Below are 56,952 nucleotides of genomic sequence, written 5' to 3'. Positions count from 1 at the left end.
CGCCCAGGCCCGCCCAGTCACCCTGTGGGATGGTGTAGTCGGCCCATACGGAAGCGAGTTCGTGCGGGATGGGAATGGAGGTCGGCCACTTGTTCAGCGTGTTGTCGTTGGCCTTGGTATTGCGCACGTCTTGATAGGTATAGGCACCCAGCAGGTTGAAGCCGTCGCCGAATGCTGTGCGTGCTTCGAGCTCCACGCCACGCGAGCGCACTTCACCGGTCTGCAGCGAGCCGTTAGGGAAGCTCAGCTGGTCTGGGTTTGGCGTAAGCACGTTCTGTTGGCGGATCTGGAATACCGCTGCAGTAAGCGAGGTGCGTCCGCCCGGTGGCTGGAAGCGCAGGCCTGCCTCGTACTGCTTGCCGGTGGTCGGTCGGAACGGTGCTCCGTAGGCGTTTGGTGTGGTGGTCGGGTTGAACGATTCCGAATAGCTCAAGTAGGGCGCAAGGCCGTTGTCGGCCAGATACACCACGCCTGCGCGGCCGGTGAACGCATGATCGTTCTGGCGTGCCGTCGTGGCATCGGGTACGGCATGATCAATCGAACTCAGCCGACTCCAGTCCTGACGCCCCGAAAGCACGAACACCCAGTGGTCGGCGTACTTGATCTGATCCTGCGCATAGAGGCCCAACTGTTTCTGGGTCTGACGGATGTCCTGCGGATAGTTGGCTCCGCCTGGGGCGAAGATCGCCAGATCGATCGGCAAATACACCGGGTTGTACAGATCGATGGGTGGCGCCAGCGCGTAATTTTCCGGGTCATCGGTGCGCTGATGCTGGTAATCGACACCCACCAGTACCGTGTGCTCGAAAGCGCCTGTCTGGAAATGGCCTTCCATCTGATTGTCGATAGCTAGGCGTCGGTAGTCGGGCTTGGCGATGCCTGCGTAGCGATCGATGCTGTGGCCATCCTCGGCCATGCCAATGCCGTAGACCATGTTGTTGTCCAGCCAGGTACGCGAGTAGCGCGTGTTCTGCCGAAAGGTCCAGGTGTCGTTGAATCGATGCTCGAACTGATAGCCGAAGGCGTATTCGACCTTGTGGTACTTGGTGAAGTCCGCATCGCCGGTGTACGTGTGCGGCGAAATGCGACCATACGGGCTGGGCAGAATGGTGCCTTCAGCCGGCAGGAAGTTGCCGGCGTAGTTGGCATGGTCGCGCAGATAGTTGGCGGTGATGACCAGCGAGGTATCAGTCGACGGCTTCCAGGCCACCGAGGGCGCCAACATCACGCGCGACGAACGGAATGGCGAGTTGGCGACGTCCTGATTGCGGCCTAATGCGACCACGCGGTACGACCAGTTGCCCGCGGCGTCGAGATGGCCACCATAGTCGGCAGCCAGCTGTTTGCGTGCATGATCGCCTAGTTGGAATTGCACCTCGTGCACCGGCGCGCCGCCAGCCACTTTGCTCACCATGTCTACCGTGCCGCCGGGTTCGCCTTGCCCATAGAGTACGGAAGAGGGGCCATGCAGCACATCGATGCGTTCCAACTGATAGGGGTCGGTGATCCAACTGGCCAGATTCATGGTCACCGGCAGTTGAAGGCCGTCCAGATAAATGGTTGGCCAAAAACCGCGAATGACGGTGTACCAATCCGAACGCGAATCCGGACCGTAGCCGGCAATGCCTGCGGAATAGCCTAGCGCCTGAATCACGCTCTGCGCACCGCGCATACGCATCTGTTCCTGCGTGACCACCGATACCACCTGAGGTGTTTCGATGAGTGGCGTGCGGGTTTTTGTCGCCGAGTCAGCGGTTTGCGCATCCAGCGTGGTCACACTGGCTTGCACGTCCACAGAAGAAAGTTTCTTGGCCTGACTTTCCGAGGTGGGGGCATCGGCCGCCTCGGTGGATAGCGGGTTACCGGTGACGGCGAGAGCCGCGTGAGGAAACAGAAGCGCAGCCAGCACGGCGCCGGCCAGAAGTTTGATGGTCATGAGAACGAATTGCCTTGAGATCCATGCGCGTCGCTTCATCCATCGGTGAAGGCCGGAACCTGTTGCCAGGGAAGCGAGTGGCGGGCGAGTAGAGGATATTGCTAATGATAATCGTTATTGTTTGATATGCAATATATTGCGATTCGCCCTTGGAGGGCTTGACTCTAGACCTTGATCAAAGGTCTAGACTTAATCCCATGAACACTCCCAAAAGTTCCATGACCATCGGGGCGGTCGCGCGGCGGGTCGGCGTGGCGATCGACACTATTCGTTACTACGAGCGGGAAGGGCTGCTGCCGGAACCGCTGCGACGAGCGTCTGGCTATCGCAGCTATGACGAGGGCGCGGTGCGCCAGTTGCGTTTTATCCGGCGCGCGAAGGATCTGGGTTTCACGCTCGAAGAGATTCGCGATCTGCTGACGCTATCTGCCGATCGGCAGCGCGGCGTGAAGGCGGTGAAGAAGCGCGCGGAAGAACGCCTCGCCGCTATCGATGAGCGCATTGCGGAACTGACTCGCGTGCGCGATGGGTTGGAGCAACTGATCGAGGCCTGTCCGGGTCACGGCTCGCCGGAGCAGTGCCCGATCCTGAAGGCGTTGACGGACATGGAGGGCGAGGCATGAGTACGGAAGAACACGCCTGCTGCAGCACGAAGCCGCAACCCGAGCCCGAAGCGAAGGCATCGTGCTGTGGCGGCAAGGCTGCTGCGACTCCTGCGCAGCATCACCACGAACATCATCACCACGACCACGGTGCGCACCACGACCATGCCGTGACAGCGGCGAAGGATCCGGTATGCGGCATGAGTGTCGACCCCGCCACCGCGAAGCACCAGGCTGAGCATGAGGGCCAGACGTTCTACTTCTGTGCTCAGCGTTGCAAAGAGAAATTCCTCGCCGATCCTGCGCGTTATCTAAGTCCGCCTAAGGAGTCGGCACCGGTGCTCGCGGGCGCTATCTACACCTGTCCCATGCACCCGGAGGTGCAGCAGGTGGGGCCGGGGCATTGCCCAAAGTGCGGCATGGCGCTGGAACCGATGATGCCTAGCCTCGACGAGGACGATGGCCATGAACTGCGCGCCATGTCGCGTCGTTTCTGGACACTCGTCGCGTTGACGCTGCCGGTGTTCTTGCTGGCGATGGGGCCGCATCTATTCGGCTGGCACCTGCCGTCCCCGTGGGATGGCGTAGCGGCATGGGCTGAGGCCGTACTGTCCACGGTGGTCGTGCTGTGGGGCGGCGCGGCGTTCTTCGCGCGTGGCTGGCAATCGCTCAAGCCGTGGTCGCCGAACATGTACACGCTTATTGCGTTGGGTACGGGCGTGGCGTGGCTCTACAGCACGGTGGCGTTCCTTGCGCCATCGCTGTTCCCGGCGGGCTTCCACGATATGCATGGCCGCGTCGGCGTGTATTTTGAATCAGCGGCGGTGATCGTGACGCTGGTGACGCTGGGTGATTTCCTCGAACTGCGTGCGCGCCGACGCACGGGGGCAGCGCTCAAGGCCTTGCTGGAACTGGCGCCAAAGACGGCACGCCGCGTGAGTGCCGATGGAAGCGAGCACGACGTGCCGCTTGAGGACGTGCATGCTGGCGACACATTGCGTGTTCGCCCGGGTGAGAAGGTGCCGGTGGATGGCGTGGTGCTTGATGGCAACAGCCATGTCGACGAATCCATGCTCACCGGCGAACCGCTACCCGTAGGCAAGGCCAAGGGTGACCGGATCACCGGCGGCACGGTGAATCAGGATGGTGCCTTGCTGATGCGCGCCAAGAAGGTGGGCGCAGAAACCATGCTGTCGCAGATCGTTTCGCTTGTCGCTCAGGCGCAGCGCAGCAAGGCGCCGCTGCAACGCGTGGCGGATCGTGTTGCGGCGTGGTTTGTGCCGGCCGTGGTTGCCGTGGCCGTGTTGGCGTTTGCGTTGTGGGCCTGGCTGGGACCTGATCCTAAACTGGCTTACGCGCTGATCTCGGCGGTGTCGGTGCTGATCATTGCCTGCCCGTGTGCGCTTGGTCTTGCCACGCCGATCTCCATCATGGTGGCGAGTGGTCGGGCGGCGCAGAACGGTGTGCTATTTCGAGACGCGTCAGCCATCGAGTCGCTGCGCGATATCGATACGTTGGTGGTGGACAAGACCGGCACGCTGACTGAGGGCAAACCCACGCTGAAGGATGTGGTGAGCCTGGGCGGACATCCGCGAGCGCAGTTGCTCGCGATGGCGGCGGCATTGGAGCGTCCCAGCGAGCATCCGTTGGCCCGTGCGATTCTCGCTGGCGCCGCGTCGGAAGGGTTAGCGGTTCCGGCGGTCGCGCATTTTCGCACTTTGACCGGCGCGGCGTGGAAGGCGAGGTGGATGGCCATGCAATTGCACTTGGCAATCTGCGTCTGCTGTCGAATGCGGGTGTGCAGCCTGACACGGCCGTTATGGCGAAGGCCGATGCGTTGCGTAGCGAGGGCGCGACAGTGATGTTCCTGACGGTCGACGGCGCGCTCGCCGGCCTTATCGCTGTGGCGGACCGCGTCAAGGCGAGCACGCCGCAGGCGATCCGCGACCTGCATGCGGCTGGTCTGCGCATCGTGATGCTGACTGGCGATAACCTCGCCACCGCGAAAGCTGTTGCCGGTTCGTTGGGCATCGACGAAGTGCATGCGGACGTCTCACCGGCCGACAAGGCCGCGGTGATCCAGCAGTTGCGCGCACAAGGGCGGCGTGTGGCGATGGCCGGCGACGGTATCAATGACGCGCCTGCACTGGCGCTGGCAGACGTCGGCATCGCCATGGGTACCGGCACCGACATCGCTATGGAAAGTGCGCAGGTCACGTTGGTGAAGGGCGAACTCACGGCCATCGTGCGTGCCCGGACGTTGTCGCAGGCCACGGTGAAGAATATCCGCCAGAACCTGTTCTTTGCCTTCGTTTACAACGCCGTGGGTGTGCCGCTCGCAGCTGGTCTGCTGTATCCACTGATGGGCGTGATGCTGTCGCCCATGGTCGCAGCGTTGGCGATGAGTCTGTCTTCGGTGTCGGTGGTCAGCAATGCTTTGCGCCTGCGCCAAGTGGCCTTGTGATGATTGTCACCTGCGATGATTGACGCTGCGCCCTGCCTGGGAAACAGGGCAGGGCGGATGATCCTCCTGCACCGATGGGGTGCGGGAGGACTTCATCATGAACATCATCAACGACACGCGCAGCACATTGGAAAAGCACATGCCGCTCTTGCTGGGCTTGCTGGTAGCCCTGCTCGCCGGGCGCGCCCTGAAGAAAATGTTCTGGACCGCGTTCGGCATGTATTGGGCGTTACGGGCGAGTGGCGTGCATTTTTGATCGACTGGTCGCAGCGGGCTGCTGCAGGCGCTCACCGTGACGGCACATGCATTAAGCTGTGCGCCCCTTGCTCCGCAGGAAGCTCCCATGTCCTCCAGCATTGCCCTGGTCGCTAGCTACTACGACGCGTTCAATCGTGGCGACTGGGAAGCCATGCTCGATTGCCTCACGGATGACGTGGTGCATGACATCAACCAGGGTCATCGTGAAACGGGCCGGGACACGTTCCGCACGTTTCTCGGCCGCATGAACCGCTGCTACCGCGAAGAGCTGCGTGACATCGTGCTGATGGCGAACGCCGAGGGCACGCACGCGGCCGCCGAGTACGTGGTACACGGCCAGTACCTGGCCGACGACGAGGGGCTGCCGCCAGCGCGCGGCCAGCGTTATGTATTGCCGGGCGGCGCGTTCTTCGACATCCGCGACGAGCGCATCGCGCGCATCAGCAATTACTACAACCTGCAGGACTGGATCGCGCAGGTCTCCGGTTAAGCCATGACGGTGCGCATCCTCACCTGCGTCGGCGAGGCAGTGCGGCCGCACCTTAAGGCGCTGGCCAATTTGCGCATCGCGGTGTTCCGTGACTATCCCTATCTATATGACGGGGACATGGCCTATGAGCAGCGTTATCTGGGCGCCTATGCGCGTTCCCGACGCAGTGTGTTCGTTCTGGCGCTGGATGGCGAGGACGTTGTCGGTTGCTCGACAGGCATTCCATTGGTTGACGAGATCCCCGCCATCCAACAGCCGTTTATCGGTCGCGGCATGATGCTCAGCGAGGTGTTCTACTTCGGCGAGTCGGTACTGTTGCCGGCGTACCGTGGGCAGGGCATCGGGCATCGTTTCTTCGATGCGCGCGAGCGCCACGCACGCGCGTTGCCCGGATATGGTTGGACGGGGTTCTGCGCGGTGGAGCGCGCCGCGAATGATCCACGCCAGCCTGCGGGATACCGCCCTAACGACGCGTTCTGGATAAAACGCGGCTATCGGCGGCAGGACGATATGTTCTGCACGCTGGATTGGACCGAAATCGACGCCCTTGAATCTACCCCTCACCGCCTGCGCTTTTGGCTGCGCCCACTGGATGAAAGCGTCTCCCACCCATGATCCGTACTCTCGACGAATGGTTGTCTTATCAGGAACGCGTGAACGTGCGCAGCATCGAGCTGGGGCTCGATCGGGTACGTGAGGTGTGGCAGCGCATGGGGGCTCCTGTGCTGGCGCGGCGTGTGATCACCGTGGGCGGCACCAATGGCAAGGGTTCGACGGTCGCCATGCTGGAAGCGATGCTCGCAGCCGCCGGCCTGCACGTAGGCTGCTATACCTCGCCACACTTGCTTCGCTATAACGAGCGCATCCGCATTAATGGACACGACGCCAGCGATGACGTGCTGATCGCGAGCTTCGAGCGCATCGAAGCGGCACGTGGCGAGATTCCACTGACCTATTTTGAGTTCGGCACGCTCGCAGCGCTGGATCTGTTCGCGCGGGCTGAGCTGGACGTTGCCGTGCTGGAAGTGGGGCTGGGCGGCCGGCTCGATGCGGTGAACATCATCGATGCCGACGTCGCGGTGATCACCACGGTCGACCTGGATCATATGGACTGGCTGGGCCCAGACCGCGACAGCATTGGCAGGGAGAAGGCCGGCATCGCGAGGGCGGGACGGCCGGCCATTGTGGGCGAGATCGATCCTCCGGCTGGCCTGCTGCAGGCGCTGGAGCGCATTAGCGCTCACGTTGAGCGGGTAGGCACGGATTTCAGCGTGCAACGCGATCCGGTGGGTTGGCGCTGGCACCACCGCGACGGGCTGGTCCTGTCGCTACCCGATCCTGCATTGGCGGCGCCCGTGCAATATGCCAACGCGGCGGCATCGATAGCTGCCTTGCACGCGCTACAGGGCGTGGATGCAGCGTTCGGGGCCCTGGATCTCGGTGCGGTTGCTGCCAGTGGCATGCGCTCGGCGCACGTGACGGCGCGTCTGCAGATGCTCGGCGGCGATCCTCCGCTGGTGGTGGACGTCGGCCACAACCCGCAAGCCGCGCGAGCCTTGGCCGAATGGTTGGACGCTCGGCCCGGCGTCCGCGTGCATGCCGTCTATGGCGCGCTCGCTGACAAGGACGTGGCGGGTGTGATCGCGGCGCTGGGCGAGCGCATCGCACACTGGCATCTGGCTGGGCTGGAGCGGGATACGCCGCGTGGGCTTGCTGCCGACGTGCTCGTCAGCCAGCTCAAGTCCGTGCTACCGGGAGCACTTTTCGATGCGCATCCGGATGTGTCCAGTGCGCTCAAAGCAGCGCAATCCGCGGCGAAGCCGGGCGAATGCGTGCTGGCTTTCGGCTCGTTTTTCGTCGCCTCCGTGGTGCTTGCTGAATCAGGCGGACGGAATTCGGCCTGAGCGGCGGTCCGGGCAGGTATAATCGCGCCGTTCTCGCATCCCCCGTCGTTTGGAGCCCGTCTTGAAAACACGTCTGCTGGGAGCTGCCGTTCTCATCGCGCTGGCTGTGCTTATCGTGCCGATGTTCATCTCCAGCAGCCCTCCAGCTACGACCGGTGACGAGTCGGTCAGCTTGGCTATCCCACCGGCACCCGATCGTGACCTGCAGACCAAGACCATGAGCCTGACGCCCGGCGCGGCGCCGGCCTCGACGGCAGCGCCGGCTCCGAAGCCGGCCGCCTCGGCTGCTCCAGTGGGTTCGGCCGACCAGCTGGCGACGGTGAACATCGGTTCCAGCCGCCCGCGTGACGTGGAGACGGACCCGACCGCCGGGCAGAAACCGGAGCCGACCACGGTGACGCGGCCCGGTTCGAGTGCCGCCCAGCCCGTGATCCCCGTGCAGGGCAAGGCCGCCGCTGCGGCGGTCGTAGCCGGCGCCGTCGCGACGACGGCGGGCAAGTCGACCGTTCCGGCGCAGCAGGAGCCTGCTTTGCCGGCAGCGACTGCCGCCCACGGCTCCTATTCGGTCAATCTCAGCGCCTATGCGTCGGCCGCCAGCGCGCAGAGCCTGATCCAGCGCGTGCGCGGCCTGGGCTATCCCGCCAATGGCCGCGCCATCAATCAGGGTGGCAAGGCGCTGACCATGGTTACCGCCGGTCCGTTCGAATCCCGTGCCGCTGCTGAGGCGGCCCGCCTGAAGATCACGCAGACCATTCCGGGTGCACCGGCCCGCCTTGAAGGCGGAGCCTCCACGCCGACGCAGGATGATCCGCCGGCCGCCAAGCCGGCGGCTGCCGCGGCCAACACCGCGGCGGCGCCGTCGTCGCGTGCCGGTGGTTGGGCCGTGCAGGTGGCTGCCATGGGTACGCAGACCGATGCCAATGCGCTGCGCGACAAGCTGCGCGCGAACGGCTTCGATGGTTATGTGGATACGGTCAATGCGAATGGTAAGCAGCTTTGGCGCGTGCGCGCCGGTCCGCAGACGCAGCGCGCTGATGCCGTGCGCATCCGCGACCAGATCAAAGGCAAGCTGGGTGTCGATGGCAACGTCGTCACTGCGCCCTGAACACAAACCTGAACCCACCACGGTGACCCGGTGAATTGGGCCGACTACATCATTCTTGCCGTCCTGGGCGTCTCGGTCTTGATTGGGCTGTGGCGCGGCCTCATTTCCGAGGTGCTGGCGCTGGGTATTTGGGCCGCCGGGTTCTGGGTGGCCTGGGCGCTCGGACCGAGCGTCGCGGGCTATTACGAACACTGGATCTCGTTGCCGTCGGCGCGGATCGCCGCGGGTTACGCAACGTGCTTTGTCACGGTGTTGATCTTGGGAGCGCTGGTGCGCTTCCTGGTCGCCCGGTTAGTGGAGGGTACCGGGTTGTCCGGCACCGACCGCCTGCTGGGCATGCTGTTCGGCTCGCGCGAGGCGTGTTGCTGGTGACGCTGGGCGTGTTCCTGCTCAACTTCACGGCGTTGACGCGTGATCCGTGGTGGCACGATTCCACGTTATTGCCGCAGTTCAAGGGAATGGCTGGGTGGCTGGGTGAGCAGGTGCCGGACAGTGTCCGCAACCATCTCAATCCCCCGGCACTGCTGGACCATTTGCCCGCCTTGCCGGCGGGGTTCCCGGGCGCTTTGCCAGCGACTGGACACGAGAATCATCCCGCGACCGCAACCACGGTCGCTCCGGCAACCAGTTCCTAATTACAGGCTTTCAATCATGTGCGGAATCATCGGCATCGTCGGCACCAGTGAGGTCGCCGCGTCACTCTATGACGGATTGACGGTATTGCAGCATCGCGGCCAGGACGCTGCCGGCATCGCCACCGTGGATGGTGCGCGCCTGCGTCTACACAAGGGCAACGGCCTTGTGCGCGACGTGTTCGGCCAGAACGCGATGAGCGGCTTGCGCGGTCGTATCGGCCTGGGTCATTGCCGTTACCCGACGGCCGGCTCTGAAGGTTCGTCCGAAGCACAGCCGTTCTATGTGAATTCGCCCTACGGCATCGCGTTCGCGCATAACGGCAATCTGGTGAACACGGAGGCGTTGCGTCGCGAGATGTTCGAGGACGATCGCCGCCACATCAATACGGATTCCGACTCGGAAGTGCTGCTCAACGTGCTGGCGCACGAGCTGCAGATCCAGGACCGCATGGCCCTCACGCCCGATCACATCTTCAAGGCTGTGGCTGGTGTGCATCAGCGTGCGCGCGGTGGCTATGCCTGCCTGGCGCTGGTCTTGGGTTATGGCCTGCTGGCTTTCCGTGACCCCAACGGTATCCGCCCGCTGGTGCTGGGCGAGCGCATTACATCGGAAGGCCGTGAGTATGCGGTGGCCTCCGAGTCGGTGGCGCTGGACATCCTGGGCTTCAAGCGCCTGCGCGACGTTGAGCCGGGCGAAGCCGTGTTCATCACGGACGACGGCCAGCTGCACGCGCGCCATTGTGCCGACGCTGCAACGCATGCGCCGTGCATTTTTGAATACGTGTACCTTGCCCGCCCGGATTCGATGATCGAGAACGTGTCGGTCTACAAGGCGCGCCTGCGCATGGGCCAGAAGCTGGCCGAGAAGATCCTGCGTGAGCGTCCGGACCATGGCATTGACGCGGTGATCCCCATTCCGGACACCGCACGCACCGCTGCCTCGGCGCTGGCCGAGGCGCTGGGCGTGCCGTTCCGCGACGGCTTCGTCAAGAATCGTTACATCGGCCGTACCTTCATCATGCCGGGGCAGGGTGAGCGCGTGAAATCCGTGCGTCGCAAGCTCAATCCGGTGGAGCTGGAGTTCCGCAAGAAGAACGTGCTGCTGGTGGATGACTCCATCGTGCGTGGCACCACCTCGCGCCAGATCATCCAGATGGCACGCGACGCGGGTGCTAAGAACGTGTACTTCGCCTCCGCTGCGCCGCCGGTGCGCTACCCGAACGTGTACGGCATCGACATGCCGGCCGCCTCTGAGCTGGTCGCCGCCGGCCACACCGAGAAGGAAGTGCAGGAAGTGCTGGGCGCGGACTGGCTGATCTACCAGGATCTCAAGGATCTGGTCTGGGCGGTGCAGGACGGCAACGAGCAGCTGAAGTACTTCGACACGTCGTGCTTCTCGGGCGAATACGTCACCGGCCTGGATCAGCAGTACCTGCAGCAGATCGAGATGCTGCGTTCCGACGACGCCAAAGCGGCTCGCCGCAGCGCGTAACGTAGGCATCCTGCAGGAGCGCATATGCGCGCTCCTGCAGTCCGCCGTTCATCGCGATCGTCGTCCATGACCGCTGACCTTCACGCCGCCGCCAAGCGCTGCCTTGATGCCACTGATCCCGCAGAGAAGCTGCGTCTTACGCATGCGACGTGGGAGGCATTTCTCGCTGGCGAACTTCAGCCAGACGAGACGTCGCCCGCGCCAGAACCGATCGGCGCGCCAGGACGTCCCGAACGCCCCTTGCTCGTGCCGCAGCGACAGGTCCCGCATCGTGGCCTCGGCTCGGCCGAAGGTCGCGCTGCATTGGTGCACGCGGTGGCCCATATCGAGTTCAACGCCATCAACCTCGCGTGGGACGCGGTTTACCGTTTTCGCGGCAAGCCGCTGGACTATTACCGCGACTGGGCTAGCTGTGCGCACGACGAGGCGCGCCATTTCGCGATGCTATCCGGGCGACTCGCCGAGCTGGGTCACGCGTATGGCGATTTCGATGCCCACAATGGCCTGTGGGAAATGGCCGAGAAGACGGCGCACTACGACACGGCGCGCATGGCACTGGTGCCGCGCGTGCTTGAGGCACGCGGGCTGGATGTAACGCCCGGCATGATCGAGCGCCTGCTCTCGGTGGGCGACGAGCCCACCGTGGCCATTCTCGACGTGATCCTGCGTGAAGAGGTGGCCCACGTGGCCGCGGGCACGCGCTGGTTCCGCTATTGCTGCGAACGCGATGGCCTGGACCCGCGCGAAACCTTTCTCGACCTGTTACGCGATTACATGGGGCGTCAGCTGCGTGGTCCGTTCAATCGACCGGCACGCCTCGAAGCGGGCTTCGACGATGAAGAGCTCGATCGCTTGACCGAGCTCTCTATCCAGTCGTAGCGACAGAGCGCTTCACCTTTCGCTCGTCATTCCGGCCTGCGCCGGAATGACGAGCAGAAGATTGCGCCGATCTCACGGCGTTGCTGTTTTCCACACCAGCGCCTGCGCCGGCGCCAACGGCACTTGGCCATGCACGATTTTTGCCCCAACCGGCAACACTGGCTGGAACGGCGCGGGGTTGTAGTTCACCAGGAAGTCGTAGCCACCGCGCCATTCGTGGAACACGCCCTTAGGCAGGTCTTCAATGGCCACGCCAGCACGCTGGTAGGCGCTGCGCACGATGTCGCGCTCGAGCGCCCCATCGTCGGTGGATACGCCGATCATCGTGACGGTGCCTTTGCCCAGCTTGCGTGTCGTGGCGGCTGCTTTGCCTGCGTAGTAGTGGTCCGCGTAGGTGGCGAGCACCTCAGTGCCGGGGCGAGGCGCAAGGATGTCCGCCCAGCGGTGCCATTCATGCGTCTTGCCATCAGCCGACACTTTGCCGTCCGCGCTCGGTGGCAGCATGTCGAACGCTTCCACGTCATCGCCGATGAGGTCGAGAATGACGGCGGACCAAGGCCCTTCATGGAAGTGGCCTAGTTCGTTTTTCTGGCCCGTGCGGCTGGTCAGGATCAGATGGCCGCCTTGTTCCACGTAGTGCTTCCATTTTTTGGCCAATGACTCGCTGACCATGTCGTAGGCAGGAGCAATCAGGAACGGGTAACGGCTGAAGTCGTCGCTTTCCGCCACGAAATCCATCGGTGCGCCCGTGCTCTTTACGGCTAGCGTGTAGCCGTTGCGGTAAGCCCAACTGTTCCACAGCGTGGTCTGGGGCTGAGCTTCCAGATCCCAGAACACATCGTGGCTCCACAGGTAGCCGGTGTAGCGGGCGGCGAGGGTGTTGGGCAACTTGGCGTTGGTGTCCAGCTTGGTTTCCAGCGACTGGATCTCGTGCATGGTGTCGACGAATTCGTTGCCCGTGCGCGAGAGCGTCACGCCGTCGGTGCTGACGATGCCTTCGTGGTACATCTCGCTGCCGCGCAAGGGATGGCGGTAACGGTACGTGCTGAGCAGCGACGCACCCGAAGCGAAGGCGTGCCACATCCACATGCCGACGGCGCCGGGCGTGGGTTGCGGGTTGATCTCGCCCCAGTTCACCTGGCCCGGCTGCAGCTCCATCACACCGAAGGTGCCGGTGATGGGGCGGAAATACGCAGCGGCTTCCATCAAGTTGGCGGGCTTGCCGATGGCGTAGCTGTCGCCACCCAATGCGTTGGTGCCGGCCACCGGATAAAGCGTGAAGGTGGTGAAATCCAACCCATGACTGCGGCGGGGATCGGTTGCCGTGGTGACGTTGGTGTAGTTGGTAGTCACCCACTGCGCGGGCGCTGCATATTTCTTGATGATCGCCGCCTGCCCATCCAGAAAGTGCGCCGTAACATCCGCCTGGAAGCGCGCGAGATCCACCAGCGCATGCGGACTCAGCTTGTCTTCCGCGGCCAGCGTAGCGTTGGGTAGCAGCACCTGTTCGAAGCTGGTGTAGCGCGTGCTCCAGAACGAGCCGCCCCATGCTGCGTTCATGCCATCGATGGTGCCGTACTTGTCCTTCAGCCACTGCTGGAAGGCCATGCGCGCGCTGTCGCTGTAGTCCGCAAAGCTGCTGGGCTCGTTGTCCACCTGCCAACCCCACACGCGTGGATCGTGACCGTAGTGCTGCGCCATTGCGGTGACCAGGCGCGTGACGAAGGCCTGGTATTTCTGATTGGAAAGGGAAACTTCTGCGCGGATGCCATGCTCGTGGCGCTGCCCGTGTTCGTCTACCCGGTAGACCTCGGGATAGTGCTCACCCATCCATGCCGGTGGCGCGCCCGATGGCGTACCAAGGATCACGCGCAAGCCCGCCTTGTGTGCCAGGTCGATGGCGTCGTCCAGCCACTTGAAGTCGAAGCGGCCTTCCTCGGGTTCCAGGTAGGTCCAGCTGAACTCGGCCATGTGCGTGAAGTTGAAGCCGAGCTTGGCCATGCCGTTCATGTCGCGCTGCCACTGCGCGCGCGGCCATTGCTCGGGGTAATAGAACACGCCGACGCTCATTGGCTCGCGCTGGTGGAGCAGGGCTGCGCCCTGGGGGCGAGCGGCATTCCCGGCATCGCCGGGCGCGGCGGAGACGCCACCGATCATCACGACTGTGGTCAGTACCGCTGCGAGCAAAGGCCGGAACATGAAGAGAAGCCTGTGAGTGGGTTTAATTGTCAAATTATCCTACCATTGGGTCGACTGCAATCGAGGAGTGCTCCGGGGATGCACAGTGCTGTCCGATGCCATAGCCATGATGTACCGAGCATTCCGCGCTTGGGCAAAGGGTGCAACCGTTCGTCGTTCGAGGTGAGCCGGGTGGTGGATGCCGCATGGACATGCTGACACTCGCCGAGGCGTCGACACTCGCGGCGCGTCATTGGGGCATCGAGGGCGAAGCCAGGGCGCTGCCTTCCTACGCTGACCAAAACTTCCGCATTCGCACCGATGGCGATGGGTACGTGCTCAAGGTTGCGCATCCTTCGTGGTCGGCGCCGGACATCGAGCTGGAAAACCTGGCAATGATGGAACTCGCCAGGCGCGAGCCTGCGCTGGGTTGCCCGCGTGTACAGTTCGCGGGCAACGGCGAACACCTGCTGGCGTTGACCGTTGACGGACAGACCTGCCTGGTGCGCATGCTGAGCTACGTGCCCGGCACGACCTATGCCGAGGCCATCAACAGCCTGCGACCACGCGAGTGCGAAGCGCTGCACGAAAGCCTGGGGCAGGCCGTGGGACGACTGACGCGCGGACTGCATGATTTCCGCCACCCGGCCGCCGACCGCTTGCACGACTGGAACATCATGAGTCTGCCGCGGCTGCTAGACGAAGTTCCCCATATCGAAGATGCCGCATTCCGCGACATCGTACGTGAGCACGCCGCGCGTTTCTGCGATGCCTTGCCGGCATGGCGCGCCACCTTGCCGATATCCGTGCTCCATAACGACGCCAATGATCTCAACATCATCGTTGACGACGATGCGGCGGGCGGAAAGCGAGTGAGTGCGGTTATCGACTTCGGCGACATGTGCACCAGTTTCCGCTTGGCCGACCTAGCTATTGCGTGTACCTACGCCATGCAGCACGAGTCCGATCCGGTGGCGTGCGCGCGCCGGATCGTTGGTGGCTACCTCGCCATGCAACCGTTGCGACGCAGCGAGCTGGAACAACTGCACACTTTCATTCTGGCGCGGCTTTGCCACAGCATTCTGATGGCGACGCGCGCGCATCGCGAGCAACCGGACAACCCGTTCGTCCTCGTCTCCCAACAGGGCGTACGAGGCCTGCTTCGCCAGCTTGTGGGCGTGGAGCCCGACGCCATCGTGCGACCCTATCTGGAATCGAGCCATGACTGACCGAATGACCGCCGTTGTTCCCAAACGCAGCAACGAAGAGATTCTCCGGTTGCGCAGGCAGTACCTGAATCCGACCTTGAGCGTGGCCTATCGCGAACCACTCAAGATCGTCCGCGGCGAAGGTACATGGCTGTACGACCAGCATGGCCAGGGTTACCTGGATATGGTCAACAACGTTTGCCACGTGGGCCATTGCCATCCGCGCGTGGTGGCGGCAGGGCAGGCGCAGATGGCGCAGCTCAACACCAATACTCGCTACTTGCACGACAACATCGTGGAGTACGCGCTGCGGCTCATCAGCACGTTGCCGTCGCCATTGTCGGTGGCCTTCTTCACCAATTCAGGGACGGAGGCCAATGACCTTGCACTGCGCCTGGCGCGGGCGCACACGAAAGCGAAGGGCGTGGTGGTGATCGATCATGCCTACCATGGCAACTCACCGACGATGGTCGAGCTCAGTCCATACAAGTTCAATGGCAAGGGTGGGGAGGGGCAGTCACCACATATCGGCGTGCTGCCCATGCCGGATGTCTATCGTGGCTCCATCGGCGCTGCGCCGGATGCGGGGCGCAAGTATGGGCAACTGGCCCAGCCCGTGATCAACGAACTGCGCGGGCGCGGCAAAGATACCGCCGTGTTCTTTGGTGAGTCGCTGCTCGGCTGCGGCGGGCAGATCGTATTGCCGGACGGCTATCTTCCCGAAGTCTATGCGGAGATCCGCGCTGCCGGGGGCGTGTGTCTTGCCGACGAAGTGCAGGTTGGCTTCGGTCGTGCGGGTGAACACTTCTGGGCATTCGAACGGCAGGGCGTCGTGCCCGACATCGTCACTATGGGTAAGCCGATGGGCAACGGTCATCCGATGGGGGCGGTCGTCACCACGCCGGAGATTGCCGCGAGCTTCGTCACCGGCATGGAGTACTTCAATACATTCGGTGGCAACCCCGTATCCTGTGCGATCGCACTGGCCGTGCTCGACGTCATCGAAGAAGAGGCATTGCAGGAGAACGCGCAACGCGCCGGTCAGTTCATCATGGATGGCCTGCGTGAGCTACAGGCGCGCTTCGAAGTGATCGGCGACGTACGCGGATGCGGCCTGTTTATCGGCGCCGAGTTCGTCACCGATCGTACGGCCAGGACACCGGATAGTCTGCGCGCTAAGGCTGTCGTCGAGGCGATGAAGGCTCGCCACGTGCTGCTGTCCACCGACGGTCCGGACGATAACGTGCTGAAGATCAAGCCGCCGATCGTGTTCAGCCAGGCCAACGCAGAGGAATTTCTCGGCAAGTTGGAAGAGGCGTTAGGCGGGCTGTAACAGCCCGCCACTGGCGCTTCGTATTCAGGAGGCCTTGCGCAGGCTCTTCTTGCGGCGCTTTTCGAGATTGGTGCGCGAATCCACAATCATGGCCTGCATGGCTTTGCGGGCCGCCTCATGCTGGTTGCGCCGAATCGCCTCCAGCACTTTCTGGTGGTGCGGCAGCGAGTACTTGAAGTTGCCGGCGGTTTCCGCCGAAAGCACGAAGAACATGCCGAGCACGCTCTCAATGACGGAGAACAGCGAAATCATCATTTCGTTGCCGGTCGCCTGAAGCACAGCCTTGTGGAAGCTCAGGTCTGCCTTGGCCCACTCACCAGAATCCTGTGCCGCCTCCATCTGGCGATACGCATGGTCAATCTTCGCCAATTGCGCGGCTGTGCGGCGGCGAGCGGCCGCCGATGCGGCGGCTGGCTCGATGATCTCGCGCATCTCGATGAGCTTCTCGATGAAGTCGTCGGTGGGCATGGATTCGCAGCGCCAGGAAAGCACATCGGCGTCGAGCTGGTTCCATGCATCCGTCGGGCGTACGCGTGTGCCGGTTTTCGGGCGCGCTTCGATCAGGCCCTTGGCAGAGAGGACCTTGAGCGCCTCGCGCAACGCATTGCGGCTCACCTGCATGCTTTCCGCAAGGGCGTCCTCGCGCGGCAACACATCGCCGGGCTTGAGGTCGCCGGCAACGATCCTTGTGCCCAGTTCACGCACGACCTGGCCGTGCAAACTGCGAGCATCCGAAGATTTCATGATGGATTTCTCTCCGCCGGGAGCTTGTCGATAAAAAAATCTGCAGCCAATTTTATGCGTCGGTAGCGGCGCATGCTGCGATGCAACGTTCTTCGAAGCCTACTATAAACGCAGCCCGAACGAACGCTGCATGACGCGCTCTGATCGACAAACAGGTGGCGTCCGCTCGACATGCTAGCGATAACCGCGACTCGTCCTTTCTCATGGCTTCGCACACGCCCGAAGTGCACTCGTGCACCTTCCGTTCGCATTGTCATGGTGCAGCGCAACCGCAAAGTGGAATAACTCTATGACCTTTGACACATAGTTATATAGTAGGACAATTAGAAAAAAGTGCGCTAGGATTTATCCACGCTCCCGGACTGGAGCTCGGCCGAGAGGGCACGAGGCGACGGCGTGGAGTGGTGGGCGGTGGGCGCGGCGATGTGACCGATACGGGTGTGCACTGCCGCTGCAAGGCCGGGCCGCATTCGCAACGAAGGCAGCATTCCTAATGTTCCGGGGAGGAACTTTCGAAATGAAAGGTTGGAAGAAGATCGACAAGCGCGTGCTGACTGCCGCTATCAGTGCCGTACTGATGACCAGCGCGCTTCACGCGCAGGACGCACAGACGCCAACGCCGGTGCCGCAGTCTCCGGCGCCCAAGGCGCAGAACAACGCATCCGTCGAGCAGCGCCAGCAGGCCGCTTCCGCCGGCAAGACCGTGCAGAGTCTCGATCAGGTGGTGGTGACGGGTAACTCGACGGCTGGCGGTATCCGCAAGATCGACGCCAGCTATTCGATCACCACCGCGACCCTGCAGCAGATCAAAGAACTTAACCCCGTCAGCGTTGCCGATCTTCTGAAGATATCCCCGGGTGTGTACCCGGAGTCCTCCGGCGGTCAGACCGGTGCGAACATCGAAGTCGCCGGTTTCCCCTCGGACAGCGGCGCGCCCTTCGTAACGATGCAGTTGAACGGTTCTCCGCTGTTTCCCAAATGGGATTACTTCACCGATGCGATGGTGCGTCTGGATGACACCATCGATCGCCTTGAGGCAGTGCAGGGCGGTACGTCGGTGCTGTACGGCAACGGCCAGCCAGGCATGATCGCTAACTTCATTTTGCGCGAAGGCAGCAGCAAACCCTCGGGCGACATCGGCGTCACCTTGGGTTCCGAGGGCATGTACCGCATCGATGGCTTCTACGGCTTCCCGCTCGGCAAGGACAGCGGTTGGTACGGCAGCATCGGCGGCTTCTGGCGCAAGTCGGACGGCGTGCGCGATCCGCAGTTTGCCGCCGACAAGGGCGGCCAGCTTACCGCCACGTTGAGCCACGATCTGGACCATGGCTCGATCATGTTCTTCGCGCGCGTGCTGAAGGACAAGAATCAGTGGGTGACCGACACGCCCATCCTGAACCCCTCAGCCGGTCAGTTCTCGGCGTACCCGAACTTCAGTCCGCTGACGGGTACGTTCGGCAGCAATGCCGATCGACGCATGTTCCTCCAGCTTGATCCGTGCAATGGCGCAGGCTGTTCGCCGACCGGCCAGAACATCGACATAGCCAACGGCCAGGGCGGCAACGTACGCATGTTCGGCGCCAACCTGGACCTGGATTGGGACAACGGCTGGTCGCTGTCGGACAAGCTGTTCTTCACCGTGGGTGACATGGATACCACGGCGTTCTACAGCACCGGCGCTAACCCGGACACGCTGGCCAACACCATCGCCGGCATGGCCTCGTCATTTGGCTTGCCGTCCAACCTCACCGCGAATGCCACGTACACCAATGGCAAGCCGGCGAACATGAACCAGAACGTCACCATCCAGAACCCGGAGTACATCCACAAAAGTATCAACTCGGTCAGCAACGAGTTTCGCTTGAGCAAGGAGCTGTTCGAGGGCAACACGCTCACGTTCGGCAACTACACGGCGGTGTACTCCGAGCACCACACCGAAGAAGACGGCCTGAACATGCTGATGCAGGCCCAGAACAACCCGAGCCCTATCGTGGTCAACATGACCGACGGCGTGAACAACTACGCGCTGACGGACAAGCAGGGCCTGTTCTGGAATTCTCAGCCGCAGCCGTGGATGGCGTTCAACGAGAGCTGGCACGCTACTACCTGGGCGTTCTATCTGGCGGACGTGTGGAACGTGGGCAACTGGCGCTTCGATGGCGGCATGCGCATCCAGCATGACGATATTGGCGGCTGGTTCCAGAACACCGCGTCGGGCGATCTCGACAACAACCCGTACACCGTCTACAACAACAACGCCGAGTACCTGATCGACAGCAAGCAGCATCCGTCCAGCTCGCGTAGCGCGCCGTCGTGGACGCTCGGTGCGAACTACACGTTCAACGATCACATGAGCGCTTACGCGCGCGTCAACGACGGCGTGTTCCTGCCGGGCTTCGACGATGTGGTGAACCTCGATCATCCGCCGATCGAGAAGATTCACAACATGGAAGTGGGCTTCAAGTACCAGTCGCCGTGGATCTTCGCAGACGTGTCGGCCTATCGCCGCCTGTTCCATGGCATCCCGTACTCGATCGATCTGCCCACGGGCCAGATCAACCTGGTGTATGGCTCGGTGACCAAGGGTGTCAATGCCGCCGTGACGGTCAAGCCGTTCGAGAACTTCTCCGTTGCGCTCAGCGGCAACTACATGGACGGCCATTACTCCGATTACGAGGGCTGCGTGCCGTACGTGGCGCAGGATGGCAGCCAGCAATGCGGCGCGATTAGCGGCAAGCAGATCGACCGTCAGCCGAAGGTGCAGTACCGCCTGACGCCGGGTTACTTGATCCCCACCAGTTGGGGTAGTCTGAAGTTCTGGCTGACCTACGAGTATGTCGGTACCCGTTACGGCGATCAGCTCAACCAGCAGCCGCTCGGCCACTACTACGACTTCAGTGCCGGTGCCATGGCCAACATCGGCAAGAACTGGGTAGTGACCCTGCGCGGTACCAACCTCACCAACGAAATCGGCATCACCGAGGGCAATGCACGCCTGTTCGGCTTCGCCAGCGGTGGCGGTGTGATTCTCGCCCGCTCGATCGAAGGGCGTGAGGTCAACTTGCAGGTCAAGTACCAGTTCTGATGAGCCAGCTGGTGCCCTGCATGGGACGTAGCTAGTCTGCAAAGCGCCGGTTGCGAAAGCAGCCGGCGCTTTGTGCATGTGCGGCGCACGCGTCGCATGGAAACAGATGGATGCAACAGGAGCGTTACGTGATGGGTTTTCGTACGAAGCATCCTCGTCTTGCGGCGCTGGCTTTTGTGCTGGCGCTAGTCGGGTTCGGTCAAGGCGTTGTCATGGCCGCGGATGTAACAGGCGCTGATGCGCAGTACCTCGATATGTTGGACATGCACGGCTTGCCGAAGACGCCCGGCGATCGGAGCTTCAATATCTTCTTCGATGCGGGCGCTTGGCATGGCTACAGCCTGCCGCCGACGGGTGATGCTTCGTCCGGCTTCGTCGGTCCGTTCGTACATAGCCTCGCTGGCGGGCAGTGGACCGGTGCACGTTTCGCTGCGCTGACACTGCGTGATGCGAAGAGTGGCAAGACGGTAGCGCTTACGCCTGGAGAGTCGCATGCCGGGCCAGGCTTCCTCATTCGCGATTTCACAGCGCCGGGATTGACGATCCGTCAGACGCTGTTCTTTGCCGATTCGTCACGCACCGTCGTGAGAATCGAGATGACGGCGACCGATGCGCGCACTGTCGAGCTTTCGATCGAAGGCAACACCTTCCATGCCAATGGTTCCCGCCTTAGTAAGGATGGTGACGCCGTTGTGCAGTCCTTCGCTAAATCACCATCACAGCTGGTTACTACGCTGCATACGCCAGCGGGTTCACTGGGAAGCACCAATGTCAGCGGTGATCGCTACAGCATCGCCCTGGCACAACCCCTGCAACTCGCGGCAGGACAGACGACGAGCGTGTTCGTCGATCAGACGTTGCTTTACGACGCGAGCGCGCAAACTCCTGCCGTGGATGATGTAGCGGCTTGGTCAGCAAACCGCGAACGCTGGGCGGGCTACCTGAAAACTGTCCCGGCCTATCACCTGCAAGGTGTGGCGGACGATGTCACCCAGCACGTGGCCGCCAAAGCCATGATCATCATGCTGGGCAACTGGCGTGCCGCGCGCGGCGACCTGCATCACGACGGTGTCATCCCTTCTTACTCCAACCCTGATTTCAATGGCTTCTGGGCCTGGGACTCGTGGAAGCATGCCGCAGCGCTGGCGCTCTTCGCTCCGGACCTGGCGCGCGACCAGATGCGCACCATGTTCGACTACCAGGCACTGGACGGGATGGTTCCCGACTGCGTGTTCCTCGGCAAGGCGGAGAACAACTGGCGTGACACCAAGCCGCCGCTGGCGACGTGGGCGACGTTGGCGATCTACCACTCCACGCATGATCGCGCGTTCGTTGCCGAGATGTACGACAAACTGGTGCGCTATCACCGCTGGTGGTTCCAGGCACGCGATCACGATCACGATGGCTTGGCCGAATTTGGCGCCACCGACGGCACGCGAATCGCCGCGGCATGGGAAAGCGGCATGGACAACGCTGTGCGCTTCGACGGCGCCAGCATGATTCGTAACGGTGAAGGTGCGTGGTCGCTCAATCAGGAGTCGGTAGATCTCAATGCCTACCTGTATCGCGAAAAGCTTGAGCTGGCGGAATTGGCCGGCGTGCTCGGCAAAACGTCGGACCAATCCATGTGGCTGAAGGAAGCAGCGGAAATGAAGCCGCTCATCCAGCAGCGCATGTTCGACCCTGCGGCGGGCTACTTCTTCGACGTGCGCCTACCGAGCCACGAGCCGGTGCGCGTGTACGGCTCGGAGGGCTGGGCGCCGTTGTGGGCGGGCGTCGCCACACCGGAACAGGCGCAGGCGGTCAGTCGCGTCATGCTCGATCCGAACAAGTTCGCCACCGTGATGCCTTTCCCCACGCTGGCCAAGGACGATCCACATTTCTCGCCGATCAAGGGCTATTGGCGCGGACCGGTCTGGATGGACCAGGCGTACTTCGGTGTCGAAGCGCTCAGGCATTACGGCTTCCGTAGCGAAGCCGATGAGATGGCGCGCCGGCTGGTGCTCAACGCCCAGGGCCTGACCGGGCAGGGGACGACGTATGAAAACTACGATCCACTGACCGGTCACGGCTACCAGTCACCCAACTTCAGCTGGTCAGCAGCGAGCTACCTGATGCTGCTGCATGAGGGCGGCGACGCTCAGCCCTGAGTCTGTACGACTAAGAGTGCCCTACGCGGGCTGACCGGGGTGCGGGTAACCGCGCCTCGGTTTTTTTACGCCAAGGCGCTGCAGTCGCGGTGGGTCATGCGTTGGGGCGGAATATTCAGACCCCGGAAAAGAAGAAGGCCCTGAAAGCGTGCTTTCAGAGCCTTGCTTACTTCGAATTTTGGTCGGGGTGACATGATTCGAACATGCGACTTCTACGTCCCGAACGTAGCGCTCTACCAGGCTGAGCTACACCCCGTGGGAGCCGCGTATCTTAATGACCCCTAGGAGCCTTGGCAACACTTTGTGAAAAAAATTCTTCACAAAGGTCAAAGGGACTGTCGCAGCCCCTTTGAGGAGGGTGTGGAAGCGGCCTTCTGCTAACCTATACGGCTCTGTCGGACCGTACGCCAACAGGCGGCTGGCCGGCCTCCCACACCGCTTAGCTGAGGACTTCATGGCGCTTACCCAGGCCCGTACCATGCCCGGCGTGCTCGAGCTGCTGCCGCTCGACCAGATTGCGTTCCAGCGCATGCTCGACGTGATTCGCCGCAACTATGAGCGCTTTGGCTTTCTGCCGGTGGAAACGCCGGTGATGGAATTCTCGGATGTGCTGCTCACCAAGACGGGCGGCGAGACCGAGCGCCAGGTCTATTTCGTGCAGTCCACCGGTGCGCTGAACAATGCGGAGAAGGGCGAGGGCGTGCCCGAGCTGGCGTTGCGCTTCGATCTCACCGTGCCGCTGGCCCGCTATGTCGCTGAGCACGAGCACGACCTTTCCTTCCCGTTCCGCCGCTACCAGATGCAGCGCGTGTATCGCGGCGAACGCGCTCAGCGCGGACGCTTCCGCGAGTTCTACCAGTGCGACATCGACGTGATCGGCAAGGACAGCTTGTCGGTGCGCTATGACGCTGAGCTGCCAGCGGTTATCTACAGCGTGTTCCGTGAGCTGAACATCGGCCCGTTCACCATCCACCTCAACAACCGCAAGCTGATGCTCGGGTTCTTCGAGAGCCTGGGTGTGACTGATGGCGAGCAGCAGACGCTGGTGCTGCGCGAAGTGGACAAGCTCGACAAGCGCGGCGCCGACTACGTGCGTGACACGCTTACCGGTGAACAGTTCGGTTTGAGCGCGGATACCGCGCAGAAGATCCTCGATTTCGTGCAGGTGCGCTCGGTCTCGCTGCAGGACGCCTACGACAAGCTTGACGCGCTGGGCTCCGGCCCGGAAGCGATGGAGCAGGGGCGCACTGAGCTCAAGGAAGTGCTTGGCCTGATCCACGCGTTTGGCGTGCCGGAATCGCACTACGCGTTGAACCTGTCCATCGCGCGTGGCCTGGATTACTACACGGGCACGGTTTACGAGACCACGCTCAACGATCACCCGCAGATCGGTTCGATCTGCTCGGGCGGTCGCTACGAGAACCTCGCTGGCCAGTACACCAAGTCGCACCTGCCGGGCGTGGGTATTTCCATTGGCCTGACGCGCCTGTACTGGCAGCTGCGCGATGCGGGCCTCATCGGCACCGCGCGCAGTACCGTAGACGTGCTGGTGACGCAGATGGATCCGGCGCAGTTGCCGGCCTATCTGGCCTTGGCCAGCGAATTGCGCAGCGCAGGCATCGCCACTGAGGTGGTGCTGGACGGCGGCAAGCTGGGCAAGCAGTTCAAGTACGCCGATCGCGCCGGTATCCGCTTTGTGATCGTGCTGGGCGAGGACGAGCTCGCCAAGGGCGTGGTCACCGTGAAGGATCTGCGCCGTGAGGACCAGTTCGAGGTGTCGCGCGCGGAACTCATCAAGACGTTGCGCGTCGAACTGGCGCAGGCGGAAATCAGCCAATGAGGCATTGGGCAACCGTGGTGATGGCAGCCATGTCATTGACCGGTTGCCAGATCGAGAAGACATCCGCCTGGAAGATCCGGCCGGGTGTCTACGAGATAAGCCACCTTGCTTGCGGTTTTCGCGCGGAGGCGAATGATGCTTCGCCGAACCCGCTGGTCGACAGCATGCGGTCTGCCATCGAAGCGCGCGCCGCACGCTACTGCTCGGCGGGCCACACTCTTTCGGATGTGCAGCTAAGCAACTCGGGCATGCGCGGATCGGCCGTGACGGGCGAGTGCCCTACGGTGACGCTGAGTGCCACGGTGCGCTGTGAAACTGCGCCTGCACATGATTAAACATTTTTCCATTCGTTGCGGCCGCCTTTGAACGGCGAGTCGCTGACATTCCCTTGATGGCCCGTCCGGGCTGGAGCCAAGCATGACCGCAAAGACCATACTCCTGGACGGCAATAGCCTCACGCGCGAACAGCTGGTGGCCGTTGCCCGGCAGGGTCTGCGCGTGGATCTGGACGAAGCGCAGCTTAAGCGCGTGCAGCGCGCCGCCGATTTCCTTGCGGACAAGGTGAGCTGTGGCGAACCTACCTACGGCGTGACCACGGGCTTCGGCAGCAACGCCGACAAGTTGCTGGGCGCGCATCGTCTGCGTGATGAGTTGCCTGGCGGCCACCCCGACAAGCCGGAAGGTACGCTGCTGGAAGAGCTGCAGCACAACCTGATCACCACGCACGCCGTGTGCGTGGGCAAGCCGTTCGCGCCGGACGTGGTGCGCGCGATGCTGGTCATCCGCATCAATACGTTGATGCGTGGCCATTCCGGCATTCGCGTGGAAACGCTCAAAGCGCTGACCGCCATGCTCAATGCGGGCGTGGTGCCGGTGGTGCCGGAGAAGGGCTCGGTGGGCGCCAGTGGCGACCTCGCGCCGCTGTCGCATCTGGCCATTGTGTTGCTCGGCGGTGGCGAAGCGTTCTATCAGGGCGAGCGCCTGTCGGGCGCCGAAGCGCTCAAGCGCGCGGGTCTCACGTCGATCCGCCTGTCCTTCAAGGAAGGCTTGGCGCTGAACAACGGCACGGCGCAGATGCTGGCGACCGCTACGCTCGCGCTGGACGAACTGGAACATCTGCTGGAGCTGGCGGATCTCGCGGCGGCGATGACGCTCGACGCGTTCGCTGGCCGCAGCGGCGCACTGCGACCGGAGGTGCATGCGCTGCGCCCGCATCCGGGGCAGGTCGATGTGGCGGCCAACGTCCGTGGCCTGCTCGCCGGCAGCACGCTGGTCGATATTCCGTATCACCTCGTGCCGCGCTTTAAGCAGTGGTCGGCCGAGGCATGGGCTGATCCGGCGGATCAGGCGCTGACCTTCGACATCGGTTGGGACTGGGTGCCGGCGAACCAGCGCCACGGTCGCGAAGCGTTCTATGCACGCTTCCTGCCGTTCAAGGGCGGCAAGAAGCACCAGCCGCAGGACGCCTACTGTCTGCGCTGCATGCCGCAGGTGCACGGCGCGGTGCGCGATGCGTGGGCACAGGCATGTCGTGTGATCGACATTGAGCTGAACTCGGTCACTGATAACCCGCTGATCTTCCCGGATGCCGAGGACGCGCAGTTCATCGAAGAGCAAGTGATCTCTGCGGGTCATTTCCACGGTATGCCGCTGGCGTTGGCGATGAGCTACGTGAAGGCAGCCATCCCGGTGCTGGCCTCCATTTCGGAGCGTCGCCTCAACAAGCTGGTTGACCCGGCCACCAATGATGGCCTGCCGGCGTTCCTCACCGGCAATGAAGACGGCACCGATTCCGGCTTCATGATCGTGCAGTACACGGCGGCAGCACTGGTGAATGACCTGGCTACGCGTGCGCATCCGGCCAGCGTGTACTCCGTGCCGACCAGCGCGAATGCGGAAGACCACGTATCGATGGGCGCCAACGAGGCGCGACACGTACTAGAGATGATGGAAGACCTCAGCCACGTCGTTGCGCTGGAGCTCTACACCGCCGCGCAGGCGCTGGATTTCCGTCAGGCCATGCTCAACGCCGCTTGCCGTCTCGCCACGCGTGGCGACTGGCAGGCGCTGGCGGGTAAGGTGTCCAACGCGCCGCGCGAAGATCATGCGCATTACGAGCAGTTCGTGCGCGAGGTGCAGCAACTGAAGGCCGCGCTGGCGAACGTCGGCGATTTCCATGCAGGTTCTGCTGTGCGCGAGGCGCACGACGCGCTGCGCAAGCACATAGGCTTCATGTCGCGCGACCGCGCGATGGATGGCGATGTGCGGACGGTATGCGAACTAGTGCGACAGCGTGTATTCGAGCAGTAACGATTAGAAAGGGGCGCCTCGGCGCCCCTTTTTCTTTCGATGTGTGTGCCTTGTGCTTTGGGTCAATTCGGCTGCGCACTTGCCCGCCACAATTGGCGTGCGGCCCAGGCAAGCCACAGCAGGATCAGCACGATCAGTGCCTTCTGGGTGAGCCCTGGCGGCAGACCCTTCCAAAGCGCCAGAACCCACATCTGCACAAACGCCAGCCAGGCAAGCACGACGCCGGTGTAGCGGCTGCGCTGCATGTGCGCGTCGCGCAGCCATCGCGTCGATAGCAGAAGCATGCCCATGACCAGACAGAGGAACGTTGTCTGCGCTGCTACGCCATGAAGCAGGCGGGCGAGATTCTCGCTTGGCGTGTTTTCATAGAGCACCGTGGCCGCGACGACGGGTAGGGTGATGGCGGCCGCGACAAACAGTGCGCTAGCCAGCCCGCTGCGCAAGCTCTCGCGCGTAACGCGATGGCCGGCCCACGCGAGGCAGGCCAGTGCACTGGCCATCAGGTCGTAGGCTCCGCGCAGCCAGACACCGCCCGGACCGCGAAGGTAGGCGCTCAATGGCATGGCCACTGGATTGAGATCTGCCCGGATCCATTGCAGGGCGCCTGCGGTAACGGCGAAAGCCACGGTGGCAATCGCTATCCAGCTGGCACACAGCGTGATGGGTAGATCGCGCCGCGGAGCAGTCATCAAACGTCCTTACTCGGCGACAGGGGCGGGGGAGGCGTGATGATGATCGTGCAAGGGAATCTCCGGCAGCAACAGGATGAGCACGAACGCGCACGCGACGATGCACGCACCTATCGTGAAGGTCGACGCGATGGCGTGGCGGTACATCATGACCGCGGCATCGGCCGCGTGCTGCCACGCGGGATGGGCGACGCCGCCCTCCGGCATGGCGACGATGGACGGCGCGGTCGCGTTGCCGTGGCTGCGCATCTGCCATGCGAGGATGGCACCAGAACCTGCCACACCGATGAGGCCGCCCAGTGAGCGGAAGAAGGTAAGCGTGGCCGTGCCAACGCCGCGGTGTACGGGTGTCAGTGCGCTCTGCACCGCGATCGTCACATTGGGCATCACTAGGCCAAGACCCAGACCAAGTACGAAGATGGATGGCTCGATAATGCCCAGGCCCTGCGCCGTCGCGGCACTCCACGCCAGCACGCCGAACGCCAATGTGGCGACGGCAAGCCCAATCACCACGGTGGGCTTGTAGCGGCCGGCACGCATCAATACACGCCCGTTGAATAGGGCGGAGATCGCGATGCCCATCATCATCGGGCCGGTCAACAAGCCGGAGCGCGCCGGGCTGACGCCCATCACCAACTGGAAGAACAACGGAAAGAACAGGCTTGCGCCCATCAGTCCCATAAAGGTCAATGCCATTACGATGCTGGCGATCACGAACACACGGTTATGAAATAGGTCCAAGGGCAGCACGGGCTCCGGCTCGTGCTTTACGTGCCGGATGAACAGCACACCCGTGACCAGTGCGAAGGCACTGAGCGTAGCGATGGGCGCAGATAGCCAGGGCCATTCGCCGCCGCCAAGCGTCAGCACCAACAACAGTGCGACGGTGCTGACGGTCATCAGCAGCGAGCCGAGGTAGTCGATGCGTCGCGTATGCAGTGGGGTGTATTGGCGCAGCGAGCGGGCGAGGATCACCAGTGCCACCGCGCCGACGGGCAGGTTGACGTAGAAGATCCAGTGCCAGGACAGCACGTCGGTGATCACGCCGCCGATCACGGGGCCGACTACGCTACACAGCGCGAAAATGCCGGCGGCAATGCCTTGTCGCTTGCCGCGCTGCGTGGGCGGCACCATGTCGCCGATGATGATTTGCGACAGTGGCAACAAGCCACCTGCACCGGCGCCCTGGATGGCGCGGAAGATAATCAGCTCAAGCAGATTGCGCGCCGCGCCGCTCAGCACCGAGCCGAGCAGGAACATGAAGATGGCGAAGTACATCACCGGCTTGCGGCCGTACTGGTCGCTCAGCTTGCCGTAGAGCGGCATGGTGGCGGTGGAGGCGAGCACATAGGCCGTCACCACCCAGGACAGATGGCTCATGCCGCCGAGATCGCTCACGATGCGGGGCAGGGCCGTGGCGACGATGCTCTGGTCGATGGCGCCCAGCGCCAGCACGATCACGAGGCCGGCGAAAACCCGGTTGATCTCCTGTTCGTCGGGGTGATGGACGGCCTGTGAGGGCGCGATGGTTGCGGTACCGGGAATGCTCATGCGTCGATCTCTTCCAGTTCAACGTCGTTCAAGGCGGGTATGGCCGCCCACAGTGCTGCGCGCGAATCGGGCGACAACCGGGTCAGCGCTCTAGTTAGCTGGTCGGTACGCCGTTTGCGCTTGGCGTCGATCAGGGTGTGCCCGTGTGGCGTCACGACGAGGCCGATGCGGCGACGGTCACCCTCACTGGGTTCGGTGCGTTTCACCAGTCCCGCGGCCACCATGCTGTTGATGTGCCCGGTCATGGTCGGACTACGCAGGCCTTCCATCTGGGCCAACTCGCCGACGCCGATACCCGGGTTCTCCAGGATGGTCATCAGCAGGGGCGCGTGCAGTGACGATATGGGTTCGTTGCTGGGCTGCCGTCGCAACTGGCGTACAAGGCGGCGCAACGCGGGCCGCAGTTGCTCGGCCAGTTCGCGTGCATCGGCTTCAGCCGAAGTGTTCGCGCTCACGTCGTTCTCCAGGGGAGTTTAGTAGGTAGGCTACCTATCTAATTTACGCCGATCGGGTGCCGTTGGCGAGTGCCGCCTTCGGGGCGAGGTTTGCGGGAACGCATCGGGACGGCGCGGGCGCGGATGGAGCCGGATCGGTTTCGTTCAGGCGGGGAGTCCTGCGGGGCGCGGGGCGTGGCGCGGGCTGTCGATGCCGAAGTCCCCCGTAGAGCGCTTGCTGTGGCCCTTGGCCGAGCGCAATACCTTGCTGTGGCACGCCCATTGGCGGGATGGCCGCAGCGCGGCGGCACGCGTTGGATGGGTTGCCTGCGTGATTTTCGCCGGGTAAGATGCGCTCCACTGTATTAATGCATTAGTACATTATGAAGCGCCGATCGATCGATCCCGAGATGCCTGCCGAGTCCGCCGAGCTCAGTCTTTGCGAGGCTCTGCTTTCGCTGAAGAACGCCGAAGAGATGTCGGCCTTCCTGCACGACCTGTGCACGCCCGCCGAGCTGGAGGTCATGGTCGACCGCTGGCGCGTCGTGCCTTACTTGCTTGAAGGGGTGTCCTATCGCGAGATTCACGAGCGCACGGCGGTAAGCATCACCACCATCGGGCGTGTGGCGCGTTATCTCAATGCTGGCGCGGGCGGATACCTCGCTGCGGCGGCTCGTGCGGCTCGTCGCCGCTCAGCAAGTAACAAGGCCAAGGCATGAAAGCGCGCGACCGACTGCGTATTGCGATGCAGAAATCCGGCCGACTTACCGAGCCGGCATTGGAACTGCTCAACCGTTGTGGACTCACCTTCCGCCAGAGTCGCGACAAGCTTTTTTGCTTCGGCGAAGGCGAGCCGGTCGACCTGCTGCTGGTGCGCGATGACGATATCCCTGGCCTAATCGCGCAGGGCGTGTGCGATCTGGGCATCGTCGGGCGCAACGTGCTTGACGAATACCGTTTCACGGCGGGCCTGGGTGGTCCGGCACTCGCCGAATGGCGACCGCTGGGCTTCGGCCGCTGCCGGTTGTCGGTCGCTGTACCGCAAGAAGTCGACTACCGCGACGCATCGCAGTTGCAGGGCATGCGCATCGCTACGTCGTATCCCGGCCTGCTGGGCGAGTGGTTGCGCGAGCGCGGTGTCGATGCGGGCGTGGTGACGCTGGCTGGCTCGGTTGAGATTGCGCCGCGGCTTGGCACCGCGGATGCCATCTGCGATCTGGTGCAGAGCGGTGGCACCCTGGTGGCCAACCAGTTGCGCGAAGTGGATGTGCTGCTGGAGAGCGAGGCCGTGCTGGCCGGCCCGCAGGCACTGCCTTCGGATGAGCGTGGCGACATGATTGAGTTGCTGCTCAAGCGGCTCGACGGTGTCATCCAGGTGCGCGAATCGCGTTTGCTTCTGTTGCAGACCTCGCGCGGCTCGCTCGATGCGGTCATCCGGCTACTGCCTGGCGGACCGCAGCCGACGCTGTTGCCGGTAGCGGGGCAACCCGACCAGCTCATGCTGCAGGCGCTATGTGCCGGTGAGGTCAGCTGGCGACAGCTGGAAGAAATCAAGAAGGCTGGTGCACGCGAAATGTTCGTGCTGCCGGTCGAAAAGATGCTTGCGTAACGCAGGCGGACTGAACGAGCGAAACCTATGAATCGCCTGGACTGGAATACCTTAGATACGCGAGGGCAGTGCGCGGCGCTGTCACGCCCGGTGCAGTCGCGCGCCGAAAGCCTACGTGCCGGCGTGGAGCAGATCATCGCCCGCGTGCGCGCTGACGGTGACGTGGCCTTGCGCGAACTTACCGCGAAGCTTGATCGCTGTGCGCTGCATGCCATCGAGGTATCGCAGCGGGAGTGGAACGAGGCGGAAGCCCGGCTTGCGCCTGAGTTGAAAGGCGCCATCGACGAGGCGGCATCGCGCATCGATGCCTTCCATCGTGTGGCCGCACCGCAACCTGTGATGTTGGATACGGCCAGTGGCGTGCGCGTCGAGCGCATACTGCGCTCCATCCAGCGAGTGGGCTTGTACGTACCGGCGGGCAGCGCGCCGTTGCCCTCAACCGCGTTGATGCTGGGCGTGCCCGCGCGTATTGCGGGTTGTGCGGAGGTGGTGCTGTGCTCACCCGCGCGGCCGGATGGTCGTTGCGATGACGCCGTGTTGTACGCCGCGCGCGTCACCGGCGTACACCGCGTCTTTAAGCTCGGCGGCGCGCAGGCCATTGCGGCGATGGCCTACGGTACGGAATCCGTGCCCAAGTGCGACAAGCTGTTCGGCCCCGGCAATGCCTGGGTCACGGAGGCCAAGTTGCAGGTATCAGCCGACCCTGAGGGCGCCGCCATCGATATGCCGGCTGGCCCGTCCGAAGTGCTGGTGATCGCAGACGACAGCGCCAGCCCGGCGTTTGTTGCCGCGGACTTGCTCTCGCAGGCAGAGCACGGCCCCGATTCGCAGGTGATCCTGCTCAGCCCCTCGCTCGCGATGTTGGATGCGGTCGAGGTGGAAGTGGCGAGCCAGTGCGCTGCCTTGCCCCGGGCAGGCATCGCGGAGCAAGCCCTGTCGCAGAGCCGCCTCATTGCGGTGTCGTCGCTCGCGCAGGCGGTGGAGGTCAGCAACCGCTACGCGCCGGAACACTTGATCGTGCAGGTCAGCGAACCGCGTTCGCTGCTTGGCTCCATTGAAAGCGCGGGCTCGGTGTTCCTCGGCCCGTGGACCCCTGAATCCGTCGGGGACTACTGCAGCGGCAGCAATCATGTGTTGCCGACCTACGGCTATGCACGCAGCTACAGCGGCGTCTCCGTGGCCAGCTTCCAGAAGCAGATCACCGTGCAGGAGTTGTCGCCGGAAGGCTTGCGCGCCATCGGCCCCTGTACGGCGACCCTGGCGGCTGCAGAGCAGTTGGAAGCCCACCGGCGTGCAGTAACGCTGCGGCTGGCGGCGCTGGAGGACGCAGCATGAGCGTGCTCGATCTTGCGCGCGAAGAGATCCGCGCGCTCCAGCCGTACTCGTCCGCGCGCATGGAGGCCAGTGGCGGACGCGTGTTGCTCAATGCCAACGAGTCTGCATGGGCGCCACCGGGTGATCACGACCTGTCGTGCAATCGTTACCCAGATCCGCAGCCCGCGGCGCTGGTCGATGCGCTTGCGCAGCTATATGGCGTGCGCGCCTCGCAGGTGCTGGTGGGGCGGGGTAGTGACGAGGCGATTGATCTGTTGGTGCGCGCGTTTTGCCGCGCCGGACAGGATGCCATCGCCATCCAGCCGCCGACCTTCGGCATGTACGCGGTGAGTGCCCGTATCCAGAACGCCGGCGTCGTCACCGTGTCCCTCGATGCGGACTTCAGGCTGGATGCGGATACGGTGCTGGCCACCATGACGCCCGCGATCAAGCTGGTGTTCGTATGCACGCCCAACAACCCGACCGGGCAGCTGGTGCCATTGAGCGACGTGGAGCGTCTTGCGCGCGAACTGCGTGGCCGTGCGCTGGTGGTGGTTGATGAGGCATATATCGAGTTTTCCGATGCTCCGAGCGCGGCATCGCTGCTGGACCGATATGACAACCTCGCCGTGCTGCGCACGCTTTCGAAGGCCTGGGCGCTCGCGGGTGCGCGCGTGGGTATGCTGTTGGCGAATGAGGACGTGATTGCCTTGCTCCGTCGCATCATGGCGCCGTATCCCTTGCCGAGCCCCTGTGTGGCATTGGCGTTGGAAGCATTGTCCGAAGCCGGGCAGGTCGCTGCCCGATCTCACATCGCCATCGTGCGGGAGCAGCGCGCACGCATGGCGCTTGCGCTTGCTGGCGCACCGGGCGTGCGGCAGGTGTTGCCTTCGCAGGCCAATTTCCTCGCGGTGCGATTCGACGAAGCAGGCGCGGTATATCGATGCTTGCTTGAGGCCGGCATTGTGGTGCGTGACATACAGCGCTACCCGCAACTTGAAGACGCACTACGCATCACCATCGGCAAGCCGGAAGAAAACGACCGCGTGCTCGACGTTCTGAACAATCAGGCATGGACTGCCCGCGAACAGGCCAACGGAACGGTGACGGGATCATTCACATGAGTCGCAAGATTCTTTTTATCGACCGCGACGGCTGCCTGATCGAAGAGCCAGAAGACTTCCAGATCGACAGCTACGAGAAGTTCGCACTACTGCCGGGCGTGATCGCAGCGCTGCAACGCTTCATCGCCGCAGGTTACGAGCTGGTCATGGTCACCAATCAGGATGGCCTGGGCACGAATAGCTTTCCCGAAGCCGATTTCGTCGGTCCGCACGAACTGCTGATGCGTATTCTTGCTTCGCAAGGCATCGCCGTGCGCGATGTGTTGATCGATCGCAGTTTTCTGCACGAGCGTAAGGACACCCGCAAACCGGGTATCGGCATGATGCGCCACTACCTTGCTGACGATGGTTGGAGCCGTGCGGCGTCAGCGATGGTTGGCGATCGCGAGACGGATCTGCAGTTCGCCGCGAACATGGGCGTGCGCGGCTTTCGCGTCGGCTCGCACGGGCTGGCATGGGAGGAGGTCGCGCACCAGTTGCTCGATGCTCCGCGCATGGCCACGGTGGAACGCAACACGCGCGAAACGCGCATCACGGTGAGCGTGAACCTCGACAAGGCGGTGGAGCCGCAGGTGCACACCGGGCTGGGCTTCTTCGACCACATGCTGGAGCAGATCGGCAAGCACGGCGGTTTCGCACTGGCGCTGCGTTGCGATGGCGACACTCATATCGACGAGCACCACACCATCGAGGATTGCGCGCTGGCCTTGGGCCAAGCGTTGCGACAGGCGCTGGGCGACAAGCGTGGCATTGGCCGGTACGGCTTCGTGCTGCCCATGGACGAATCGCAGGCGAGTGCCACGCTGGATCTTTCCGGTCGGCCGTACTTCGTCTTCGAGGGGCAGTTTCCGCGCGAACGCGTCGGTGACATTCCCACCGAACTGGTCCCGCACTTTTTCCGCTCGCTGTGCGAAACGCTGGGTGCGAACTTGCACCTGAGCGTGCGCGGTGAGAACGCCCACCACATGGTGGAAGCTTGCTTCAAGGTGGTAGCCCGCACGTTGCGCCAAGCGATCCGCCGCGAAGGTAGCGAACTGCCGAGTACCAAGGGAGCGCTTTGATGAGCGTGGTGCTGGTGGATGCCGGCGGTACCAATATCGGCTCGGTGCGCTATGCATTGCAGCGGCTGGGTGTGGATGCCGCGCTCACTTCGGATCCCGTATCCATTCGCTCGGCAGACAAAGTGATCCTGCCCGGCGTGGGCGCGGCCGGTCCTGGTATGGCTCGCCTGCGCGAGTTGGGTCTGGTGGAGTTGATGCGTTCGTTGACGCAACCCGTGCTCGGGGTTTGCCTGGGTATGCAGCTCCTTTGCGAGCGTTCGGAAGAGGGCGATATCGCTTGTCTTGGTGTGATTCCGGCAACGGTGACGCGCTTTATTGAACAGCCGGGCTTGCGCGTGCCCCACATGGGCTGGAACCGCCTGCAGCGCCGCCGTGAGCATGGCTTGCTGCAAGGAGTGACCGATGGCGACTGGGCCTACTTCGTGCACAGCTACGCGGTCTCTACGGGGGACTACGCCCTGGCCACCACGGAGTATGGCGGTGAGTTCGCTTCGGTGATCGCGCGCGGCAACTTCCATGGTATGCAGTTCCACCCCGAGCGTTCGGCCCAGGTCGGCGCTCGCCTGCTGAAGAACTTCCTCGAACTATGAGTTTCACCGTCATTCCCGCCATTGATCTGCGTGCCGGTCGCGTCGTTCGCCTGAAGCAGGGCGACTATGCACAGCAGACGATATACGATTTCGATCCGCGTTCGCTGGCCCGCGACTATGCCGAGGCAGGCGCCGACTGGCTGCATCTCGTCGACCTGGACGGTGCGCGCGGTGGCAGCCTTGAAAACCTTGCGGTGATCGAAGCGATTGCCCGCGACGGCATGCGCATACAGGCCGGTGGTGGCGTGCGTTCTGAGGCTGACGTGCAGCGCCTGCTCGGCGCCGGCGTGTCTCGCGTGGTGCTCGGCAGTCTGGCCATCCGTGAGCCGGAGACGGTGGAAGGATGGCTGGCGTCGCGTGGTGCCGATAGGTTCACGCTTGCACTGGACACGTTGTATCGCGATGGCGCGTGGACGCTGCCCAGCGCTGGCTGGACGGAAACAGAATCGCGCACGCTGGATGATCTCGCTCCCTGGTACGCGGCGCATGGCGCTACACACTTGCTATGCACCGATATCGATCGCGACGGCATGCTGGCTGGTTTCAATCTGGATCTCTACCGTTATCTCGCATCCACGGTGCCGACGATGGCGGTACAGGCCTCTGGTGGCGTGCGCTCGCTGGACGATATCCGCGCGGCACGTGAGGCTGGCGCACGCGGAGTGATTCTCGGTCGTGCACTGCTCGAAGGCCGTTTCAGCCTGAAGGAAGCGCTCGCATGTTGAGCCGTCGCTTGATTCCCTGCCTGGACGTGCGCGACGGCAAAGTCGTGAAGGGCGTGCGTTTTCGCGATCACGTGGTGATGGGTGAGATCATCGATCTCGCGCTGCGCTACCGCGACGAAGGCGCCGACGAACTGGTGTTCTACGACATCACGGCCAGCCCGGAAGGGCGTAGCGTCGACCGCGGCTGGGTGGAGCGCGTGGCCAGCGTGATCGATATCCCGTTCTGTGTGGCTGGCGGCATCCGCAGCGTAGATGAGGCGAGAGCGGTGCTGCATGCCGGTGCCGACAAGATCTCGGTGAACTCGCCGGCGCTGGAGCGCCCCGGTCTTATCGACGAACTGGCTGCCGCCTTCGGCGTGCAGTGCGTGGTGGTGGGCGTCGACAGTCTGCGCGATGCCGATGGCGAATGGCGCGTGCGCCAGTACACCGGCGATCCGTCACGCACACAGGCGCTGCCGCGCCGTACGCTGGATTGGATCGTAGAGGCGCAGCAGCGCGGGGCGGGCGAAATCGTGCTCAATTGCATGGGCAGCGATGGCGTGCGCCAGGGCTACGATCTGGAACAGCTCATGGTGGTGCGTAGCCTGTGCAACGTGCCGCTGATCGCCTCCGGAGGCGCCGGCGCACCGGAGCATTTTCGTGATGCGTTTGTTGAGGCGGACGTTGACGGCGCGCTCGCGGCGAGCGTGTTCCATTCCGGTGCGATCACCATTCCCTCGCTCAAGCAGGCGCTGGCCGACTGGGGCGTGGACGTAAGGTTGTAACCGAACAACGACTCGTCGCCCCGGACAGCCGAGAGGGGCGAGTTAACGTGGCCGAGGCATGTCCCCCGGCCGCCGATCAGCCCGTTTTCAGAAGAGATTCGCCATGAACGCATCCACCCTTGATCCCTCCCGACTCGACTGGGCTAAAGGCGACGGCCTGCTGCCTGCCATCGTCCAGCACTGGCTGACGGGCGAGGTGTTGATGCTGGGCTACATGAATGTAGAGGCGCTGGGCGCTACGCAAAAGAGCGGCCACGTGACCTTCTTTAGCCGCAGCAAGCAGCGCCTGTGGACCAAGGGGGAAACCTCCGGCCACGTGCTGGCGCTCAAGTCGGTACGCATGGATTGCGATGCCGACACCTTGCTGGTGCTCGCCGAACCGCATGGCCCCACATGTCACAACGGCACCAGCAGTTGCTTTGGCGACGAGGTACAACCACCACTCGGATTCCTGGCCGAACTGGATGCGTTGATTGCACAGCGACATGCGGAGCGGCCGGCTGGCAGCTACACCACCAAGCTTTTCGAGGGTGGCATTCGCCGCATGGCGCAGAAGGTGGGCGAGGAGGGCGTCGAGACGGCGCTGGCGGCTGTGGCGCAGGACGACGATGCCCTGCTCGGGGAGGCTGCCGACCTTGTCTATCACCTTGCCGTGGCCTTGCGGGCGCGCGGGCTGGGTCTGTCCGACGTCGCGGGCGTGCTATCGCAACGTCATGCGGTTCGCGTCGCGTCATAACCTCTCGGGAATGAGCTGCGCTACAAGTCCACGTATGACTAGCGCAGCCTTAACGGATGCTGTGGTTTCTTATTTCTCGGGCACGCTGATAAGCCGGGGATACACCATGCTAGATCGTTTTATGAGCTGTTGAGCAGGGTTGAGTCACCCGGTTGCCATGCGATGTGAAGGCAGCCTTCACCCGAGATTTCTTTCCAGGGGACGCAACTCGTAGTGACCTGCCGAGAGCAGATCGCGTGGGGTTCGTGTCCCCCTTTTGAGGACGGCGTTATGGCAGATGTCGCAGTGATCGGTGGTGGGGCGGCGGGTGCCGCAGCATTCGGCGAACTGCTCGCGCGGTTCGACGGCGGCACGGTGCACTGGATCGTGGGGCAGCACGCGCCGGGGCGGGGCGTGGCTTACGGCACCGGTGAGGACCAGCATCTTTTGAATGTACGTGCTTCGGCGATGGGGGTTTTTCAGGAGCACGGTGAGGATTTCATCCAGCACGCTTCGCGCCAACTGGGTCAGGTGAAAGGCACGGATTTTCTGCCGCGACGCATCTTTGGTGATTTCATCCAAGCCCAGGTGGGCGCGCGCATTGATGCGGCGCGTCGTGCGGGACGCAGCTTCCGCATTCATCCGGAGAGTGCCCGCGAAGTTGTCTCTCGCGGGCCGGGCGGTTATGCCGTGCGCGTCGGTGCCGATCGTTGGCTGGAAGTGGGCAAGGTGGTGTTGGCGGTGGGCGCATTGGCGCAGCGTCCGTTGCGCACGGTGTCCACCACGGCGCTGGCTAGCGGGGCCTATGAACTCGATCCGTGGCGGCTGGATCGACATACCCAGGCACCACGCCGGGTGATGGTGATCGGCACGGGCCTGACGGCGGTGGATACGGTGCTGTCGGCTGCGCTCAGATGGCCGCATGCGGAACTGGTTGCGGTGTCGCGCCACGGGTTGTTGCCCTTCACCCACTCTGCCTTGCCACTGGCGCCGTATGCGCGACAGGACGCGCTCAATCGCGCGTTGTTGGCCAGCGATGGCCCCGCTCGAATGTTCCGTCAAGTACGTGAAGCTTTGAGCGACGCTGAAGGCGTCGAATGGCGCAGCATCATCGACGGTATGCGGCCGATCAATGCGCAGCTGTGGCAGGAGCTCTCGCATGCGCGTCGCCGGCAGTTTCTCCGCCATGTGCGTTGGATATGGGAAGCCGCGCGGCATCGGATGGCGCCGGCGACGGGCGAGGCGATCTATCAGTTGCAAGAGGAAGGTCGTCTGCAGGTGCTCGCCGCGCGCGTGCTGGACGTGGATGGGACGGCGCCGTTGCAGGTGACGTTGCGCGAGCGCTCCACGCAGCTAGTGAGCGCGCTGGAAGCCGATCTGGTCATCCAGGCGACGGGGCTGGACACGGCCGTGGCTTATGGCGCGCATGACTTGCTTTCGCAGTTGCTGCGCGATGGTCTGGCGGCGGCAGATGCCCTGCAACTGGGCGTGCTTGCTCAGCCCGACGGACAATTGACCGATGCCGATGGACGCCCGCTGCCCGGTTTGTACGCCATCGGCTCGCTGGTTCGCGGCAACCTGTGGGAGTGTACGGCCATGCCGGAAATTCGCGTGGCGGCGCATCGCCTGGCGGTACAGCTGTCGCAGGCAAGTACGTTTCCCCGCGAAAGTGCGAACGAGTTGCCTTGAGATAGATGCACGGCGTCGGTACGCCTTCATGCGCAAATCAGACGCTTGCGTGCTGATGTTGCGCAAGGTCGCGACATGACGATATGCCATATTGCGATTTCGAAGCTTTGCCCGCCGACGTTAGTCTGCGGCTCCATTGTTCCGCAGGAGGCGCCATGAAGAAGTTCTTCCTCGTACTGCTCGCCGCCGTCAGCGTGCTGCTGTCGGCTGCCGCCTTCGCCGGGGACGTGGCGCTGCTCAATGTCTCCTACGATCCGACGCGCGAACTGTATCGGCAGGTCAACACAGCGTTTGCGGCGCAATGGAAGGCGCAGCACGGCGACACCGTCAACATCCGGATGTCGCATGGTGGTTCGGGCAAGCAGGCGCGCTCCGTGGTCGATGGGCTTCCCGCTGACGTGGTGACGCTCGCGCTGGCCTACGACATCGACGCGATTGCCGATCGCGGCTTGCTGGCGAAGGACTGGCAGAAGAAGTTGCCGGACAATGCCACGCCTTACACCTCGACCATCGTGTTCCTCGTGCGCAAGGGTAATCCCAAGGGCATCAAGGACTGGGCCGACCTCGTGCGACCGGGCATCCAGGTAGTAACACCGAATCCGAAATCCTCCGGCGGTGCGCGCTGGAATTTCCTCGCGGCCTGGGGCTATGCACTGAAGCAACCGGGTGGCAGCGACGCCACCGCCAAGGTTTATGTGAAGGAGCTGTACAAGCACGTGCCCGTCCTGGACACCGGCGCACGCGGTGCCACCAATACGTTCGTGCAGCGTGGTGTCGGCGACGTGCTGATTGCGTGGGAGAACGAAGCGTTGCTCGCGAAGCGGCAATTGGGCGGTGACACCTTCGAGATCGTGGTGCCGTCGGTCACCATCGTGGCCGAACCGCCGGTGGCCGTGGTGGACAGCAACGTGGACAAGCACGGCACGCGCGCGGTCGCGCAGGCCTACGTGGAGTTCCTGTATTCCCCACAGGGGCAGGACATCGCCGCCAAGAACTTCTATCGCCCGCGCTCGCCGGAGGTGGCGGCGCGCTACGCCAGCCAGTTCCCAACCACGCATACGTTCACCTTAGGTGAGTTGTTCGGCGATTGGCGTCAGGTGCAGGCCAAGTTCTTCAGCGATGGTGCGATCTTTGATCAGCTGGGGCCAGGAAGCTAACGTCATGCGAAGGCGCGTGCTTCCGGGATTTGGTCTCAGCCTCGGCTACGCGGTGGCTTATCTCGGGTTGATCGTGCTGCTGCCGCTGGCAGCGTTGGCGTGGAAGGCTTCCGGCATCGGGTTCGAAGGGCTGGTGCGGTTGCTGTCGGCACCGCGCACGCTGGCTGCGCTGCGATTGAGTGTGGGCGGCGCCGTCGTGGCGGCGTTGATCAATGTCGTGATCGGCCTGCTGGTGGGCTGGGTGCTGGTGCGCTATCGCTTCCCCGGGCGACGCCTGTTCGATGCGCTGGTGGATCTCCCTTTCGCTCTGCCAACGGCGGTGGCCGGCATTGCGCTGACCACGCTTTATGCCTCCAACGGTTGGCTGGGGCGATGGCTGGAACCGTTGGGCATCAAGGTGGCCTATACGCCGCTCGGCGTGTTTGTCGCCATGGTGTTCGTTGGCTTTCCGTTCGTCGTGCGTACCTTGCAGCCTGTGCTCTCGGCGCTGGAGCGCGATGTGGAGGAGGCTGCGGAAAGCCTTGGCGCGCAGCGCTGGCAAACCTTTTTTCGCGTGATCCTGCCCATGCTGGCGCCGACTCTGTTGACCGGTTTTGCATTGGCGCTGGCGCGCGCCGTGGGCGAATACGGTTCGGTGATCTTCATCGCCGGCAATATTCCGATGCGTTCGGAAATTGCGCCCTTGCTGATCGTGCAGAAGCTTGAGCAGTTCGATGTGGCGGGCGCCGCGGCGCTGGGTGTGGCCATGCTGTTGCTGTCGTTCGGCTTGTTGGTGCTGGTGTCGCTGTTGCAACGCTGGAGCCGGCGTTGGGCGGAGCGGGCGGCATGAATGCCCGGAAGCCTTCGCGTCCGGTAGCGTGGCCCCGCCGCGTGGTGCACTTCGTACTCATCGTGCTGGCGTTGTTATTCCTCACGCTGTTCCTGCTCTTGCCGTTGGCGACGGTCTTCGTCGAGGCATTTAGGCAGGGCGTCGTGCCTTACCTTGACGCCATCAAGGAACCCGAGGCGTTGTCCGCGATCCAGCTGACGCTGCTGGTTGCGGCGATTGCCGTGCCGATGAATGTGGTGTTCGGTGTTGCCGCGGCTTGGGCCATGACGCGCTTTGAATTTCGCGGCAAGGCGTTGCTCGGTGCCTTCATCGACTTGCCGTTTTCCGTATCGCCGGTGGTTTCTGGCTTGGTCTATGTGTTGCTGTTCGGTGCGCAGGGTTGGTTCGGACCGTGGCTGGACAGTCATGGCATCAAGATCATCTTCGCCGTGCCGGCGCTGGTATTAGCGACCATGTTTGTCACGTTGCCATTCGTTGCGCGCGAACTCATTCCGCTGATGCAGTCGCAAGGTAGCGAAGAAGAAGAGGCGGCCCGTGTACTTGGCGCCAGCGGCTGGCAGATGTTCTTCCGCGTCACGCTGCCCAACATCCGCTGGGCGCTGCTGTACGGCGTTCTGCTGTGCAATGCCCGCGCCATGGGCGAGTTCGGCGCGGTCTCCGTGGTATCGGGTCACATCCGTGGGCTGACCACCACGATGCCGTTGGAAGTGGAAATGCGTTACAACGAGTACGAATACGTCGGTGCCTTCGCGGTCGCCTCGTTGCTGGCCTTGCTGGCGCTAGTGACGCTGGCGGTGAAAACTCTGCTGGAATGGCGCTACGGCGATGAGATCGCCGCGCACGCCCCCGGCGGGCATTGAGAGGGCCGTACGGTGCTTGAATTGTCCCGACTCCATCGCCGCTTCGCGGGTTTCCAGGCGTTGGATGACGTCAGCCTGGACATTGCGCCGGGCGAATTCCTCGCCTTGCTCGGGCCTTCGGGCTCGGGCAAGACGACGCTGCTGCGCATTCTGGCCGGCCTTGATTACCCCGATAGTGGCAGCGTGCTCAGGAATGGCGACGACTTTCTCGCTACACCTGCGCGCGAGCGCCGCATCGGCATGGTGTTCCAGCACTACGCCTTGTTTCGCCACCTGACGGTGATCGAAAACATTGCCTTCGGTCTGCGTGTGCGGCCCTGGCGTACACGGCCGTCGCGTGCCGAGATCCGTGCGCGTGTGGACCGGCTGTTGCGTCGCGTCCAGCTGGATGGCCTGGGTACGCGTTACCCCACCCAGCTTTCCGGTGGGCAGCGACAACGCGTGGCGCTGGCTCGTGCGCTTGCGGTGGAGCCGGACATGCTGCTGCTGGATGAGCCATTCGGTGCGCTCGATGCGCAGGTGCGCGTGGCCTTGCGACGCTGGCTGCGCGAGCTGCACGAAGAGCTTGGGCTTACCAGCATCTTCGTCACGCATGACCAGGAAGAAGCCCTGGAACTGGCCGACCGCGTTGCCGTGATGAATAAGGGACGCATCGAGCAGGTGGCGCCACCCGAGGTCATCTACCAGCAGCCCGCCACGCCCTTCGTCTGCGAGTTCATCGGCAAGGTGAACCGCTTTTCGGTACGGAGGCATGCTGGCGGATTCGCCGCCGGTGGATGGATAGCGGAGGGTGATCCATGGCAAGGGCGCTTCACGGAAGCCGTGGCTTATGTACGACCGGAGCAACTGCGGCTGGCAACGCCGTCGTCGTCGCCGGCGTGGCAGGCGCATCTAAGGCATATCTATTTAGCGGGCGGTGTCGCCCATCTGGATCTCCACGTCGCCTCGCTCGACCTTGCGCTCGAAGCGGACGTGGCTAGCGAAGATCTTTCGCGGTTCGGGCTGCAGCCGGGCATGGATCTACGCGTGGCGCCGCGCAACGTGGTGCTGTTTCCACTGGACGGGAGGGGTGAACCGCTCAGCGAGGAGCGCTGGATCTGGCACGCACGCAGCCCTGTGCCCGCATGAACGCAGCTGGGCGGCTCAGCGAGCTTCGCCGGGGCGGCCCAGTATCGTTGCGGGGACGGCCGGCTTGAAGACGACGACCGGCCCCGGCGTGATGTGCTTGCGCCACAAGGCGAGCTGCTCGGCAATACCGGTGCCCACGCTCATCTGCGGCTCCGACGGTGTCAGCTTGTCCTTGGCTTCCCATTTCGCGATTTCGGAAGAAGCCTGGCGGTAGGCTTCCATGAAATCGGTGGTGTGGTTGAGCCCATCGACCAACCACGCGTGCCCGAAATAAGTGATGTCCGAATCGCTGCCGCAACCGAACGAGCTGCGATCAGCGCGTGCCGCCGTGATGACCAGCGTGCCTGGGCCCTGAAGCGACGGCACGAAGCCGCCGGAGTAGCAGGCATTGACCACCACGACCTTCCACTTGAAGGGGCGCTTGGACAGGATGCCGGAGAGATCGTCCGTGCCAATCTGGTCCAGCGGGAGTGGATCCATATCCACCAGCAGCGTGTGGTCCTCACCACCATGCGTGGTGAGATAGAGCAGCAGGATGTCCTCGTCCGGCTTCATCAGGCTCGCGATGCCGTCGAGGGTTTCCTCCAGATTGCTCCAACTGGCGAGGGGGTGTCGCTCCAGCGAGCCAGGATTGTTCTCCAGCACGACTACGTGTGTGTCGTGGCCGAAGCGCTCTGGAAACATCTTCGCTGCGTACTCGGCTTCGTTGCGGAAGACATCCTCACCGCCATCGCCGCCGAAGGCCACGACATAGAGATTGGGTCGACCCGGCGTGCGCGGGCCCAGCTCGGCCAGCGCCTTGTGCACCATGTTGCGCTGGGCGTACATGACTTGTTCGGGTGACGGTGCCTGTTGGGGCCAATTGTCCGAGGGGGAGTTGTCGTCGTCCGTTTCCGCCGTGCTGGCGGGGGCGGGTGCGGTCGTGCCCTGCGCTGCCTGCTCCTGCGCGCCGGCCGCCGGGGCAGGAGGCGCGCGATGAGACAGGCCCACCATGAGCAATACGCCGGCTGCAAAGGCGAGCAGTGCGGTCAGGGCAGTACGCATGGCGGCAACCCGAAAGGTCAGAGGACGATGTCGTCGAACGTGCGGTAGGCCGGGTGACGCGGTGCGTCCGGTATCTCCAGCGGCTCGCGCAGCAGCCAGCCGGAGCGGAATCCGGCGGCACGCGCGGCGTCGAGTTCTTCCACGATGTCGGACAGGAACAGGAGGTGCTCGGGCAACTCGCCGATGGCGTCGGCGATCAGCTCGTAGGAACGTTGTTCGCGCTTGGGGCCGGTCTCGGTATCGAAGTAACCGGAGAACATCGGGGTCAGGTCGCCCGCTTCGCTATAGCGGAAGAACAGCTTCTGCGCAGGTACCGAGCCCGACGAATAGACGTACAGATGCAGGCCGTCGGCGCGCCACTCATGCAGCTTGGCCGACACTTCGGGGTAGAGATGTGCCTGGTACTCGCCACCGGCATAGCCTTCTTGCCAGATCATGCCCTGCAGTGCTTTCAGCGCGGTGGACTTGCGGTCTTCCTTGATCCAGCGCAGCAGCAGTTCGATCACTTCCTGGCGCGGTGCTTCGACGATGCCCGCCTCTTTGGCCGCCTCGTGCAGCCAGTGCTGCACTTCCGGCGTGTCACCATGCGTTTCGATGAAGGCAGGCAGGCGCTTGTAGGCGTACGGGAACAGTACGTCCTTGACGAAGCTGATCGAGCTGGTGGTGCCTTCGATGTCGGTGACGATGGCGCGGATGACAGTCATGCGGGAAGGCTTGATAGGGGGAGCGACAAGCTTACCCGGCCCCCACCCCTGGAGCGAGGGGCGGTATGCCGGTTCATGATCCGGGTCACCCGGCCGGGCCGGTGCAGGGCTCAGGCGGCCTGCGCGGAGGTATGCGGCGTCATGCGGGGGAACTGTGTAGCGATATCCTCGCCGGTGAATTGCGCCACCCAGCCATCCTTGTTGGTGAACAGGCGGATCGCCACGAAGTAGGGGGCTTCGCTCATGTCGAACCAGTGGCGGGTACCGTCCGGCACGCCGATCAGGTCGCCTTGCTCGCACAGCACGTCGTAGACCTTGCCGTTGAGATGGAGGGTGAACTGGCCGGCGCCGGCAACGAAGAAGCGCACTTCGTCTTCGCTGTGCGTGTGTTCGCTGAGGAACTTTTGGCGCAGGGTGGCCCGATCCGGATGGTCCGGCTTGAGGCTGATCACGTCGACGGCCTGGTAGCCCTCTTCGGACATCAGCCGGTCGATGTCGCTGCGGTAAGCCGCGATCACTTCGTCCTGACTGGCGCCCGGTGCGATCGGCTGGTTGGCTTCCCATTGCTCGAAGCGCACGCCCACCTTGGCCAGCTCGCTGGCGATGTCGCTGTGCTCGGTATGGACCGAGAGCGGGGCTTGGGGCTGGGTGTCATTGAAAATGCGCAGACGGCTCATGCCGACAACCTCCGGAGATCAAGTTCGCAACCGAGCAGGAATTCGAGCGCTTCCAGATGACGGCGCGTCTCGGCCATGTCGCGGCCCCAGGTGTATATACCGTGGCCGTTGATGAGATAGGCGTGCAGGGGACGGCCGCTGTCCAGCCACGCCTCCACTTGCGCAACCAGCTCCGGCATGTGCTGCGTGTTCGGGAACACCGGGATCGCTAGTTCGGCATCGTGCGTGGTCTGGCCGGCGATGGCCTTCTGCAGCTCCCAGCCTTCCAGCTTCACAACGCCATCGGGAGCGAACAGGCGCGAGGCCACGCTCTGGGTGCGTGAATGCGTGTGCAGCACCACGTTGATCTCAGGGAAGCGACGGTAGATCTGCGTGTGCAGTTCGGTCTCAGCGCTGGGACGAGCACTGGTGCCGACAGCCTTGCCGTGCATGTCGATCAGCATGATGTCGTCGCGACCGAGCTTGCCCTTGTCGCGGCCCGAGATGGTGATCGCGGCGTGGTCGCCATCGATGCGCATCGAGAAATTGCTACTGGTGGCGGGCGTCCAGCCGGCGGCAGCGAGTTCGCGCGCAGCGTCGGCGATGGCGTCGGAACGCTCGGCGAACAACGCGGGCGAAATGGTGTCTGGGAGAACCTGGCTCATGATGTATGGACGTCCAAACGGGGTGGCACTATACCACGCCCGTTTTCCTCGATGCGCCGAAAATGCGATCCATTCTCACGACTTATCGACGGGACGAGTAGGATCGGCCGAGGTTTGTCACGGGCGTGGCGAACATGAATGCTTTACGACGGAGGTTGGACCCATGTCGCAAGAGAAAGATATCGAATCGCGCCGCCGGTTTCTCAAGGCCGCAGCCGGGACGGCTGTCGCAGCTGCCATGATCGGGACCTTGCCGCGCGTCGCGCGCGCTGCCGATCTGCCGCACCTGGCTGATTCGGATCCGACCGCCAAGGCACTCGGTTACGTCGAAGACGCCAGCAAGACGGCCGACGCAAAGCACAAGGCGGGCGACTCTTGCGCCAACTGCCAGTTCTACTCCGGTGGTCCGACGGGTTACGGTCCGTGCCAGTTGTTCCCGGGCAAGGCAGTGAGCTCGAAGGGCTGGTGCGTATCGCACGCGCCGAAGAAAGCCTGATCACTGCGTTCGACGCGACACAGAAGGCCGGCCATCACGCCGGCCTTTCTTTTTTTATGACGTGCTCGTCACACACACGATCACGTTTTGCGTGATGCGCATGTTGTATTCGCAAAGGAAAACTCGAACCGAAGAACTCGGTGAGAGAAGGTGCTGCCCAGACGCGTCAGGCCGAGGAGCTGACCCGCCTGACGCGCCGGGCGGCAATCCGGGGCCCACTGCCAAGTGATCAACCCACGGAGCACAGATAATACTCCTGGCAGGGCATTTTGGGGCCCAGGGGCCTCAAAATTTTCTCGAAAAAGTCTCGTTAAAATGATTAAAATCAACGAGTTGTAAGTTTATTAAAGACTGGGCCTCACGAATCCTTGCCGGGGACCAATCATTCGTACCCAGGAGGTGATGTACCCCCTGGCGACATTTTCGGCGACGTTGGCGGCAAATCGCCGCCAAAGCCCGCTTAACCCTGTTTGGCCTGCCGGTGGAGCCGGCTGTGGCGCATTCCGTAGCCGAAGTAGATGGCCAGGCCCAGCACCGTCCAGATGATCATCAGGAGCCAGTTGAACCAGCTCATGAAATAGAGCAGGGACAGGCAGCTGATCACGCCCGCAGGGCAGATAAACCAGGCCCAGGGCACGCGGAAGCCCCGGTGCAGGTGGGGCGACGTATAGCGCAGGATCAGCACGCCTGCACAGACCGCCACGAAGGCGATCAGCGTGCCCATCGACGTCAGGTCGGCGAGCAGATCCAGCGGAAACACCGCCGCCAGGATGGCGATGCCGATACCCGTAATGACGGTGTTGATATGCGGCGTGCGGTACTTGGGATGGATGCGGTTGAATACCTTCGGCAGCAGACCATCGCGGGACATGATCATGAAGATGCGCGGCTGCGCGATGATCATGACCAGGATCACGGACGACAGGCCGATGAGCGCACCGATCTCAACCACCAGTCGCAACCAGCCGAGTTGCGGGTAGTTCTTCACCGCCGTCACGACAGGCTCTGCCGTGCCGAGCTGGGTGTAGGAGAGCAGGCCCGTGAGCACGGCGGCCATCGCGAGGTAGAGCACCGTGCAGATCACCAGCGAGACCAAGGTGCCGAATGGCAGGTCGCGCTGCGGGTTCTTGCATTCCTGCGCCGCAGTCGATGTCGCCTCGAAACCTATGTAGGCGAAGAACACCATGGCGGCGCCGCGCATGATGCCCGACCAGCCGTATTTGCCGGGTGCTTCGTTGGCCGGAATGAACGGGTGCCAGTTGGCCGGGTTGATATAGCGATAGCCGGCGACCACCACGATGATGATCAGGCCCACCTTGAGCGCCACCATGAGGACGTTGAGCCCGGACGACTCCTTGATACCCACGTAGCACAGCGCGGTCAGCGCCAACACGATCGCCACCGCTGGAAGGTTCATCAGGTGACCCGTAGCCACCAGATGACCATCAGTGAAGGCTAGCGGGGCTTCCGTCAGCGACACCGGCAGATGGACACCCATGCTGTCGAGCAGGCTGGTGAAATAGCCGGTCCAACTCGCCGCCACCGCGGAGGCGGAGATGCCGTACTCAAGCACCATGTTCCAGCCGATGAACCAGGCCACCAGTTCGCCTAACGTCGCGTAAGCGTATGAGTACGAGCTGCCTGAGATTGGGATCAGCGTGGCGAACTCGGCGTAGCACAGCGCGGTGAAGGCACTGCAGATCGCTGCCAGCATGAAGGAGATCAGCACGGCCGGGCCGGCGTGTTCCGCAGCGGCCTGGCCCGTCACCACGAAAATGCCGGTGCCGATGACCGCGCCGATGCCCAGCGCAGTGATGCCCCAGGGGCCTAGCGTGCGGCGAAGGGTAGGGCCGTGAGAAGCGTCGTCGGCGTCGGAGAAGTCGGTTTTGCGAGCGAATAACTGTTTGAGCATGCGTCGGCCTGGTGCTGCGGGAGGCGCGGGGTCAAAACGAGAGGGCCGGCGCTGGGCCGGCCCTTCGTGTCGGATCAGGAGTTTTGCTTGCGGAGCTTGCTATGGGAATACCCATAGATGGCATAGATGAGCATACCGATGGTAGTCCAGCCGAGCATCAGCGGCCAATTGGCGCGGAACGACTGCCAGAACAAGTAAAGGCAGATCGCCGAGCCGGCCACGCTCACAAACCAGATGCCAGGCACGCGGAACGAACGCGGCAGTTCGGGGCGGGTATAGCGCAGGATCAGCACGCCGATACACACCGTGGTGAACGCTAGCAGTGTCCCCATCGACACCAGTTCGCCGAGGATGCTCACCGGGAACAGGCCGGCAATCACCAGCGCCGCAACGCCACCAATGATGGTGGCCACGTGCGGCGTGCGGTGCTTGGCGTGAACGCGTGACATACCCTTCGGCAGCAGGCCGTCCTTCGCCATGCTGAAGAAGATACGCGAGGTGCCCAGCAGCATCACCAGGATCACCGATGACAGGCCGGCAAGCGCGCCGAACGACACGATGGCCTTCAACCAGTTCAGCTGCGGGTAGAGGCTTAGCGCGGTAGCGACCGGCTCCGGTGTGCCCAGCTTGTAGTACGGAGCAATGCCGGTGAGGGTCAGTGCCATCGCGATGTACAGAACGGTGCAGATAGCCAGCGAGCCGAGAATGCCGATGGGCATGTCGCGCTGCGGATTCTTCGCTTCACCTGCCGCCGTCGACACGGCGTCGAAGCCTACGTAGGAGAAGAACACCAGCACGGCGGCGCGGAAAATGCCGCTGGTGCCGAAACGGCCAGGGCCTTCTTCCGGCGGAATGAACGGATGCCAGTTGGCCGGATTGATGAAGCGGAACGCGAAGATCAGGAACAGCGCGATGACCACCACTTTGATGGTCACGATCAGCGAGTTGACGAAGGTCGACTGCGTGATGCCCACGTAGCAGAGCCAGGTCAGGCCGCTGACGATGAGTACCGCCGGCAGGTTGATCAGTGCGCCGGTGGTGACGATCTGGTGCGTGTCGGTGAACTTGAGCGGCGCGGTCGACAAATAGTCGGGCAGGGCCAGCGATAGTCCAGTCCAGTGGCCGAGGATGGAAAGACACTCGTTGAAATAGCCGGACCAGCCGGCCGCCACCGTTGCCACGGCGAACAAATATTCGAGGACGAGGTTCCAGCCGATGAACCAGGCGACGATTTCGCCCAGGGTTGCGTAGGAATAGGCGTACGCGCTGCCGGAAACGGGAATCATCGCCGCGAATTCCGCGTAGCACAGGCCCGCGAAAGCGCAAGCAATGCCGGCGACGATGAAGCTGATGATCAAGGCGGGGCCGGCGTGTTCGGCGGCGGCCTGTCCGGTGATGACGAAGATGCCGGCGCCGATGACCGCGCCGACGCCGAGCGTCACCAGATGGCGGGCGGTAAGTACGCGCTTGAGGCTGGCTTCGCCTTCCAGGCTGTCGTGCGGCAATTCGCCTGCATCGACGTGTGGCGACGCCTGAATCGGGTGCGTCGCGAACAGGTTTTTCAGCATGTTTCTCCCCTACCGCCGGATCTGTCGTTTCTTATGAACTTGCCACCGTGACTTTCGCCACGGTCCATGCATGCGTCGCCTCCCCAGCGACGACAGGCCACCATAGCCCAGCGGACCTTGGCGGTACAAGTTGCACTGCGGTCGCCTGCGACCCGCTTCTGAACTGGGTCAAGCCCGCCCATCTCTGAAATAATGCAGTTCGGCGGCGACGTAGGTACGCGGCCACTTCTTTATGTTCTTACGCAATGGACGATCCATGAGTGCACTGCTCGCACAGTTTCAGCATTACGGCCAGCAGTGGCCCCAAGAGGGCGATGTCTCGCACTTCATCGATTTTTTGGCAGGCGGCCAGCAGGTGTTTCTGCGCGAATCCCTTGAGGGACATTTCACCGGATCGGCATGGCTCGTCAGTGCCGATGGCGAACGCGTCCTGCTGACCCACCACCGCAAATTGAGTCGTTGGCTGCAGCTGGGCGGCCATGCTGACGGTGATATGGATCTCTCGCAGGTCGCGTTGCGTGAGGCGGAAGAGGAGTCCGGACTCACCGGTCTCAACGTCGAGCTTGGGCCATTCGATCTCGATCGCCATCGCATTCCCGCCCGCGCGCAGGAGCCGGAGCACTGGCATTACGACGTGCGTTACGTCGTGCGTGCGGGTGCGAACGAGGCCTTCGAAGTCAGCGAGGAATCACACGCACTGGCGTGGCGCTCCATTCGGGAAATCGCCGACGACCCTGCGAGCGACGAATCATTGCGCCGCATGGCGAGCAAGTGGCTGCAACGTAGCTGAGGCCGCTGCTTAGGCGTACTTCGCGGGTGCCGGATTCAGGTGCCCGCATTCCACGCAGGTGCGGGCATCGATCGAGCGGTAGAAGCGTTCGAACACGGGTGGGAAATCCTGCTCGATGCTGTCGAGAGTGAAGTACTCCTCGTACAACTTGTGGTTGCAGCGCTCGCAGTACCACATCAGGCCGTCTTTCTCGCCAGCGAGGCGTCGCCGCTCGATCACCAGGCCGATGGATTCGGGCATGCGCTGCGGGGAGTGCGGCACGCAGGGCGGAAGGTAGAACATCTGGCCGGCGCGGATCGGTATATCGCGCAACATGCCCTCGTCCTGCACCTTCAGCACCATCTCGCCTTCGAGCTGATAGAAGAATTCCGGACCTTCGTCGTAATGGAAGTCCGTGCGCGCATTCGGGCCGCCTACGATCATCACAATGAAGTCACCGTCCACGATGCACTTGTTGCCGACGGGCGGCTTCAGCAGGTGACGGTGTTCGTCGATCCAGCGTTGCAGGTCGATGGGTGGCGTCAGGGCCATGTAGGGCTCCGTCGGTGGGGAGGGCGACAGGTGGGGAGTGTAAGCACCGCGGCTCAGTCGATCCAGCGTCCTTCGCCGAGCACCGTTTCCAGACGCGAGCGTTCGTCGGGCTGATGGAGGCCTTCGCGATCCAGCCAATTCCTGTCGTAATAGCTGCCGCTGTAGCGATCGCCGCCGTCGCAGATCAGGGTGACCATCGGGCCGTGTTCACCTCGTGCTTTCATTTCAGCCATCAGTTGTAGTGCACCGACCAGGTTCGTGCCGGTCGAGCCACCGCATCGCCGCCCGAGCAGCATTTCCAGCAGGCCAAGGGCGGCGATGCTGGCAGCATCGGGGACGCGCAGCATGCGGTCGATAACGCCGGGCATGAACGACGGCTCCACGCGCGGGCGACCGATGCCTTCGATGCGCGACCCGCGCGACAGTTGCAGGCCTGGATCGCGATGGTGGTAGTAGTCGTAGAACACCGAGTGTTCCGGATCGACCACGGCCAGTTGTGTGCGATCGAGCTGGCCGCCGCGATAACGGATGTAGCGGCCGATGGTGGCGGAAGTGCCGCCCGTGCCGGCCGGTACGACGATCCAGCGCGGCGTGGGATCGGGCTCGTGCTGCATCTGCCGGAAGATCGATTCGGCAATGTTGTTGTTACCGCGCCAGTCGGTGGCGCGCTCGGCATAGGTGAACTGGTCCATGTAGTGGCCGCCGATCTCGTCGGCCAGCCGTTGCGCGGCGCCATAGACGTCGGTGTCGTCGATGAGATGACAGTGGCCGCCAAAGAATTCGATCTGCGTGATCTTGTCGCGTGAGGTGCTACGCGGCATTACCGCGAAGAAGGGCAGGTCGAGCAACCGCGCGAAATAGGCTTCGGAAATCGCGGTGCTGCCGCTGGATGCTTCCACCACGGGGCGTCCTTGCTCGAGCCAACCGTTGCAGATGGCATAGAGAAACAGCGAGCGTGCCAGCCGATGCTTCAGGCTGCCGGTGGGGTGGACCGATTCATCCTTGAGGTAAAGCGGAATGCCGGGAAAGGCGGGCAAATCCAATCGGATGAGGTGCGTGTCCGCCGAGCGATGGGCCTCGGCGTCCAGCGTCTGGATGGCGCGGCTGATCCAATGGGCGTGCATTCGGCGAGATTAGCACCCGGTCGAGTGAACGCCTTGTCCCCGATCATGGACAAGGCGACGCCACTTTTGCGATCAGGGCGACCAGCCCAGACTGTGAGCCAGTGAGCGACCGGTGAGCCGATAACCGTCCGGGCTGAGGTGGATCAGGTCGTGGCCCATCAGACTGGGTTGCGCATGCGCCCAGCCGTAGCTTCCACCCTGTCCGCCCATAAGGTCCTGCCAGCTCCAGGCCGCACAACCGAAACGGCTGCCTACGTCTCGCTGTACCTGCTCGATGCGCTGGTGTACGCGACTGTAGGTGAGCAGCGGCAGCGTGCCACCCTTGCCTTGGCGCAACACGCCGCGGTCAGGCGGCCCCACCAGTACACACGATGCCTTGGGAAATACTTGTCGCATATTGCCGAGCGCACGCTCCAGCATCGCGGCGTACTTCTCGGTGTCGAAGTCAGGGTCCGCGCCTTCGTTGGTACCAAACTCCAACAACACGCCGTCGTAACTCACGCCGTGCAGCGATTGGGCGAACGTGCTCGGATTGACGTTGGCCCAGCCCTTTACCGTCGCGGAAGGCAGGCCGAACACGTCGAAGCTGACGTCGGGCATCTGCGGTCGGTCAAGGATGAAACCCTGCAGCACCAGCTTGCCCTGCGATACGCGCAGCTTGATGGTGGACATGGCGCCGTTGGTGCCGAGCGCCAACGCCTGGCTGGTATTCGACGCAGGCAATGTCACGGTGCGCTGTGCACCATCATCGATCACGTAATCGATGGTCGCGCCGGCGGGTGCGCTATAGATCACCTGGAGCTGTCGCACATCGGCTTGCCGCGAGGGGTTGCGCACGTCGAGCCAGACGTAGCTATCCGGCCCGGCGTCGACGACGCGGTTGGCCAAGCCTGGCCCGATGTCGAGCGGCGATGGCGAGGTATAGGCGATGTCGGTCGTCCAGCTCGAGCCAATGCAGTACGCGCGCAAACCCGGGAGCACCACATTGGCGCGGCCCATGGTCGGCGGCAGCAAGCGAGGGGCGACGCTTAATCCCTTGTCGCGCAGCGCCTGGATCAGCGTCGACGCAAACGGACCGCCGGCGATATGGCTGTCTCCCCAGATGGCGATGCGTCGCGGTTGCTCGCTGTTGCCCGGCGCGAATCCAGCAAGGGTCTGTGTATCAACCAGGGGTTGCGGGCGGATGGTCGTCCTGGCCAGCGGGCCGAGTTCGGCGTCGCTGGGCATCTGGGTGCCGCTCATGTTGACGCGGGCGGCAGGGCGGCCCGCTATCGGCTTGGGTGGCGCTGGCGGCGCGTTGGGGCAGACCAGGTCGCTGACGCCGCCGAACGACGAAGGGGCATCCTGTGCTTGAGCGGGAAGGCTGCAGGAAAGAGCGGAAAGGCCAGCGCACCATGCACTGATCATCAAAAAACGTGTTACTGGTGCCATGCGCCATATGCTCCGGTCATTCAAGAATCCGTGCCCGCGAGGTTCTCGGGCAGGCCATTCTGCTTCAGATACGCAAGGTGTTTCTTGCGCAGCTTCATGGTGTAGATGCCATCGGGTGTTTCGGTGAGGATCAGCTGCAGATCACGCACGACGTCGCCGCGCTCGCCCAGGTGGAACGTCTGCGCCAGCACGCTATCTCGCGTATACGTGTTGGGTGAGGCGGAGTGCGGGCGACCCAATGCTGCCACGCAGCGCCAGCGTACGAAGCCGATGGGTTTGACGATATCGCCCGTGTCATTCGTCCAGCCCTGCGTCGAGATGCGATTGGCGACTTCGATCTGCTGGGCGGGTGTAGCTTCAGCCGGGGTAGGGGCAAATTGATTACCACCCCAGGTTTTCCAGTCGTCCACCGACATGCCAAGCCCGCCGGAATGACGACCGCCGTTCTGCCAATTGGCATCCGTCTCGCAACGGGCCATTTTGTTCCAGTAGTCGTCGCTGGCCGCCGGTTGCGGGGCCAGTTCGAGCGTAGGTGAAAGATCGCCCGTGGCATGGGTCGCCGCGGTCTCGGTCGTGTCTGCTGCTGCGGTTTCCGCCTTGTCACGCGCCAGATGACCTGTGCGCATGATTTCCGTGATGAAGGCGCGCTGGCCGATGGTGGTCAGGTGAACGCCATCGGAAACGAAGTAATCGGGCTGGTTATCCGATGCATCGTTCCAACGCACAGTGACCACGTTCGGATAGTCGGGCGCCACTTGGTCGATCAGTGCGTTGTTGGCTTCCATCCAGCGACGCGGCACGTGCGTGTTGACCAGCACCACGCGCTTGCAGTCGGACAGCATGGAAAGAATCTGCCGTAGCTGATCCTCGGTGACGTAGCCGTTGGTTCCCAGATGTACCAGTGCCACTTCGCGCACGGCGCCTGCGCTCTTGAGCGTCTTGATCTGGCGGATGACGTCGGCGGCTTGCCAGCCCATCGTTGCGTGCACGTCCGCGCCGGGCAGTGTGGCCTTCAGCAGGCGGCTGGAGCCCAGCAACACGGAGTCACCCACGGCCGTCAGCTCGTCACCGGTGAACGCCTCCACGGCGGGTTGATCCGGTTGCGTGTCGACCACCGGTGCAACCACGGGTTCGACAGGCGCTTCCACCGACACGGCTGCAATGGGTGCAATCGTGTCCTGTAGTTGGATCGGTGCCACGGGTGCGGTGAGGTCGAGCGCATCGCGCACGTCTTGCGCGGGCTTCGCTTGCGCGGGCGCGTGCCAGAGCGAGACGCCCATGGAGGCGAATACCAGCACCAGTGTGGCAATCACTGCCACGCGTCCCGGCCATGCGTGGCGGCGCGTGCTGGTGAAGATGCGTCGGAGCGCACCGCGACGAATGGGCATTTCCAGATAGCGGTAGGAGAGCGCTGCCACGACGAGCGTCAGCACGATGCGCACGACGAGCACCGAGCGGTTGTCCAGCGCGCGCAGATCCATACCCGGGCGCGTCAGCATGAACACCGGCCAGTGCCACAGGTAGATGCCGTAGGAGCGCTCGCCGATCCAGCGCATCACGGGGTTGTCGAGGCAGCGGCCGAAGGCCATGCCCGGGTGCGTGGCGATCATGATCAGCGCGAGGGACGTCGCGGCGGCGGCGAGGAAGCCCCACGGGTAAAGCCTGGGCGTGTCTTCGCCCATCATGGCGAACAGCGCGACCATGCACGTCAGTGCGATCAGGCCGAGCAGCCAGCCGGTGGCGCGGGCCATCACACCCGGGCGATCCAGTTCGGGTGACGGCTGCCAGAGCAAACCCAGGGCCGAACCGAGCAGCAGGGCAAAGCCGTGGGTATCGGTGCCGAAGTACAGGCGCGACGGATCACCCTGTCCGGGATAGCCGATCTTGTGCGCCAGCAGCGCCATCCATGCGGCGGAAGCCGCGGCAAGCACGATAGCGATAACCGCCATGCCGCGACGCTTCATGCGCGGTAGAAGAATGAAGGCCAGCGGCGCCCACAGGATGTAGAACTGCTCTTCGATGGCGAGCGACCACAGGTGCTGCAGAAGCGGTGGTCGGCCCGTGGCCTCGAAGTAGGAGGTCTGGCTGCGCAGCAATTCCCAGTTGGTGACGTAGGCGAGCGAAGCGACGACGTCGTTGCGCAGATGGGGCAGTGCATCGCGCGCGACCCACGTGGCGATCGCCACCACCACGGCCATCATCAGCCACGAGGCGGGCAGCAGGCGTTTGGCGCGACGCCAGTAGAAGTCGCGCAGATCCAGCCGACCCGTGCGGTCCACTTCACGGGCCATCAGCCCCGTAATGAGGAAGCCGGAAATGACAAAGAACAGGTCGACGCCGAGGTAGCCACCTCGCGCCCAGTAAAAATCGGCATGAAAAAGCACGACGGCCGACACGGCGATGGCCCGGAGGCCATCGAGTCCGGAAAGTCGTGTATGGACGGATGGAACGATCTGCGTGGTGACTGTTGCCACATCCGGGTGGCCTTCCACTTCCTGTGGATACTCTGCGAGTAGCATGGTGCCGTTCTTGGTTAGGGGCCTTGTCCATAAGCATGGCCGTCGTTTGTGCTGCAGCGACGGCCAAAACGGGCAAATCCGGGGCGACTTGCTGCGCCCCTGCGGTCAAACCTCCAATGTCGCCAGATCGCCCTTTTCCTCGAGCCATGCCTTGCGGTCGCTGGCGCGCTTCTTGGCAAGCAGCATGTCCATCAGCTTGGTCGTGCCATCGTCGCCATCCACGGTGAGCTGCACCAGGCGGCGCGTGTCCGGATGGATGGTCGACTCGCGCAACTGGCCCGGGTTCATCTCGCCCAGACCCTTGAAGCGGGTGGTGCTGACCTGGCCTTTCATCTTTTCGCGTTGCACGCGCTCGAGCATCGCGTTCTTTTCGTTTTCGTCCAGGCAGTAGAACACCTGCTTGCCCACGTCCACGCGGAACAGGGGTGGCATGGCAACGAACACGTGCCCTTCGCGGACCAGCGACGGGAAGTGCCTGAGGAACAGCGCACTGAGCAGAGTAGCGATGTGCAGGCCGTCGGAATCCGCGTCGGCGAGGATCACCACCTTGCCGTAGCGCAAGCCGGACAGGTCGTCCTTGCCGGGGTCGCAACCAATGGCGACAGCAAGGTTGTGCACTTCTTCAGAGGCGAGCACCGAGCCGGACTCGACTTCCCAGGT

The 56,952-nt window shown here is 63.2% G+C and carries 50 protein-coding genes, 1 tRNA gene and 1 pseudogene (2 of these 52 running past the window's edge); 34 read left to right on the top strand and 18 right to left on the bottom strand.

Annotation, left to right across the window (positions count from 1 at the left end):
* On the bottom strand, nucleotides 1-1,936 hold the 5' portion of the coding sequence (locus DyAD56_RS19250; RefSeq protein ID WP_158241392.1) for a TonB-dependent siderophore receptor. 236 nt of this gene lie to the left of the window's left edge; 1,936 of the gene's 2,172 nt are visible here — the first part of the coding sequence; its start codon is at nucleotides 1,934-1,936; the stop codon falls past the left edge of the window.
* 197 nt (nucleotides 1,937-2,133) lie between these two features.
* Here DyAD56_RS19250 and DyAD56_RS19245 point away from each other — a divergent pair, with 197 nt between their 5' ends.
* From DyAD56_RS19245 to DyAD56_RS19205, 11 genes and pseudogenes are all read left to right on the top strand, one after another.
* On the top strand, nucleotides 2,134-2,559 hold the full coding sequence (locus DyAD56_RS19245; protein ID WP_102304453.1) for a MerR family DNA-binding protein: 426 nt from the start codon (nucleotides 2,134-2,136) through the stop codon (nucleotides 2,557-2,559).
* A 179-nt stretch (nucleotides 2,560-2,738) separates the two neighbouring features.
* Nucleotides 2,739-5,002 (top strand): annotated as a pseudogene (locus DyAD56_RS19240) (heavy metal translocating P-type ATPase).
* Nucleotides 5,003-5,099: 97 nt separating this feature from the next.
* Nucleotides 5,100-5,258 (top strand): hypothetical protein, encoded by a 159-nt coding sequence (locus DyAD56_RS24120; RefSeq protein ID WP_199179045.1) that lies wholly within the window; start codon nucleotides 5,100-5,102, stop codon nucleotides 5,256-5,258.
* An 87-nt stretch (nucleotides 5,259-5,345) separates the two neighbouring features.
* The gene (locus DyAD56_RS19235) at nucleotides 5,346-5,750 is read left to right on the top strand and encodes a ketosteroid isomerase-related protein (protein ID WP_102304452.1); all 405 of its coding nucleotides are present in this window, start codon (nucleotides 5,346-5,348) and stop codon (nucleotides 5,748-5,750) included.
* A gap of 3 nt (nucleotides 5,751-5,753) precedes the next feature.
* Nucleotides 5,754-6,365: a GNAT family N-acetyltransferase gene (locus tag DyAD56_RS19230; protein WP_102304451.1), complete on the top strand. Its 612-nt coding sequence runs from the start codon at nucleotides 5,754-5,756 to the stop codon at nucleotides 6,363-6,365.
* Nucleotides 6,362-7,654, top strand: a complete 1,293-nt coding sequence (gene folC / locus DyAD56_RS19225) for a bifunctional tetrahydrofolate synthase/dihydrofolate synthase (protein ID WP_102304450.1) — start codon at nucleotides 6,362-6,364, stop codon at nucleotides 7,652-7,654. Before DyAD56_RS19230 ends, folC begins: the two co-directional genes overlap by 4 nt.
* Nucleotides 7,655-7,715: 61 nt before the next feature.
* Nucleotides 7,716-8,759 (top strand): SPOR domain-containing protein, encoded by a 1,044-nt coding sequence (locus DyAD56_RS19220; RefSeq protein WP_102304449.1) that lies wholly within the window; start codon nucleotides 7,716-7,718, stop codon nucleotides 8,757-8,759.
* Between the two features lie 30 nt (nucleotides 8,760-8,789).
* Nucleotides 8,790-9,131, top strand: a complete 342-nt coding sequence (locus tag DyAD56_RS24540) for a CvpA family protein (RefSeq protein WP_343125317.1) — start codon at nucleotides 8,790-8,792, stop codon at nucleotides 9,129-9,131.
* Complete coding sequence (locus DyAD56_RS24535) at nucleotides 9,119-9,394, top strand: hypothetical protein (RefSeq protein WP_343125316.1); 276 nt, start codon at nucleotides 9,119-9,121, stop codon at nucleotides 9,392-9,394. Before DyAD56_RS24540 ends, DyAD56_RS24535 begins: the two co-directional genes overlap by 13 nt.
* 16 nt (nucleotides 9,395-9,410) lie before the next feature.
* Complete coding sequence (gene purF / locus DyAD56_RS19210; RefSeq protein WP_102304448.1) at nucleotides 9,411-10,886, top strand: amidophosphoribosyltransferase; 1,476 nt, start codon at nucleotides 9,411-9,413, stop codon at nucleotides 10,884-10,886.
* Between the two features lie 66 nt (nucleotides 10,887-10,952).
* Entirely contained in the window at nucleotides 10,953-11,765 is an 813-nt protein-coding gene (locus tag DyAD56_RS19205; protein ID WP_102304447.1) for a ferritin-like domain-containing protein, read from the top strand.
* Between the two features lie 72 nt (nucleotides 11,766-11,837).
* Here the strand turns inward: DyAD56_RS19205 and DyAD56_RS19200 are convergent, their stop codons facing one another.
* Complete coding sequence (locus DyAD56_RS19200) at nucleotides 11,838-13,964, bottom strand: beta-galactosidase (RefSeq protein WP_102304446.1); 2,127 nt, start codon at nucleotides 13,962-13,964, stop codon at nucleotides 11,838-11,840.
* 185 nt (nucleotides 13,965-14,149) lie between these two features.
* Between DyAD56_RS19200 and DyAD56_RS19195 the strand changes: the two genes are divergently transcribed.
* Both DyAD56_RS19195 and DyAD56_RS19190 read left to right on the top strand, forming a co-directional pair.
* On the top strand, nucleotides 14,150-15,172 hold the full coding sequence (locus tag DyAD56_RS19195; protein ID WP_102304445.1) for a phosphotransferase: 1,023 nt from the start codon (nucleotides 14,150-14,152) through the stop codon (nucleotides 15,170-15,172).
* Complete coding sequence (locus DyAD56_RS19190; protein WP_102304444.1) at nucleotides 15,165-16,484, top strand: aminotransferase class III-fold pyridoxal phosphate-dependent enzyme; 1,320 nt, start codon at nucleotides 15,165-15,167, stop codon at nucleotides 16,482-16,484. The genes DyAD56_RS19195 and DyAD56_RS19190 overlap by 8 nt, the downstream gene beginning before the upstream one ends.
* A gap of 24 nt (nucleotides 16,485-16,508) precedes the next feature.
* Here the strand turns inward: DyAD56_RS19190 and DyAD56_RS19185 are convergent, their stop codons facing one another.
* Nucleotides 16,509-17,228: a FadR/GntR family transcriptional regulator gene (locus DyAD56_RS19185; protein ID WP_102304443.1), complete on the bottom strand. Its 720-nt coding sequence runs from the start codon at nucleotides 17,226-17,228 to the stop codon at nucleotides 16,509-16,511.
* Between the two features lie 517 nt (nucleotides 17,229-17,745).
* Between DyAD56_RS19185 and DyAD56_RS19180 the strand changes: the two genes are divergently transcribed.
* Together DyAD56_RS19180 and DyAD56_RS19175 are read left to right on the top strand one after the other, a co-directional pair.
* The gene (locus tag DyAD56_RS19180) at nucleotides 17,746-20,313 is read left to right on the top strand and encodes a TonB-dependent receptor (protein ID WP_102304442.1); all 2,568 of its coding nucleotides are present in this window, start codon (nucleotides 17,746-17,748) and stop codon (nucleotides 20,311-20,313) included.
* Nucleotides 20,314-20,444: 131 nt separating this feature from the next.
* Nucleotides 20,445-22,463, top strand: coding sequence for a trehalase family glycosidase (locus DyAD56_RS19175; protein ID WP_158241391.1), 2,019 nt, complete (start codon nucleotides 20,445-20,447; stop codon nucleotides 22,461-22,463).
* A 179-nt stretch (nucleotides 22,464-22,642) separates the two neighbouring features.
* Here the strand turns inward: DyAD56_RS19175 and DyAD56_RS19170 are convergent.
* Nucleotides 22,643-22,719 (bottom strand) — tRNA-Pro (locus DyAD56_RS19170).
* 198 nt (nucleotides 22,720-22,917) lie between these two features.
* On the opposite strand from DyAD56_RS19170, the gene hisS reads away from it, so the two are divergent.
* The 3 genes from hisS to DyAD56_RS19155 all read left to right on the top strand — a co-directional run bounded on the left by hisS (nucleotide 22,918) and on the right by DyAD56_RS19155 (nucleotide 26,613).
* Entirely contained in the window at nucleotides 22,918-24,303 is a 1,386-nt protein-coding gene (gene hisS, locus DyAD56_RS19165; protein WP_102304440.1) for a histidine--tRNA ligase, read from the top strand.
* Nucleotides 24,300-24,638, top strand: coding sequence for a hypothetical protein (locus DyAD56_RS19160; RefSeq protein WP_102304439.1), 339 nt, complete (start codon nucleotides 24,300-24,302; stop codon nucleotides 24,636-24,638). Before hisS ends, DyAD56_RS19160 begins: the two co-directional genes overlap by 4 nt.
* A gap of 82 nt (nucleotides 24,639-24,720) precedes the next feature.
* The gene (locus DyAD56_RS19155) at nucleotides 24,721-26,613 is read left to right on the top strand and encodes an aromatic amino acid lyase (protein ID WP_102304438.1); all 1,893 of its coding nucleotides are present in this window, start codon (nucleotides 24,721-24,723) and stop codon (nucleotides 26,611-26,613) included.
* Between the two features lie 62 nt (nucleotides 26,614-26,675).
* Here the strand turns inward: DyAD56_RS19155 and DyAD56_RS19150 are convergent, their stop codons facing one another.
* The 3 genes from DyAD56_RS19150 to DyAD56_RS19140 are packed head-to-tail and all read right to left on the bottom strand — an operon-like array spanning nucleotide 26,676 to nucleotide 29,308.
* Nucleotides 26,676-27,302, bottom strand: coding sequence for a DUF998 domain-containing protein (locus DyAD56_RS19150; RefSeq protein ID WP_102304437.1), 627 nt, complete (start codon nucleotides 27,300-27,302; stop codon nucleotides 26,676-26,678).
* 9 nt (nucleotides 27,303-27,311) lie between these two features.
* A complete protein-coding gene (locus tag DyAD56_RS19145; RefSeq protein ID WP_102304436.1) occupies nucleotides 27,312-28,853 on the bottom strand; it encodes an MDR family MFS transporter in 1,542 nt (513 codons plus the stop codon).
* Nucleotides 28,850-29,308, bottom strand: a complete 459-nt coding sequence (locus DyAD56_RS19140; protein ID WP_102304435.1) for a MarR family winged helix-turn-helix transcriptional regulator — start codon at nucleotides 29,306-29,308, stop codon at nucleotides 28,850-28,852. Before DyAD56_RS19140 ends, DyAD56_RS19145 begins: the two co-directional genes overlap by 4 nt.
* A 362-nt stretch (nucleotides 29,309-29,670) precedes the next feature.
* Here DyAD56_RS19140 and DyAD56_RS19135 point away from each other — a divergent pair, with 362 nt between their 5' ends.
* The 14 genes from DyAD56_RS19135 to DyAD56_RS19070 all read left to right on the top strand — a co-directional run bounded on the left by DyAD56_RS19135 (nucleotide 29,671) and on the right by DyAD56_RS19070 (nucleotide 42,852).
* Nucleotides 29,671-30,006, top strand: coding sequence for a YerC/YecD family TrpR-related protein (locus DyAD56_RS19135; protein ID WP_102304434.1), 336 nt, complete (start codon nucleotides 29,671-29,673; stop codon nucleotides 30,004-30,006).
* On the top strand, nucleotides 30,003-30,896 hold the full coding sequence (hisG, locus tag DyAD56_RS19130; protein WP_102304433.1) for an ATP phosphoribosyltransferase: 894 nt from the start codon (nucleotides 30,003-30,005) through the stop codon (nucleotides 30,894-30,896). The genes DyAD56_RS19135 and hisG overlap by 4 nt, the downstream gene beginning before the upstream one ends.
* Before the next feature lie 27 nt (nucleotides 30,897-30,923).
* Entirely contained in the window at nucleotides 30,924-32,231 is a 1,308-nt protein-coding gene (hisD, locus tag DyAD56_RS19125; RefSeq protein WP_102304432.1) for a histidinol dehydrogenase, read from the top strand.
* Nucleotides 32,228-33,334 (top strand): histidinol-phosphate transaminase, encoded by a 1,107-nt coding sequence (gene hisC / locus DyAD56_RS19120; protein ID WP_102304431.1) that lies wholly within the window; start codon nucleotides 32,228-32,230, stop codon nucleotides 33,332-33,334. The genes hisD and hisC overlap by 4 nt, the downstream gene beginning before the upstream one ends.
* Nucleotides 33,331-34,395 carry a bifunctional histidinol-phosphatase/imidazoleglycerol-phosphate dehydratase HisB gene (hisB, locus tag DyAD56_RS19115; protein ID WP_102304430.1) on the top strand — a complete coding sequence of 355 codons (1,065 nt, stop codon included), beginning with the start codon at nucleotides 33,331-33,333 and terminating at the stop codon, nucleotides 34,393-34,395. The genes hisC and hisB overlap by 4 nt, the downstream gene beginning before the upstream one ends.
* Nucleotides 34,395-34,985 (top strand): imidazole glycerol phosphate synthase subunit HisH, encoded by a 591-nt coding sequence (hisH, locus tag DyAD56_RS19110; RefSeq protein WP_102304429.1) that lies wholly within the window; start codon nucleotides 34,395-34,397, stop codon nucleotides 34,983-34,985. The genes hisB and hisH overlap by 1 nt, the downstream gene beginning before the upstream one ends.
* Nucleotides 34,982-35,710: a 1-(5-phosphoribosyl)-5-[(5-phosphoribosylamino)methylideneamino]imidazole-4-carboxamide isomerase gene (gene hisA, locus DyAD56_RS19105; protein ID WP_102304428.1), complete on the top strand. Its 729-nt coding sequence runs from the start codon at nucleotides 34,982-34,984 to the stop codon at nucleotides 35,708-35,710. Before hisH ends, hisA begins: the two co-directional genes overlap by 4 nt.
* On the top strand, nucleotides 35,704-36,474 hold the full coding sequence (gene hisF, locus DyAD56_RS19100) for an imidazole glycerol phosphate synthase subunit HisF (protein WP_102304427.1): 771 nt from the start codon (nucleotides 35,704-35,706) through the stop codon (nucleotides 36,472-36,474). The genes hisA and hisF overlap by 7 nt, the downstream gene beginning before the upstream one ends.
* A gap of 103 nt (nucleotides 36,475-36,577) precedes the next feature.
* Nucleotides 36,578-37,210 carry a bifunctional phosphoribosyl-AMP cyclohydrolase/phosphoribosyl-ATP diphosphatase HisIE gene (gene hisIE, locus DyAD56_RS19095; protein ID WP_102304426.1) on the top strand — a complete coding sequence of 211 codons (633 nt, stop codon included), beginning with the start codon at nucleotides 36,578-36,580 and terminating at the stop codon, nucleotides 37,208-37,210.
* 270 nt (nucleotides 37,211-37,480) lie between these two features.
* On the top strand, nucleotides 37,481-38,878 hold the full coding sequence (locus tag DyAD56_RS19090; protein WP_102304425.1) for an FAD/NAD(P)-binding protein: 1,398 nt from the start codon (nucleotides 37,481-37,483) through the stop codon (nucleotides 38,876-38,878).
* A 155-nt stretch (nucleotides 38,879-39,033) separates the two neighbouring features.
* Complete coding sequence (locus DyAD56_RS19085) at nucleotides 39,034-40,035, top strand: sulfate ABC transporter substrate-binding protein (protein ID WP_102304424.1); 1,002 nt, start codon at nucleotides 39,034-39,036, stop codon at nucleotides 40,033-40,035.
* A 4-nt stretch (nucleotides 40,036-40,039) separates the two neighbouring features.
* Complete coding sequence (gene cysT / locus DyAD56_RS19080; RefSeq protein WP_102304423.1) at nucleotides 40,040-40,864, top strand: sulfate ABC transporter permease subunit CysT; 825 nt, start codon at nucleotides 40,040-40,042, stop codon at nucleotides 40,862-40,864.
* Nucleotides 40,861-41,724, top strand: a complete 864-nt coding sequence (gene cysW, locus DyAD56_RS19075) for a sulfate ABC transporter permease subunit CysW (protein ID WP_102304422.1) — start codon at nucleotides 40,861-40,863, stop codon at nucleotides 41,722-41,724. The genes cysT and cysW overlap by 4 nt, the downstream gene beginning before the upstream one ends.
* Before the next feature lie 12 nt (nucleotides 41,725-41,736).
* On the top strand, nucleotides 41,737-42,852 hold the full coding sequence (locus DyAD56_RS19070) for a TOBE-like domain-containing protein (protein WP_102304421.1): 1,116 nt from the start codon (nucleotides 41,737-41,739) through the stop codon (nucleotides 42,850-42,852).
* A 15-nt stretch (nucleotides 42,853-42,867) separates the two neighbouring features.
* Here the strand turns inward: DyAD56_RS19070 and DyAD56_RS19065 are convergent, their stop codons facing one another.
* The 4 genes from DyAD56_RS19065 to DyAD56_RS19050 form a co-directional block, all read right to left on the bottom strand.
* On the bottom strand, nucleotides 42,868-43,896 hold the full coding sequence (locus tag DyAD56_RS19065) for a C13 family peptidase (RefSeq protein WP_102304420.1): 1,029 nt from the start codon (nucleotides 43,894-43,896) through the stop codon (nucleotides 42,868-42,870).
* Nucleotides 43,897-43,913: 17 nt separating this feature from the next.
* Nucleotides 43,914-44,600, bottom strand: a complete 687-nt coding sequence (gene mtnC, locus DyAD56_RS19060) for an acireductone synthase (protein ID WP_102304419.1) — start codon at nucleotides 44,598-44,600, stop codon at nucleotides 43,914-43,916.
* Between the two features lie 110 nt (nucleotides 44,601-44,710).
* Nucleotides 44,711-45,277, bottom strand: coding sequence for an acireductone dioxygenase (locus tag DyAD56_RS19055; RefSeq protein WP_102304418.1), 567 nt, complete (start codon nucleotides 45,275-45,277; stop codon nucleotides 44,711-44,713).
* Nucleotides 45,274-45,921, bottom strand: a complete 648-nt coding sequence (locus DyAD56_RS19050) for a methylthioribulose 1-phosphate dehydratase (RefSeq protein WP_102304417.1) — start codon at nucleotides 45,919-45,921, stop codon at nucleotides 45,274-45,276. The genes DyAD56_RS19055 and DyAD56_RS19050 overlap by 4 nt, the downstream gene beginning before the upstream one ends.
* A 163-nt stretch (nucleotides 45,922-46,084) precedes the next feature.
* On the opposite strand from DyAD56_RS19050, the gene DyAD56_RS19045 reads away from it, so the two are divergent.
* Entirely contained in the window at nucleotides 46,085-46,417 is a 333-nt protein-coding gene (locus tag DyAD56_RS19045; RefSeq protein WP_102304416.1) for a high-potential iron-sulfur protein, read from the top strand.
* Nucleotides 46,418-46,877: 460 nt separating this feature from the next.
* Here the strand turns inward: DyAD56_RS19045 and DyAD56_RS19040 are convergent, their stop codons facing one another.
* Together DyAD56_RS19040 and DyAD56_RS19035 are read right to left on the bottom strand one after the other, a co-directional pair.
* Entirely contained in the window at nucleotides 46,878-48,329 is a 1,452-nt protein-coding gene (locus tag DyAD56_RS19040; RefSeq protein WP_102304415.1) for an amino acid permease, read from the bottom strand.
* A gap of 74 nt (nucleotides 48,330-48,403) precedes the next feature.
* Nucleotides 48,404-49,897: an amino acid permease gene (locus tag DyAD56_RS19035; RefSeq protein ID WP_102304414.1), complete on the bottom strand. Its 1,494-nt coding sequence runs from the start codon at nucleotides 49,895-49,897 to the stop codon at nucleotides 48,404-48,406.
* Between the two features lie 256 nt (nucleotides 49,898-50,153).
* Here DyAD56_RS19035 and DyAD56_RS19030 point away from each other — a divergent pair, with 256 nt between their 5' ends.
* Nucleotides 50,154-50,687, top strand: coding sequence for an NUDIX hydrolase (locus tag DyAD56_RS19030; protein ID WP_102304413.1), 534 nt, complete (start codon nucleotides 50,154-50,156; stop codon nucleotides 50,685-50,687).
* A 9-nt stretch (nucleotides 50,688-50,696) separates the two neighbouring features.
* On the opposite strand, the gene DyAD56_RS19025 is transcribed toward DyAD56_RS19030, so the two are convergent.
* The 5 genes from DyAD56_RS19025 to parE form a co-directional block, all read right to left on the bottom strand.
* A complete protein-coding gene (locus DyAD56_RS19025) occupies nucleotides 50,697-51,218 on the bottom strand; it encodes a 3-hydroxyanthranilate 3,4-dioxygenase (protein WP_102304412.1) in 522 nt (173 codons plus the stop codon).
* Between the two features lie 53 nt (nucleotides 51,219-51,271).
* Nucleotides 51,272-52,342: a PLP-dependent cysteine synthase family protein gene (locus DyAD56_RS19020; RefSeq protein ID WP_102304411.1), complete on the bottom strand. Its 1,071-nt coding sequence runs from the start codon at nucleotides 52,340-52,342 to the stop codon at nucleotides 51,272-51,274.
* 72 nt (nucleotides 52,343-52,414) lie between these two features.
* The gene (locus DyAD56_RS19015) at nucleotides 52,415-53,773 is read right to left on the bottom strand and encodes a GDSL-type esterase/lipase family protein (protein ID WP_146010570.1); all 1,359 of its coding nucleotides are present in this window, start codon (nucleotides 53,771-53,773) and stop codon (nucleotides 52,415-52,417) included.
* Nucleotides 53,774-53,793: 20 nt separating this feature from the next.
* Entirely contained in the window at nucleotides 53,794-56,292 is a 2,499-nt protein-coding gene (locus DyAD56_RS19010) for an acyltransferase family protein (protein ID WP_102304409.1), read from the bottom strand.
* A 105-nt stretch (nucleotides 56,293-56,397) separates the two neighbouring features.
* Nucleotides 56,398-56,952: the end of a DNA topoisomerase IV subunit B gene (gene parE / locus DyAD56_RS19005; protein WP_102304408.1), read on the bottom strand. 1,335 nt of this gene lie beyond the right edge of the window; only the last 555 of its 1,890 coding nucleotides appear in the window; its start codon lies off the right edge, out of view; it ends in the stop codon at nucleotides 56,398-56,400.

This window comes from Dyella sp. AD56 (genome assembly GCF_002878475.1).
GTDB lineage: Bacteria > Pseudomonadota > Gammaproteobacteria > Xanthomonadales > Rhodanobacteraceae > Dyella.
This window is presented reverse-complemented; position numbering and strand designations above follow the sequence as displayed.

Coding starts and splice junctions, on each gene's coding strand:
- DyAD56_RS19245 (WP_102304453.1), top strand. CDS start 2,134: ATGAACACTCCCAAAAGTTCCATGACCATCGGGGCGGTCGCGCGGCGG.
- DyAD56_RS24120 (WP_199179045.1), top strand. CDS start 5,100: ATGAACATCATCAACGACACGCGCAGCACATTGGAAAAGCACATGCCG.
- DyAD56_RS19235 (WP_102304452.1), top strand. CDS start 5,346: ATGTCCTCCAGCATTGCCCTGGTCGCTAGCTACTACGACGCGTTCAAT.
- DyAD56_RS19230 (WP_102304451.1), top strand. CDS start 5,754: ATGACGGTGCGCATCCTCACCTGCGTCGGCGAGGCAGTGCGGCCGCAC.
- folC (WP_102304450.1), top strand. CDS start 6,362: ATGATCCGTACTCTCGACGAATGGTTGTCTTATCAGGAACGCGTGAAC.
- purF (WP_102304448.1), top strand. CDS start 9,411: ATGTGCGGAATCATCGGCATCGTCGGCACCAGTGAGGTCGCCGCGTCA.
- DyAD56_RS19205 (WP_102304447.1), top strand. CDS start 10,953: ATGACCGCTGACCTTCACGCCGCCGCCAAGCGCTGCCTTGATGCCACT.
- DyAD56_RS19200 (WP_102304446.1), bottom strand. CDS start 13,964: ATGTTCCGGCCTTTGCTCGCAGCGGTACTGACCACAGTCGTGATGATC.
- DyAD56_RS19195 (WP_102304445.1), top strand. CDS start 14,150: ATGGACATGCTGACACTCGCCGAGGCGTCGACACTCGCGGCGCGTCAT.
- DyAD56_RS19190 (WP_102304444.1), top strand. CDS start 15,165: ATGACTGACCGAATGACCGCCGTTGTTCCCAAACGCAGCAACGAAGAG.
- DyAD56_RS19185 (WP_102304443.1), bottom strand. CDS start 17,228: ATGAAATCTTCGGATGCTCGCAGTTTGCACGGCCAGGTCGTGCGTGAA.
- DyAD56_RS19180 (WP_102304442.1), top strand. CDS start 17,746: ATGAAAGGTTGGAAGAAGATCGACAAGCGCGTGCTGACTGCCGCTATC.
- DyAD56_RS19175 (WP_158241391.1), top strand. CDS start 20,445: ATGGGTTTTCGTACGAAGCATCCTCGTCTTGCGGCGCTGGCTTTTGTG.
- hisS (WP_102304440.1), top strand. CDS start 22,918: ATGGCGCTTACCCAGGCCCGTACCATGCCCGGCGTGCTCGAGCTGCTG.
- DyAD56_RS19160 (WP_102304439.1), top strand. CDS start 24,300: ATGAGGCATTGGGCAACCGTGGTGATGGCAGCCATGTCATTGACCGGT.
- DyAD56_RS19155 (WP_102304438.1), top strand. CDS start 24,721: ATGACCGCAAAGACCATACTCCTGGACGGCAATAGCCTCACGCGCGAA.
- DyAD56_RS19150 (WP_102304437.1), bottom strand. CDS start 27,302: ATGACTGCTCCGCGGCGCGATCTACCCATCACGCTGTGTGCCAGCTGG.
- DyAD56_RS19145 (WP_102304436.1), bottom strand. CDS start 28,853: ATGAGCATTCCCGGTACCGCAACCATCGCGCCCTCACAGGCCGTCCAT.
- DyAD56_RS19135 (WP_102304434.1), top strand. CDS start 29,671: ATGAAGCGCCGATCGATCGATCCCGAGATGCCTGCCGAGTCCGCCGAG.
- hisG (WP_102304433.1), top strand. CDS start 30,003: ATGAAAGCGCGCGACCGACTGCGTATTGCGATGCAGAAATCCGGCCGA.
- hisD (WP_102304432.1), top strand. CDS start 30,924: ATGAATCGCCTGGACTGGAATACCTTAGATACGCGAGGGCAGTGCGCG.
- hisC (WP_102304431.1), top strand. CDS start 32,228: ATGAGCGTGCTCGATCTTGCGCGCGAAGAGATCCGCGCGCTCCAGCCG.
- hisB (WP_102304430.1), top strand. CDS start 33,331: ATGAGTCGCAAGATTCTTTTTATCGACCGCGACGGCTGCCTGATCGAA.
- hisH (WP_102304429.1), top strand. CDS start 34,395: ATGAGCGTGGTGCTGGTGGATGCCGGCGGTACCAATATCGGCTCGGTG.
- hisA (WP_102304428.1), top strand. CDS start 34,982: ATGAGTTTCACCGTCATTCCCGCCATTGATCTGCGTGCCGGTCGCGTC.
- hisF (WP_102304427.1), top strand. CDS start 35,704: ATGTTGAGCCGTCGCTTGATTCCCTGCCTGGACGTGCGCGACGGCAAA.
- hisIE (WP_102304426.1), top strand. CDS start 36,578: ATGAACGCATCCACCCTTGATCCCTCCCGACTCGACTGGGCTAAAGGC.
- DyAD56_RS19090 (WP_102304425.1), top strand. CDS start 37,481: ATGGCAGATGTCGCAGTGATCGGTGGTGGGGCGGCGGGTGCCGCAGCA.
- DyAD56_RS19085 (WP_102304424.1), top strand. CDS start 39,034: ATGAAGAAGTTCTTCCTCGTACTGCTCGCCGCCGTCAGCGTGCTGCTG.
- cysT (WP_102304423.1), top strand. CDS start 40,040: ATGCGAAGGCGCGTGCTTCCGGGATTTGGTCTCAGCCTCGGCTACGCG.
- cysW (WP_102304422.1), top strand. CDS start 40,861: ATGAATGCCCGGAAGCCTTCGCGTCCGGTAGCGTGGCCCCGCCGCGTG.
- DyAD56_RS19065 (WP_102304420.1), bottom strand. CDS start 43,896: ATGCGTACTGCCCTGACCGCACTGCTCGCCTTTGCAGCCGGCGTATTG.
- mtnC (WP_102304419.1), bottom strand. CDS start 44,600: ATGACTGTCATCCGCGCCATCGTCACCGACATCGAAGGCACCACCAGC.
- DyAD56_RS19055 (WP_102304418.1), bottom strand. CDS start 45,277: ATGAGCCGTCTGCGCATTTTCAATGACACCCAGCCCCAAGCCCCGCTC.
- DyAD56_RS19050 (WP_102304417.1), bottom strand. CDS start 45,921: ATGAGCCAGGTTCTCCCAGACACCATTTCGCCCGCGTTGTTCGCCGAG.
- DyAD56_RS19045 (WP_102304416.1), top strand. CDS start 46,085: ATGTCGCAAGAGAAAGATATCGAATCGCGCCGCCGGTTTCTCAAGGCC.
- DyAD56_RS19040 (WP_102304415.1), bottom strand. CDS start 48,329: ATGCTCAAACAGTTATTCGCTCGCAAAACCGACTTCTCCGACGCCGAC.
- DyAD56_RS19035 (WP_102304414.1), bottom strand. CDS start 49,897: ATGCTGAAAAACCTGTTCGCGACGCACCCGATTCAGGCGTCGCCACAC.
- DyAD56_RS19030 (WP_102304413.1), top strand. CDS start 50,154: ATGAGTGCACTGCTCGCACAGTTTCAGCATTACGGCCAGCAGTGGCCC.
- DyAD56_RS19025 (WP_102304412.1), bottom strand. CDS start 51,218: ATGGCCCTGACGCCACCCATCGACCTGCAACGCTGGATCGACGAACAC.
- DyAD56_RS19020 (WP_102304411.1), bottom strand. CDS start 52,342: ATGCACGCCCATTGGATCAGCCGCGCCATCCAGACGCTGGACGCCGAG.
- DyAD56_RS19015 (WP_146010570.1), bottom strand. CDS start 53,773: ATGGCACCAGTAACACGTTTTTTGATGATCAGTGCATGGTGCGCTGGC.
- DyAD56_RS19010 (WP_102304409.1), bottom strand. CDS start 56,292: ATGCTACTCGCAGAGTATCCACAGGAAGTGGAAGGCCACCCGGATGTG.